The organism is Spirosoma gilvum, from assembly GCF_054776815.1.
The window spans coordinates 346029-403699 of record NZ_BAAHBH010000004.1; the positions used below are offsets into that span (position 1 = coordinate 346029).

Annotated in this window: 42 protein-coding genes (2 of these 42 cut by a window edge); 15 read left to right on the forward strand and 27 right to left on the reverse strand. The window is 47.6% G+C overall.

Translation table 11 applies throughout. The features are described from left to right. From ACYVFD_RS12855 to ACYVFD_RS12870, 4 genes are all read left to right on the forward strand, one after another. A protein-coding gene (locus tag ACYVFD_RS12855) for a 2-oxoglutarate dehydrogenase E1 component (protein ID WP_461090498.1) crosses the window boundary here: on the forward strand, positions 1-2659 show its 3' portion. Its footprint begins 122 nt before the window's first position; 2659 of the gene's 2781 nt are visible here — the last part of the coding sequence; its start codon lies beyond the left edge, outside the window; its stop codon occupies positions 2657-2659. 83 nt (positions 2660-2742) lie between these two features. Beyond that, positions 2743-4392, forward strand: a complete 1650-nt coding sequence (odhB, locus tag ACYVFD_RS12860; RefSeq protein ID WP_461090499.1) for a 2-oxoglutarate dehydrogenase complex dihydrolipoyllysine-residue succinyltransferase — start codon at positions 2743-2745, stop codon at positions 4390-4392. A gap of 341 nt (positions 4393-4733) precedes the next feature. Further along, positions 4734-5750 (forward strand): hypothetical protein, encoded by a 1017-nt coding sequence (locus tag ACYVFD_RS12865; RefSeq protein WP_461090500.1) that lies wholly within the window; start codon positions 4734-4736, stop codon positions 5748-5750. Between the two features lie 66 nt (positions 5751-5816). Beyond that, positions 5817-6422: a Uma2 family endonuclease gene (locus ACYVFD_RS12870; RefSeq protein WP_461090501.1), complete on the forward strand. Its 606-nt coding sequence runs from the start codon at positions 5817-5819 to the stop codon at positions 6420-6422. A gap of 3 nt (positions 6423-6425) precedes the next feature. Here ACYVFD_RS12870 and ACYVFD_RS12875 read toward each other — a convergent pair whose 3' ends face one another. The 9 genes from ACYVFD_RS12875 to eno all read right to left on the reverse strand — a co-directional run bounded on the left by ACYVFD_RS12875 (position 6426) and on the right by eno (position 17167). Further along, positions 6426-7685: an MFS transporter gene (locus tag ACYVFD_RS12875; protein WP_461090502.1), complete on the reverse strand. Its 1260-nt coding sequence runs from the start codon at positions 7683-7685 to the stop codon at positions 6426-6428. A gap of 248 nt (positions 7686-7933) precedes the next feature. Continuing rightward, on the reverse strand, positions 7934-9238 hold the full coding sequence (locus ACYVFD_RS12880) for a Gfo/Idh/MocA family protein (protein WP_461090503.1): 1305 nt from the start codon (positions 9236-9238) through the stop codon (positions 7934-7936). A gap of 184 nt (positions 9239-9422) precedes the next feature. Continuing rightward, positions 9423-10193 (reverse strand): 3-ketoacyl-ACP reductase, encoded by a 771-nt coding sequence (locus ACYVFD_RS12885; protein ID WP_461090504.1) that lies wholly within the window; start codon positions 10191-10193, stop codon positions 9423-9425. Between the two features lie 86 nt (positions 10194-10279). Beyond that, complete coding sequence (locus ACYVFD_RS12890) at positions 10280-11725, reverse strand: oxidoreductase (protein ID WP_461090505.1); 1446 nt, start codon at positions 11723-11725, stop codon at positions 10280-10282. A gap of 5 nt (positions 11726-11730) precedes the next feature. Continuing rightward, positions 11731-13110, reverse strand: coding sequence for a glycosyl hydrolase (locus tag ACYVFD_RS12895; RefSeq protein ID WP_461090506.1), 1380 nt, complete (start codon positions 13108-13110; stop codon positions 11731-11733). Positions 13111-13238: 128 nt separating this feature from the next. After that, positions 13239-14816, reverse strand: coding sequence for a 2,3-bisphosphoglycerate-independent phosphoglycerate mutase (gene gpmI, locus ACYVFD_RS12900; RefSeq protein ID WP_461090507.1), 1578 nt, complete (start codon positions 14814-14816; stop codon positions 13239-13241). 74 nt (positions 14817-14890) lie between these two features. Continuing rightward, complete coding sequence (locus ACYVFD_RS12905; protein ID WP_461090508.1) at positions 14891-15406, reverse strand: low molecular weight protein-tyrosine-phosphatase; 516 nt, start codon at positions 15404-15406, stop codon at positions 14891-14893. Between the two features lie 70 nt (positions 15407-15476). Further along, positions 15477-15788, reverse strand: coding sequence for an FtsB family cell division protein (locus ACYVFD_RS12910; protein ID WP_461090509.1), 312 nt, complete (start codon positions 15786-15788; stop codon positions 15477-15479). A 98-nt stretch (positions 15789-15886) separates the two neighbouring features. Then, positions 15887-17167 (reverse strand): phosphopyruvate hydratase, encoded by a 1281-nt coding sequence (eno, locus tag ACYVFD_RS12915; protein WP_461090510.1) that lies wholly within the window; start codon positions 17165-17167, stop codon positions 15887-15889. A gap of 268 nt (positions 17168-17435) precedes the next feature. Between eno and ACYVFD_RS12920 the strand changes: the two genes are divergently transcribed. Both ACYVFD_RS12920 and recA read left to right on the forward strand, forming a co-directional pair. After that, complete coding sequence (locus ACYVFD_RS12920) at positions 17436-17933, forward strand: hypothetical protein (RefSeq protein WP_461090511.1); 498 nt, start codon at positions 17436-17438, stop codon at positions 17931-17933. A gap of 175 nt (positions 17934-18108) precedes the next feature. Beyond that, a complete protein-coding gene (gene recA / locus ACYVFD_RS12925; protein ID WP_461090512.1) occupies positions 18109-19203 on the forward strand; it encodes a recombinase RecA in 1095 nt (364 codons plus the stop codon). Between the two features lie 49 nt (positions 19204-19252). Here recA and ACYVFD_RS12930 read toward each other — a convergent pair whose 3' ends face one another. The 6 genes from ACYVFD_RS12930 to uvrA form a co-directional block, all read right to left on the reverse strand. After that, complete coding sequence (locus ACYVFD_RS12930; protein ID WP_461090513.1) at positions 19253-19816, reverse strand: hypothetical protein; 564 nt, start codon at positions 19814-19816, stop codon at positions 19253-19255. A gap of 211 nt (positions 19817-20027) precedes the next feature. Further along, on the reverse strand, positions 20028-21311 hold the full coding sequence (locus ACYVFD_RS12935) for a citrate synthase (protein WP_461090514.1): 1284 nt from the start codon (positions 21309-21311) through the stop codon (positions 20028-20030). Between the two features lie 236 nt (positions 21312-21547). Then, complete coding sequence (locus tag ACYVFD_RS12940; RefSeq protein ID WP_461090515.1) at positions 21548-22831, reverse strand: metal-dependent hydrolase family protein; 1284 nt, start codon at positions 22829-22831, stop codon at positions 21548-21550. Beyond that, positions 22812-23462 (reverse strand): transposase, encoded by a 651-nt coding sequence (locus tag ACYVFD_RS12945; protein ID WP_461090516.1) that lies wholly within the window; start codon positions 23460-23462, stop codon positions 22812-22814. The genes ACYVFD_RS12940 and ACYVFD_RS12945 overlap by 20 nt, the downstream gene beginning before the upstream one ends. A 12-nt stretch (positions 23463-23474) precedes the next feature. Further along, the gene (locus ACYVFD_RS12950) at positions 23475-23867 is read right to left on the reverse strand and encodes a hypothetical protein (RefSeq protein WP_461090517.1); all 393 of its coding nucleotides are present in this window, start codon (positions 23865-23867) and stop codon (positions 23475-23477) included. A 46-nt stretch (positions 23868-23913) separates the two neighbouring features. Further along, entirely contained in the window at positions 23914-26793 is a 2880-nt protein-coding gene (gene uvrA / locus ACYVFD_RS12955; protein ID WP_461090518.1) for an excinuclease ABC subunit UvrA, read from the reverse strand. Positions 26794-26919: 126 nt separating this feature from the next. Here uvrA and ACYVFD_RS12960 point away from each other — a divergent pair, with 126 nt between their 5' ends. The 4 genes from ACYVFD_RS12960 to ACYVFD_RS12975 all read left to right on the forward strand — a co-directional run bounded on the left by ACYVFD_RS12960 (position 26920) and on the right by ACYVFD_RS12975 (position 29144). Further along, positions 26920-27138 (forward strand): DUF2281 domain-containing protein, encoded by a 219-nt coding sequence (locus tag ACYVFD_RS12960; protein WP_461090519.1) that lies wholly within the window; start codon positions 26920-26922, stop codon positions 27136-27138. Beyond that, a complete protein-coding gene (locus ACYVFD_RS12965) occupies positions 27138-27536 on the forward strand; it encodes a type II toxin-antitoxin system VapC family toxin (protein WP_461090520.1) in 399 nt (132 codons plus the stop codon). Before ACYVFD_RS12960 ends, ACYVFD_RS12965 begins: the two co-directional genes overlap by 1 nt. A 60-nt stretch (positions 27537-27596) precedes the next feature. After that, on the forward strand, positions 27597-27878 hold the full coding sequence (locus tag ACYVFD_RS12970) for a very short patch repair endonuclease (RefSeq protein ID WP_461090521.1): 282 nt from the start codon (positions 27597-27599) through the stop codon (positions 27876-27878). Positions 27879-27944: 66 nt separating this feature from the next. Then, entirely contained in the window at positions 27945-29144 is a 1200-nt protein-coding gene (locus ACYVFD_RS12975) for an HNH endonuclease (protein WP_461090522.1), read from the forward strand. On the opposite strand, the gene ACYVFD_RS12980 is transcribed toward ACYVFD_RS12975, so the two are convergent. Beyond that, entirely contained in the window at positions 29141-29557 is a 417-nt protein-coding gene (locus ACYVFD_RS12980) for a hypothetical protein (RefSeq protein ID WP_461090523.1), read from the reverse strand. The two genes, ACYVFD_RS12975 and ACYVFD_RS12980, sit on opposite strands and share 4 nt — an antisense overlap. Positions 29558-29952: 395 nt before the next feature. Between ACYVFD_RS12980 and ACYVFD_RS12985 the strand changes: the two genes are divergently transcribed. Further along, on the forward strand, positions 29953-31002 hold the full coding sequence (locus tag ACYVFD_RS12985) for a ribonucleotide-diphosphate reductase subunit beta (RefSeq protein ID WP_461090524.1): 1050 nt from the start codon (positions 29953-29955) through the stop codon (positions 31000-31002). Between the two features lie 75 nt (positions 31003-31077). On the opposite strand, the gene ACYVFD_RS12990 is transcribed toward ACYVFD_RS12985, so the two are convergent. The 4 genes from ACYVFD_RS12990 to ACYVFD_RS13005 all read right to left on the reverse strand — a co-directional run bounded on the left by ACYVFD_RS12990 (position 31078) and on the right by ACYVFD_RS13005 (position 35466). Continuing rightward, positions 31078-32547: a M48 family metalloprotease gene (locus tag ACYVFD_RS12990; RefSeq protein WP_461090525.1), complete on the reverse strand. Its 1470-nt coding sequence runs from the start codon at positions 32545-32547 to the stop codon at positions 31078-31080. A gap of 242 nt (positions 32548-32789) precedes the next feature. Continuing rightward, on the reverse strand, positions 32790-33842 hold the full coding sequence (locus tag ACYVFD_RS12995) for a glycosyltransferase family 4 protein (protein WP_461090526.1): 1053 nt from the start codon (positions 33840-33842) through the stop codon (positions 32790-32792). Between the two features lie 60 nt (positions 33843-33902). Further along, positions 33903-34361, reverse strand: a complete 459-nt coding sequence (locus ACYVFD_RS13000) for a regulatory protein RecX (protein WP_461090527.1) — start codon at positions 34359-34361, stop codon at positions 33903-33905. A gap of 88 nt (positions 34362-34449) precedes the next feature. Beyond that, positions 34450-35466: a nucleoside hydrolase gene (locus tag ACYVFD_RS13005; protein ID WP_461090528.1), complete on the reverse strand. Its 1017-nt coding sequence runs from the start codon at positions 35464-35466 to the stop codon at positions 34450-34452. 148 nt (positions 35467-35614) lie between these two features. On the opposite strand from ACYVFD_RS13005, the gene ACYVFD_RS13010 reads away from it, so the two are divergent. The 3 genes from ACYVFD_RS13010 (at position 35615) to ACYVFD_RS13020 (ending at position 38374) form a co-directional block, all read left to right on the forward strand. Continuing rightward, on the forward strand, positions 35615-36787 hold the full coding sequence (locus ACYVFD_RS13010; protein ID WP_461090529.1) for a glutathionylspermidine synthase family protein: 1173 nt from the start codon (positions 35615-35617) through the stop codon (positions 36785-36787). Between the two features lie 151 nt (positions 36788-36938). Next, a complete protein-coding gene (locus ACYVFD_RS13015) occupies positions 36939-37289 on the forward strand; it encodes a DoxX family protein (protein ID WP_461090530.1) in 351 nt (116 codons plus the stop codon). 392 nt (positions 37290-37681) lie between these two features. Then, a complete protein-coding gene (locus tag ACYVFD_RS13020; protein ID WP_461090531.1) occupies positions 37682-38374 on the forward strand; it encodes a TetR/AcrR family transcriptional regulator in 693 nt (230 codons plus the stop codon). A 94-nt stretch (positions 38375-38468) separates the two neighbouring features. Here the strand turns inward: ACYVFD_RS13020 and ACYVFD_RS13025 are convergent, their stop codons facing one another. From ACYVFD_RS13025 to ACYVFD_RS13055, 7 genes are all read right to left on the reverse strand, one after another. Next, positions 38469-40514 carry a glycosyl hydrolase family 95 catalytic domain-containing protein gene (locus tag ACYVFD_RS13025; RefSeq protein WP_461090532.1) on the reverse strand — a complete coding sequence of 682 codons (2046 nt, stop codon included), beginning with the start codon at positions 40512-40514 and terminating at the stop codon, positions 38469-38471. A 73-nt stretch (positions 40515-40587) separates the two neighbouring features. Further along, the gene (locus ACYVFD_RS13030) at positions 40588-41256 is read right to left on the reverse strand and encodes a hypothetical protein (RefSeq protein ID WP_461090533.1); all 669 of its coding nucleotides are present in this window, start codon (positions 41254-41256) and stop codon (positions 40588-40590) included. A gap of 98 nt (positions 41257-41354) precedes the next feature. Continuing rightward, positions 41355-42710: a vanadium-dependent haloperoxidase gene (locus ACYVFD_RS13035; protein WP_461090534.1), complete on the reverse strand. Its 1356-nt coding sequence runs from the start codon at positions 42708-42710 to the stop codon at positions 41355-41357. 102 nt (positions 42711-42812) lie between these two features. Beyond that, positions 42813-46223 carry a VCBS repeat-containing protein gene (locus ACYVFD_RS13040; RefSeq protein WP_461090535.1) on the reverse strand — a complete coding sequence of 1137 codons (3411 nt, stop codon included), beginning with the start codon at positions 46221-46223 and terminating at the stop codon, positions 42813-42815. A gap of 99 nt (positions 46224-46322) precedes the next feature. Beyond that, positions 46323-49787, reverse strand: coding sequence for a VCBS repeat-containing protein (locus tag ACYVFD_RS13045; protein ID WP_461090536.1), 3465 nt, complete (start codon positions 49785-49787; stop codon positions 46323-46325). Between the two features lie 210 nt (positions 49788-49997). Beyond that, positions 49998-51479 (reverse strand): RagB/SusD family nutrient uptake outer membrane protein, encoded by a 1482-nt coding sequence (locus tag ACYVFD_RS13050; protein WP_461090538.1) that lies wholly within the window; start codon positions 51477-51479, stop codon positions 49998-50000. Between the two features lie 128 nt (positions 51480-51607). Next, positions 51608-54730: a SusC/RagA family TonB-linked outer membrane protein gene (locus ACYVFD_RS13055; RefSeq protein ID WP_461090539.1), complete on the reverse strand. Its 3123-nt coding sequence runs from the start codon at positions 54728-54730 to the stop codon at positions 51608-51610. Positions 54731-55213: 483 nt separating this feature from the next. Between ACYVFD_RS13055 and ACYVFD_RS13060 the strand changes: the two genes are divergently transcribed. Continuing rightward, positions 55214-57671, forward strand: partial view of an FAD-binding and (Fe-S)-binding domain-containing protein gene (locus ACYVFD_RS13060; RefSeq protein WP_461090540.1) — the 5' portion only. 521 nt of this gene lie beyond the right edge of the window; only the first 2458 of its 2979 coding nucleotides appear in the window; the start codon lies at positions 55214-55216; the stop codon falls past the right edge of the window.

Sequence of the window (57671 nt, forward strand, 5' to 3'; positions counted from 1 at the left end):
ATTTTCATTAACCTACGGCGAAACAGCCGGAGCGAATAAGTCAAACGGCACCCCATCGAACGGTATTTCGGCCAATGGGAATGGACAGGCTACAGCCAGTAAACCTGTCGATGCATCACATGCTGAAAAAGAGGTTTCAGTAGCTAGTCTGATTAAAGCTTATCGTTCACGCGGACACCTGCTGGCGAAAACAAATCCACTCAAAGCCCGTAAAGACCGGCAACCCCGCGTCGACTTACCCGATTACGCCCTTTCTGACGCCGATCTGGATACCGTCTTCGAATCGGGTAAATTGCTCGGCATCGGGCCCGCAACGCTCCGGGTTATTATGGAGTCGCTGCGGAAAATTTATGCCGGTGAAATCGGTTTCGAGTACATGTATATCCGCGAGCTGGATGTTAAAAACTGGCTGCGGAATAAAATCGAAAAAGAAGCGCTCGTTTTTGAACCCACGCTCGACGAGAAAAAACGGATTCTGGAAAAACTCAATGAGGCCACCGTTTTTGAAAATTTCTTAGCTACCAAATATTTAGGCCAGAAACGTTTTTCGCTCGAAGGGGGCGAAGTAACGATTCCGGCTCTTGATACCATCATCAGCCAGGCCGCCGATATGGGGGTTGAGGAAGTAATGATTGGTATGGCCCACCGGGGTCGCCTGAACGTACTGGCCAACATTCTCGGTAAATCCTACGAATCGATTTTCGACGGTTTTGAGGGCAACGTTCCCGAGCAGGTTCATGGCGATGGCGACGTAAAATACCACTTAGGCTATTCGAGTCTGACTGAAACCAAATCGGGTAAGCAGATCAGTGTAAAACTGGCGCCTAACCCGTCGCACCTCGAAGCGGTCAATCCCGTTGTGGAAGGCTTCGTACGGGCGCAGGCCGACGAAGAATACAAAGGTGATTTTACCAAAATCCTGCCCATCCTCATCCACGGAGACGCGGCTGTAGCAGGTCAGGGAATTGTGTATGAAGTCACGCAGATGGCCAAACTAGCGGGCTATCAGACTGGCGGTACGGTTCATTTTGTGATTAACAACCAGATCGGCTTCACCACCGATTTTGAAGACGCTCGTTCGTCGATCTACTGCTCCGACGTGGCTAAGATTGTGGATGCCCCTATCTTCCACGTAAACGGTGATGATCCAGAAGCGGTAATTTTCTGTGCCAAGCTGGCTGTTGAGTTCCGGGAGAAATTCAACCGGGATGTCTTCATTGATATGGTCTGCTATCGTCGTTACGGACACAATGAATCCGACGAGCCGAAGTTCACGCAGCCAACGATGTACAACATCATCGACAAGCATGCCAACCCACGTGAACTCTACAAAGATCTGCTCATCAAGCGGGGTGATGTAGATGCCGAACTGGCACAACGCATGGATACGGAATTCAAGAAGCAATTGCAGGACCGGCTCGACCGCGTGAAGCAAAAAGCGGAAATTCCATATAAGCCATTGCGACTGGACCGTGACTGGGCCGAGTTACGTTTCAGTGAGCCTGCTGATTTCGAAAAATCGCCCGAAACCGGTGTTTCGGCGGATGTACTCGAAACAGTCGGACAGGCATTGGTCAAATTACCGGAAGGCTTTAAGCCGCTGAAGCAGATCGACAAGTTGCTGAAAGACCGGCAGGCCATGCTTACCGATAGCAAAATTGTAAACTGGGGCACAGCCGAGTTGCTGGCTTATGGTTCGATTCTGCTTGATGGTAAACCAGTCCGATTGAGTGGTCAGGATGTTCAACGGGGTACGTTCTCACACCGCCATGCCGTATTGCACGATGCCGAAACCAACCAGACCTATTCGTCGCTCGACTTCATCAAAGAAGGCCAGCCGAAGTTTCAGGTCTATAATTCGCTGCTGTCGGAATACGGTGTGCTTGGCTTCGAGTACGGGTACTCAATGGCAACGCCGAATGCACTGGTTATCTGGGAAGCACAGTTCGGTGATTTTTCGAATGGTGCTCAGCTGATCATCGACCAGTTCATCGCGGCTGCCGAATCGAAATGGGGCATCCAGAACGGGGTTGTTATGCTTCTACCCCACGGTTACGAAGGCCAGGGTCCTGAGCACTCGAATGCCCGCCCGGAACGCTATCTGCAACTGTATGCGGAGTATAACATGACAGTAGCCAACATCACCACACCGGCTAACCTGTTCCACGTTATGCGTCGGCAGTTGGCGTGGCCGTTCCGTAAGCCGCTGGCTATTATGTCGCCCAAGTCCCTGCTGCGTCATCCCAAATGTGTTTCGCCACTCGAAGACCTGACCAAAGGTTCGTTCCAGGAGATCATCGACGATAGTTATGCTCAGGCCAAAAAGGTAAAACGTGTCCTCCTTTGCACGGGTAAGGTGTATTACGACCTGCTCGAAAAACAGCAGGCTGATAAACGCGACGATGTAGCCATTGTTCGTCTGGAACAACTCGCTCCATTACCTAAAACGCAACTGGACGCTGTACTGGAGAAGTATAAAAAGGCCGAAGTGTTCTGGGTACAGGAAGAACCCCAAAATATGGGTTACTGGGGATACTTATTGCGCGTTGGTGTACATTTGCCAATCATTTCACGCAAGGCTGCGGCTTCTCCCGCAACTGGTTATCCAAAAATTCATACTCAGGAACAAGCCGACATCGTTCGGAGAGCATTTGAATAAAAATCCAGTTTTCGGTTTGCGGTTGTCAGTTATCGAAATCGATACTTCTGAACTGTAAACCGAAAGCTGAAAACTGTAGAAAAATGGCCGTTGACATGAAAATCCCTCCCGTGGGGGAATCGATTACCGAAGTAACTGTTGGCACCTGGTACAAAAGCGAAGGTGACCATGTAAAGATGGACGAGGTACTTTGCGGCCTCGACTCTGACAAAGCCACATTTGAACTGACGGCCGAAGCCGATGGTATTCTGCACATTCTGGCTCAGGAGGGCGATGTACTTCCAATTGGTGCCAGCATTTGCACAATTGATGACGGCGGAAGCACACCCGCAGCGACACCAGCTCCGGAAGCAAAAGCCGAAACGCCAAAACCAGCCGAACAACCTGCCCCCGTTGCGGCCGCAGCCCCTGTTGCCGTTGCTGAGCCAACCAAACCAGCCACTACCAGTGCTCAGGTAATTGAGGTCAAAGTTCCAGCCGTTGGCGAATCGGTTACTGAAGTGACAATCGCGTCCTGGAGCAAAAAAGACGGTGATCAAGTTGCACTCGACGAGGTGCTCTGTGAACTGGAATCCGATAAAGCTACTTTCGAACTTCCGGCCGAAGCTGCCGGAACGCTGCGTATTGTGGCACAGGCAGGCGAAACATTGCCTATCGGGGCATTGATCGCTAAAATTGAAGTTGGCGCAGACGCATCGGCTCCAGCAGCACCAGCCAGCACACCCGCTCCGCAACCTGCCGCCAGCACACCGGCTGCTGAAACACCAGCGTCAAACGGGCAAAACGGGACCGTAAGGTCCGAGTATGCGGCTCATTATCCATCGCCAGCAGCCGCTAAAATTCTGGACGAAAAAGGCGTAAATGCACAAGCCGTTCAGGGAACCGGTGTCGGCGGACGCATAACGAAAGAAGACGCACAAAAAGCCACTCCAGCGCCTGCACAACCGGCAACACCAGCTCCAACTCCAGCACCCGCAGCTCAGAAACCAGCCGCTCCGGCGTCTGCTCCAGCCCCTGTGGCAGCGGGCGGTAGCCGCAATCAGCGTCGCGAAAAAATGACCTCACTTCGTCGGACCATTGCCCGGCGACTGGTAGCTGTTAAGAATGAAACGGCCATGCTGACTACCTTCAATGAGGTAGACATGAAGCCAATCATGGACCTGCGCAACAAATACAAAGACAAATTCAAGGAGAAACAGGGCGTAGGGCTTGGCTTTATGTCGTTCTTCACGAAAGCGGTTTGTATTGCGCTGAAAGACTTCCCGGCCGTTAATGCCCAAATCGATGGCGAACAGATCGTTTACAACGATTTCTGTGATATTTCGGTAGCCGTTTCGACTGAGCGTGGTCTGGTCGTACCGGTTATTCGGAATGCTGAACAGTTAAGTTTCGCGGGTATTGAAAAAGAAATCATTCGTCTGGCCGGTCTTGCTCGCGACAATAAGCTGACCATTGAGCAAATGACGGGTGGTACATTCACCATCACCAATGGTGGCGTGTTCGGTTCGATGCTGTCGACGCCAATCATCAACGCTCCTCAGTCGGCTATTCTGGGTATGCACAACATTGTCGAACGCCCTGTAGTGGTCGACGGTCAGATTGTCATTCGACCCATTATGTACCTGGCCCTGTCGTACGATCACCGGATCATCGACGGCAAAGAATCAGTAAGCTTCCTGGTTCGCGTGAAGCAAATTCTGGAAGACCCCGCCCGTATTCTGTTCGATATGTAATTGAGTCGTTGGACCTGTCTAAAACTTTTTGTCATCCCGACGCAGGAGGGATCTTCATGATCTGACAATTTAATGGATTCATCCGAAGATGCTTCCTTCGTCAGCATGACAAAAACACTCCTGTTTTGGCTCCATTGGTAAAACTTTAAACAGCTTCATCTTCCAACTTCCCGAAAGGCTGGGCGCACTCGTTCAGAGCTTTCGGGAAGTTTTGTTTTATGGTGTTATAAGACGCAGTGTCAATTAAATATATATCAATGTTTACTAAATTTACAACCGTTCATTAACTAATAGGGTCATTCAGATAACCACTTTCAATAAACCTGAAATACGTGGAAATCATGAACTATACTACAAAGCACTTCCTGTTTTTCGCACTTCTTTCGTTAATAACTACTATTACAAGTAGCTGTCAATCCGATGCCGATGTTTCTACCTATACCAAAAAAAACTGTCGATTGACCAGCCGTACTATTACTTCTGGTACCAATGGGCAAATAATCAGTAATTGGCAGTATGATGCGAATGGTCGGCTCATTCAATACACAAGCCCGTCTGCTATTAGCCCCTATCCAAGCCAGGTTGATTTGCGCTATGATAGTGAGGGCTACTTGATTTCAATGACCCAAAGAATAGTTTACTCAGGCTTTGCGGGTTTTTTTACCGACACAACAGTTACGACTTACTCGTATGCCAATGGCCGATTAATCCGAGAAGAAGGTGCTCGTGGTTCACTAACGTATGAATACGATGCGTCGGGGGAGCTAACTAAGGTAACCAATAGCAATGGCTCGTATTCCGACACTACTATAGATGTCTATTCGTCAGGTAAATTTATTGACCACATCATTGTTAAGTATGATTCAAAAGCAGAAATGCATCCATACCAGATTGTGGACGGGCATATTATTCGGGAAAACACGCGTGATCCTCGATCTTACGTTGGCTATCAGTATGATTCGGAGGGGAGGTGTACAAAAATTGAGACAGTTGCTAATGATACAATCCGGCAGTATTTCACCTATTCTTATACAACTGGCCAGGCTTATTTCGATGCAATTCCCCTTCCGAAAGGCTGGCCAACCGTTGCCCGCAAAGCGTTTATATACGATGAGCTGTTTTGGAACAGACCTATTACCCCAACAGGGTTGATAGCTAGTTGGACCCGTTATACAGATTCAAAGCCAGGCTCTTCAGAGTTATTCAAAAATATTGTTAGAGAATACACTCATAGTAAAAACGGCCAGGGCTACCCCATAAAATCTGACTACACGACCACGGTTTATACACACACTGGTACGGTGGTTGGAACTCCTTCATATGTTACAGAGACCTATACTTATGAAGGATGTCCATAGCCCAGACGAAGCCTGCATGTACGTATTAAGTTTGTATAGTTTGGTCAGCCACTAACGATTCCAATCATGACAGGCATTATGTTTCCGTTTCCTTTTAAGTCGGGCGTTGACATGTTCGAGCAGATGCGTCACATGACTACCGATGAGTTCTTTTATTTCTGTCAGGAAAATGCCGATTATAATTTCGAGCGTGATAGGAACGGCAACATACTACCTATTAGACAAACAGGGGGCGAAACTGGCATTCGCAATAGTGAATTAACGACTGATTTGACAATTTGGAATCGAGCAAGCCGATTTGGACTTGTCTTCGACTCATCAACCGGATTTAATCTGTCTAATGGAGCGATCCGAAGTCCTGATGTTGCCTGGGTCAGTCATGAACAATGGAATCGACTGTTGCCCGACGAGCGGAAGAAATTCCCTCCCCTTTGCCCGGATTTTGTCGTTGAATTGTTAAGCGAATCGGATACACTCAAAGTAACTGCCGATAAGATGCGGGAATACATGGACAATGGTTGCCGCTTAGCCTGGATGATTGACCCTAAAACCGAGGAAGTCCGCGTTTATCGGGCCGATGGGTCAGTGAGTGTTGTGCATGGCTTTGATAATAGTCTGTCGGGCGAAGATGTATTATCTGACTTCTCATTCAATTTACAGTTACTGCGCTAATCGTTAATTCTCCTCCACGTAGTCCATATCTTTCGTGAACGTCTCATCGAGGAAAGAAAGGGCAATAAGGGCGACAACGATGGTTAAGATGCCGACCGTTAAGGCACTATAAACGGTTCCCAGGGAAGGTTTTAGCTGGACAAAAATAGCACTTAGCGGAATTGTGGCGGCCCGTACAAAATTCGGAATGGTGGTGGCTACCGTAGCCCGAAGGTTAGTGCCAAATAATTCAGCGGCAATAGTCACGAACAGGGTCCAGTAGCCATTGGCAAAGCCAAGACATACACAGACTGCATAAAACAGGGTCAGACGGCTAATGGGTGCCAGCAGATAAACCAGGATAAAGGCGAAGGAAACCAGCATAAACAGCCGAATCACTTTTTTGCGGCTTCGCATCGACTGACTTAGAAAACCACTGACCAAATCGCCCAATACCTGTCCTGAAAAACTAAGCATGACAGCTTTACCGGCGACAACTGGTTCGGTAAGTCCGATGGCTTTCCCCAATTCGGGCGAAAACGTAATGAGAATCCCCACCACAAACCAGATGGGCAGCCCGACCAGAATGCATTGCAGGTATTTGTTACGACGACTTTTATCACTAAACAAGGTTTGTACACTCCCTCTGGAAATCGCCCGCTGGCTTGTTTTTACGAATAAGCCCGATTCCAGCACATTAAACCGTAGAATAAGTAGCAAAAGCCCCAATCCACCGCCAATAAAATACGAGATGCGCCAGTCGAACAGATCGGCCATAAAATAGGCCAGAATAGCTCCCAGAACACCCATTGTAGCTACCAAAGTGGTGCCGTAGCCCCGAATTTCTTTCGGTAAAATCTCCGTTACCAGCGTAATGCCAGCACCTAATTCTCCGGCAAGCCCAATACCGGCAATAAAACGCAGTAGCACGTACTGGTTCAGTGAGGTAACAAAACCGTTAGCAATATTGGCGAGTGAGTAGAGCAATATAGAACCGAACAGTACCGAAAGCCGCCCTCGCCGGTCGCCCAGAATTCCCCAGAAGATTCCGCCAATCAATAAGCCAGCTGTCTGTGTATTCAGCAATAACAATCCATCGCCTAAAAGTCGGTCGCCGTCTACACCAAGTGCTTTCAGACTGGGTACCCGCACCACACTGAACAAAAACAGGTCATACATATCGACCAGATAGCCGAGTGCCGCCACCAGGACCGGAATTTGCAAAAGTTGACGTAGTACCGGGCGATTGGTTGTAATAGGTTCAGGCGTAAGGACGGGTTTCATAAAGAGGGAATTAGGCGGCTAAAGAAAACACTTTCCGAAAATTTAAGAGACTGTCTAACATTCTCAACAAAAACTAAAATGGAGACTTTGTCATTCCGACGAAGGAGGAATCCCAAGGTTGGCTTATGCTCAAACCAGGATTATTTAAGATTCCTCCCTTCGGTCGGAATGACAAAAACCTTCATTTGGGCTTTTGTTGAGAATGTTAAATAGCTTTTAACACTTTGGAAGTTAGTTAAACAGATACTCTACACTTTTTCGGGCACCACGAAAGGCGCGCGGTATTTACGGGTAAGCATCTGGTTGGCTTCTTTATCACCCACGAACACTTCGTTTTTCGGATCGAAATGCAGCGTTCGGCCTAAGCGATAAGCGATGTTGCCAAGGTGCGCAATACCCGAAGCTAGATGCGCCGTTTCGACCGGCCCGTTCTGCTTCGACTTATCCCGCGATCGTACGCAATCGATGAAATTAGCGTAATGATCGCCACCAGCTTTACGGGCCGGGCCGGGCGTGCGTTCCTTGCCCAGGAAAGTTTTGTAGTCGTCGTAGCCATTGATCACCATGTAGCCTTTGTCGCCGTAGAACAGGTTACCGATCTCAACGCCATCTTCTTTATTGGTCATCCAGGGGCGAACCTCAAACTGAATTACTTTTCCCTGCGATGGGTATTTGTACACCGACGTGAGTGTTTCGGGCGTTTCCTTGCAGTCGTTCCAGAGGAATTTTCCTCCAGCCGATGTGATCTCTTCCGGAAAGCCTACGTCCAGCCCCCACATACAAAGGTCAGTTTCGTGGATACCCTGGTTGCCGATATCGCCATTGCCATAATCCCAGAACCAGTGCCAGTTGTAGTGAACATAGTTTTTGCTGAACTCCTTTTCCTGTGCGGGCCCTTGCCACAGATTCCAGTTCAGTTCGGCAGGCACCGACGATTTACCCTGATCGCCAATGCTTGGCCGCCACTTATAGACTAGCCCCCGAGCCATATACACCTTGCCAATCAGGCCATCGCGCAGGTGTTTGATAGCTTCCTGAACGGCTTCCGAACTGCGCAACTGTACGCCATGCTGTACGATGCGGTTATAGCGCGTAGCGGCTTCGACCAGTTTACGGCCTTCATGCAGGTTGTGTGCTCCGGGTTTTTCGACATACACATCTTTACCGGCCTGACATGCCCAGATAGCCGCCAATGCATGCCAGTGATTGGGTGTGGCAATACTTACAGCATCGATGTTTTTATCGTCGTACACCTGCCGCAAATCGCCGATGGTTTGCACTTTCCGGTTGTATTTCTTTTCAAAATCGGCCGCTCGCTCCTGAAGGACGTTGCTGTCGACATCGCAAAGGGTAACTACTTCAACATCTTTCAGCTTTGAAAACCCCTGAATATGGTCTTTCCCGCGCCCGTTGACGCCAATAACCGCTACCCGAACCCGGTCGTTGGCTCCGAATGCATGGGCCGGAATATAGGTTGGTAAGCCGAAGGCGGCTATAGAACCCACAGCCGCCGATTTAATAAATTTTCTACGAGATTCGTTTTGACTTTCCATAAGTGATTTAAGGATTTAGCTATTCAGTATGCTAGGCAACTGTTCGATTTTTTTATCTATCGTAATACGTGAACTGACTCAAATACGACTATAGTGGTCAGGCGAATCTTCGGTGAGCTTTCAGAGGATAAAGAGCAGGGAAAGCGTAAACTAATCGAAAAACCAGGAACTGATTATCAAAATCTTACAAACGGGGCAGTGTCATACCACCGTCAACCATGATTACCTGCCCGGTCGAGTAAGGAAAGTCACCCCGTGCCAGCGAAGCAACGGCACGCCCAACGTCGTCGGGAAGGCCCCAGCGTCTCTGCACACACAACCCATCGGCAATCAATTTATCATATTTGGCCGTAACACCTGCCGTCATGTCGGTTTGAATAATCCCCGGCCTAACCTCATAGACTGGAATATCGAACTCACCAAGCCGGGCGGCAAAGAGTTGAGTGGCCATGCTCAATCCCGCTTTCGCTACGCAGTATTCTCCCCGATTAACAGAGGCAACAGTGGCTGAAACCGACGAAATGTTGATGATACGACCTACAAAATCAGGCCGATCTTTCTTCTGCTCGATCATCCAGTTGGCAGCCGCTTGGGTCAGGAAATAGGCACCCTGCAAATTGGTCGATACCACGTATTGAAAACTTTCTTCGGTGGCTTCCAGAATATCCCGGCGCTCTTTAGGCGCTACACCGGCATTATTTACCAGCACATTCAATCGCCCGAAATGCGCTTTTATTTTCTCTAGCATGGCTGACCGATCTTCCCGCAAGGCAATATCGCCGGGGCAGTAGATCACCTCAGCGCCCAGCGACCGCAGGCCATCTAATGCCTCACTCACCAATGCTTCGGGCCGGACGCCGTTGATTGCCAGATCGAAACCGGCTTTGGCCAGATGTTCGGCAATGCCATAGCCGATGCCCCGGCTTCCGCCCGTTATGAATGCAGTTCGTTTCATTCCAGTAGTGTCGAGTTTTCAAGACCGACATGTATCAAATAAGTGTCGGGTTTGAGAACGGCTGCGGCCGACCGCCCGATAGCACGTTATAGGCTGTCTTTTATCGCTTTAAGCTGTTCGGCTTCGGGGCTTTTCTTGTAAAGTGTATCCAGCGGATAGCAACCCGAAATAATGCCGTTACGTGGTGCTGTGGTACAGTCGGAAAACGTACGGCAAATATGATTTCGCACCAACGGACGACCCGCCAGTATATCGGCAGGCATGGTCGGGTAAGACAAAACCATCCGCCCAAAACCAATGCTATCGGCCATGGTATGCCGCAATACGTACTGCGCTACATTAGGGAGCCATTCCTGCAAATACGAATAGCCTGAACCAATAATGACCAGTTCAGGAAAAGCCTGTTTCAGTTCATGGGTCACATCGATTTGCCGTTTAACGCCCAACAGCGGATCTTCGGGCGGCAGGTAGCCATCGGAAGGCGGAAACAGGGCCGGACGCATCAGATGCGGATTATAATATGGGCTACCTCCGGTAATACATACCAACTGAATACCCAATGATTCGGCTAATGCTAAAAAGGCTTTTGTTTCGGTCAGATCAGGCCCCAGCCCATCCGGCTTACCACCGAAAGCAAACGGATATTGCTCTGCGGGTTCAGGAACCCCCGTTCCGGTTGGTCCTTTTTTGAACGGCAGCATATCAAACGCGCTCAACCGAATGCCAATTTCCAGACCCGGAGCCGCCTGCCGAATACCCGCCACAATGTTGCGCAGATAGCGCGTCCGATTCTCAAACGAACCGCCATACCGTCCTTCGCGAGAGACGGCACTCAGAAATTCGTGACCCAGATACCCGTGGCAATGTTTTACATCGACAAAGTCGAAACCTGCTTTTTGAGCTAGTACAGCGGCTTCAACATATTGGCTGATGATTAGATCAATTTCATCATCGGTGAGTACCGGATAGTCGTCTGCCATTCCGAACTTGCCGTTCAGAAATGGGTGGCTGTACAGAATCTTCGACTCAAAGGCTTTATGGCTTTTCGGTTTGCAGAACCGGCCCGAATGGGTTAGTTGCAGACCAATCAGCAAATCGTCGGTCGTTCCAAAGGCTTCAGTATGGTCCTTAAGGAGTTGTTGCCGCAGATCTACAAAATCCGAAAACGTTTCGGTGTTCAAGACCAGTTGGTTCGGATTGGCTTTACCGGCATGACAAACCGCAACGGCTTCACAGCCAAAAAGCAGTTTAGCCCCGCTAATGGCAAATTTATTCCAGCGGTTTCGGGTAAAATCCGTTGGTCGCCCGTCAGTCGTACCATCCCAGCCTTCCATCGGCAAAATGCATAGGCTATTGCCAATCGTTTTTCCTGACTTAAGCGGAATCGGGCGATTGAATGGGCTTTCGGCGGGCGTTAATAGGGTTTCATCGAACGGCAGATCGATACTGTTCTTTTCCAAATAGTTACGCAGGTCGGCAGCCGTTTTTAGCTGGGCCATGCGTGGAAAGGCGGGTTTATATTTTTCACTCATTGGAATCAGGCGATGCCATTAAAAAAGGTATAGTAGGGCTCGTTACGGATCATGCGTTGCAGATACAACGCTACTTCGCGGATGTGGTAGTCGCCCCACATACTCGATTCACCATTGGCAATCTTGCTACCAGGCGGCACATAATCCCACCCATTAGGTTGATGATAAATCGAGTGCAACAGCAAGCCCTGATGTGCTGGATTGGTACTCAGATAGGGTTCGTCAAGTAATGCATCAAGTGTAGTCAAACCGGCCTGGCAGTAGCGTTTTCCGGCCTCTATATTGCCTTTATCGGTAAGGTATTTTCCCAGACGAAGCAATCCCTGAGCACCAATAGCGGCCGCCGAACTATCGACGGGCTCGTATTCATTGTATGGGTCAGCCGGACGGTTCAGGTAATCACCCAGTCGATACAGGTTGGGTGCACCGGTATCCCAATAAGGAATGCCATCGATAGGCGTATTGTCGATGAAAAAATCGCAGGTAGCCGTAGCCGCCTTTAGCATATAAGCTTCGATAGCCGCACGTCCGCCAAAGAGTTCCAGTTCAGTATCATCACGGGTAGCGAGCCATTCCAGCTCTTCGGCAAAGCCACACATAGCCCAGGCCAGCCCGCGCGTCCAGGTCGTAAAGCCCGAATAGCCCTGCTGAGAGTTGGGGCAACGAAAATTGCCATCTTTTACGTTGAAAACGCTTTCGTGAGCCGTGCGTCCCCATGCGTCGTATGAATCCCGTCCTTCGCCGTAAAAAACGGAATAATCGGCGGTGGCTTTCATATGCTGTAAAGCGCGTTCCATCAGGCTGATTTTTGCGTCGCCTTCACCTTGAAACACATGCCCAAGCGCATGACTCAGCACCAACGCCCGGCACGAACGGATGGTATCGACAAACAGCGAATGAGGTCCATTAAATGAACTAATAAATCCGCCGTTTTTAATGGTCGTCCAGCGACTAGCCTGAACAGCACCGGAGATTTTCAAGGCTAGTTCGTAAAAATTCTTTTCCCACTCATTGTACGAAATCCGCCCCTCCTGCATGAGTCGTAACAGATTTCCGTATGTGCTGACGTTATTGAATCCATGGTCATGTACACCAATATGACTAATGTGGGGAGCCATCAAGCTAAGCGTTTTCTGACGACCTATTTCCAGAAAATCAGTGTCGTTCGTAGCGTCGAACTGTAGAATGGACGAGCCAAACTGAAAACCCTGCGTCCATTCGGTCCAGCCGCGCGTGGTGTATTTGCCCGCCCATGTAAAAACCGGCGAACCTTTTGTAACGTCGTATTCCGCTTCAATCAGCCGTATTTTCTGGCCAGAGAGTTCCCAGAATCGGTCAATTTTTGTGGTGAGGTCGGTGGGTTGTAACAAGTTATTGATCTGCATACGATAGAAACGCTACGGATTTAGCCGTTACGTTCTAAAGAACAGATAAGACGTATCTACTACTCCGCTCCACTAAAAAAGCCGCGACCTGATTGAACAGGCGCGGCTTTTACTTCTTATCAGGAGACCTATTCCTTAATCAAACTAACTCCACCCATTTCGGTGGGTTGTGGAATGCCCATCAGTTGAAGAATGGTGGGGGCAATATCAGCAAGTTTACCGTCCTTAAGCGCTGGATGGTAGTCCTTATCGACCAGAATGCACGGAACAAGGTTCGTTGTATGGGCAGTGTTGGGGCTACCGTCGTCGTTGACCATGTACTCGGCATTGCCATGGTCAGCAATGATGATTGTGGCATAGCCGTGTGCCAGAGCCGCTTCGGTAACGACCTGCGCACAAGCGTCAGCGGTCTCGGCCGCTTTGACGACGGCAGAAAACACACCCGTATGTCCGACCATATCGGTATTGGCAAAGTTCAGACAGATAAAATCCGCTTCTTCTTTCTCCAGTTCAGGGATAATGGCGTTTCGAATATGGTAAGCGGCCATTTCCGGAATCTGGTCGTAGGTTTTTACCGGAATCGTTATCTCAACACCCCGGTCGTCCAGAACGGTCATTTCTTTGGGCGAGGGGCAAAGTAGCCGTTTTTCGCCTGTAAAAGGCTCTTCGCGGCCACCCGAGAAGAAGAACGTAACGTGCGGATATTTCTCCGTTTCAGCAATACGAATCTGTTTCCGACCGGCATTGGCTACGACTTCACCCAGCGTTTTTTCGAGATTGTCCTTATCAAAAATCACCTTGACGTTAATAAACTCGCTGTCGTAGTTGGTCATGGTGATGTAATAAAGCGGCAGTTTTTGCATGCCCTGCTCCGGGAAGTCCTTCTGCGTCAACGCCTGGGTAATTTCGCGGCCACGGTCGGTACGGAAATTAAAGCAAAGAACAACGTCGCCCTCTTCGATAACGGCTACGGGCGACCCGTCAGAATTACTGACAATAATCGGTTTGACGAACTCATCCGTAACGTTAGCATCATACGACTCCTGTAAGGCCTTAGTCACATCCGAAGCGGCTACTTTGGCACCAACGCCCTTCACCATCGCATCGTAAGCAATTTTTACCCGCTCCCAGCGATTATCGCGATCCATAGCATAGTAACGGCCCACAACGCTGGCAATCTGCCCCGTTGTTGCCGCCATATGCGCCTGTACTTCAGAAATATAACCAATACCCCCTTTCGGATCGGTATCGCGGCCATCGGTAAAGGCATGAACATACACCTTCGTCAGCTCATTGGCATGGGCAATTGATAGGAGCCCTTTCAGGTGATCCACATGCGCGTGAACGCCCCCATCAGAAACCAGCCCGATAAAATGAACCTGCTTATTGTTGACTTTAGCGTAATTCAGGGCATCGACCAGAACCTGCTCATTATCAAGCGTATGCTCCTCAACAGCCTTGTTCACTTTTACCAAATCCTGATAAACGACCCGACCAGCACCGAGGTTCATATGGCCTACTTCCGAATTCCCCATCTGACCGGCAGGTAGTCCGACGGCCAATCCAGAAGCTTCCAGCGTGCTGTGCGGATATTTAGGATACAATGAGTTGATAAACGGAGTATGAGCGGCTTCAATGGCCGATACGTCACGCTTCAGCGGAATACCCCATCCATCGAGAATGATGAGAATGACTTTTTTATTCATTTTTTTAATGAGTGATTGGGTGATTGAGTGATTGAGTGGTCGTGCGTCAGCTATTCACCGCTCCGGCGGCCCGGTCAATCACTCATTCGCTCATTCACAATCTTCAGATTATGCTGTTGAATTAAATACGTAAGCAATTGTCGGCAGCAACGTAAACAAATCTGGTAAACTTCTTCGAAAACGTCTGGACCTTCGTAGTATGGATCTGGCACATCAGGTTCGTTACTGACGTCGGGGTCGAATTCACGTAGCAGGAAAATCGTGTCGGTCGTATGCAAGCCCGTACTGCGGTAATTCAGCTTTTCAATGGTTTCGAGATTCTTCTCGTCCATCGCTACAAAATAATCGAACTGTGCCAGGTCATCGCCTGTTAATCGACGCGCGTGATGCGTAAGCATGAGCCCATGCTCAAGGGCATTTTCGCGTGTCCGGAGATCGGGTAGTTGACCGATATGATAGGATGATGTACCAGCCGAATCACAGCTTACCTGTTTCTCCAGACCTTCTTCACGAATCAGTTGCCGAAAAATGCCCTCCGCTACCGGCGACCGGCAGATATTACCCAAACAAACGAAGAGAACATTAAGCATGGGGCAGGAGGCAGGGAGCGAGGAGCAGGGAGCAAGGTGGTAATTAGTTCACCCTGCTCCTCGCTCCATGCTATTTTTCTAGTGGTTCGTTGTTCTCGTCCACAATGACAAATACATCTTCGCCGGGTTTCTTCATCAGGTATTTCTCGCGGGCGAATTTTTCGCGGAGCCGATCGCTCCCTAACAACTCCTTCCGCTCGGTTCGGACCGCTTCGATTTTATCCTGATAAAACCGGACATCCTCTTCCAGTACGTGCAATTTCCACCAGTTGCGAATCTGCGTGGGCAAGTCATTGGCGTCGAAAAATACCATCCATGCCAAAAGTCCTACGCCGGTGGCAACGTAGAAATTGCGAAGAGAGCGAAGGAGTTTTTGTAGCATGAGACAAAATGCGTGGAGCGTGGTGCAGGGAGCGTGGAGAAATAGCAGCTACAATCACTTTGCGCCTAACTCCATGCACCCTGCTCCTCGCTCCTTGCTTAAAATTTAAGTCCGGGGAAATAAGCCGTTTCGCCCAGTTCCTCTTCGATACGGAGCAATTGGTTGTATTTCGCCATCCGGTCAGAACGCGAAGCCGAACCGGTTTTGATTTGACCCGTGTTGAGAGCTACGGCCAGATCGGCAATGGTAGCGTCTTCGGTTTCGCCCGAACGGTGCGACATAATGTTTTTGTACGAATTCCGTTTCGCCAGATTCACCGTATCGATGGTTTCGGTCAGCGAACCGATCTGGTTTACTTTTACCAGGATAGCATTCGCAATACCCTTATCGATACCTTCTTGCAGACGAGTAACGTTCGTAACGAACAGGTCATCACCAACCAGCTGGGTTTTGTTATCTTTCAGCAGATCAGTTTGTGCTTTCCAGCCAGACCAGTCATCTTCAGCCATACCATCTTCAATCGACAGAATGGGGTACTTATTCACCCAATCTTTCCAGAAACCGGCCATTTCCGACGAGGTCAGTTTATCGCCGGTCGATTTTTTAAAGTGATAAACACCGGCTTCAGCGTCGTAGAACTCCGACGAAGCAGCATCCATAGCAATCCAAACGTCTTCGCCTGGGCGGTAGCCTGCTTTTTCAATCGCCTGAATAATGGTCTGAATCGCTTCTTCGTTCGACTTAATGTTTGGTGCAAAACCACCTTCATCACCCACGTTGGTTGCCAGGCCCATTTTTTTCAGAACACCTTTCAGTGTATGGAAAATTTCGGTCCCCATCCGTAGCGCTTCCGAGAAGCTAGACGCGTTGGCGGGCATAACCATAAACTCCTGGAAGTCAATCGAGTTGTCAGCGTGCGAACCACCGTTCAGGATGTTCATCATCGGAACAGGCAGTGTATTCGCATTCACGCCACCGATATACCGGTACAGCGGCAAACCGGCCTCCTGGGCGGCTGCTTTAGCGGCTGCCAGCGATACACCAAGGATGGCATTGGCACCTAAACGGCCTTTGTTGGGTGTACCGTCCAGTTCCAGCATAATGCGGTCGATCAGGCTTTGTTCAAAGATCGATATGCCAACCAGTTCAGGAAAAATCAGTTCGTTTACATTCGAGACGGCTTTCAGGACACCTTTGCCCATATATACCTTTTTGTCGTCGTCGCGGAGTTCGACCGCTTCGTGGGTACCTGTCGATGCGCCCGAGGGTACAGCGGCCCGACCCAGAAAACCGTTTTCGGTACGAACGTCAACTTCAACAGTTGGGTTACCGCGTGAATCCAGAATTTGTCGGGCATGAATGCTTTGGATGGTACTCATTGGAGAGAATAAAAAGGGGTTAACAACAAAATATGCTATCGGTCCGGCAATTCGGCAGGCCGGTTTCTCTGATTTGACGCACAGGCGCTTAGGCTTTTACACAAATCGAGCGCAAAGTAACGAAATACAGGGCAAAACTTCAGAACCAGAATCGGATTGGTTTGTTACTTAATGAATAATTCATGGTCTTTATAGCTCTGAAACAGAAGTTATCAGAAATTTTTGTCTATTTGTGCACATTACAGGCACTACCAAACCAACCATACCTATGCGCGGACTCTTATATTTTCTCTTGTTTTTATTAGTTGTATTCGGCGTGCTCTATGCACTAACCGGCTGGAGTTACAGCGACGGCGAACGGGCCGGAACCGTTTCGAAATTTAGTCGGCGAGGCTTCGTCTTCAAAACCTACGAAGGTGTTTTGAACGTAGGCGGCTTTTCGGGCGAAACAGGTTCATTAACACCACAATATTTCGATTTCTCGGTAAAAGATGAAGCGGTAGCCAAACAGATTACAGATGCCGTAAAAACTGGTCAGCGCGTGACATTGCACTACGAAGAAAAGATCCTAAAATTCCCCTGGAATGGCGAAACGAAATATTACATTACAAGTGTGGAAATCGTAGGTCCACCCGCACGCCCTTACAGCGACATGTCAGCTTATCCGGGTTATCAACCGGGTCAGCCGCAGCCCCAGCAAGGGCAACCACAGACGCAGCAGCCAGCAGCGACTCAGCAGCCTGCCGCAGCGGATTCAACGCTGTAATATTAACACCCGTTTTCTATCAGTTAATTGCTAGATAATTAGGCAATTAACTGACTTTTATACCCTTACCTTCTTGCTTAAAAAACGCAGATAAAAACCCCTAACTATTTTCGAAAACCATTTGGTAATCCGGCCATTTTTGGGTAATTTTATCTGTTTAAACAACCATCCTAACATGGCAAAATCAGATACGGCGCAAGCCACAGCATCTGCTAATGACAGTAAATTAAAAGCCCTTCAAACCACTATCGAGAAATTGGACAAGGCATTCGGAAAAGGCACTGTAATGCGCCTGAGCGAAAGCAAAGTTGTCGATGTTCCGGTTATTTCGACCGGCTCGCTAGGGTTAGATTTAGCACTCGGTATCGGCGGTATGCCTCGTGGCCGTATTGTTGAAATCTACGGGCCTGAATCATCAGGTAAAACAACGCTGACGATGCACTGCATCGCTGAAGCACAGAAAAACGGTGGGTTAGCCGCTTTCATTGATGCTGAGCACGCTTTCGACCGTGTTTATGCGGAGAAACTGGGCATTGATACCAAAAACCTTCTGATCTCACAGCCTGACAATGGTGAACAGGCGCTCGAAATTGCCGAGCATCTGATTAGCTCGGGTGCTATTGATATTATCGTTATTGACTCCGTAGCTGCTCTGGTTCCAAAGGCCGAAATTGAAGGCGAAATGGGCGAAAGTAAAATGGGTTTACAGGCTCGTCTGATGTCGCAGGCGTTGCGGAAACTGACGGGTACCATCAACAAAACCGGCTGCTGCTGTATTTTCATCAACCAGCTTCGCGAAAAAATCGGTGTGATGTTCGGTAACCCTGAAACCACAACCGGTGGTAACGCGCTGAAATTCTATTCGTCGGTTCGCCTGGATATTCGCCGGATCGGTCAGATTAAAGAAGGTGCCGATAATGTAGTGGGTAACCGCACCAAAGTAAAAGTGGTGAAGAACAAACTGGCGGCTCCGTTCAAAGTCGTAGAGTTCGACATCATGTATGGTCAGGGTATTTCGAAAGTTGGCGAAGTACTTGATCTGGCAGTTGAAATGGAGATTGTGAAGAAATCGGGGTCCTGGTTTTCTTACGGAACCAATCGTCTGGCACAAGGCCGCGATGCCGTGAAAGAATTATTGTCCGACAATCCAGAACTGATGGCTGAACTGGAAGGCAAGATCCGGTCTAAAATCGCGGAAGATGAAAACGCGCTGCTTGACCCCGTCCTTGAAGGTACGGATGCCGATGATGAGGGCTTACTTGATGATTAATTCATAGAATACATCACTAAAAAGGGCAGGATTCAGTTCCTGCCCTTTTTTATTTTTTATACGTTCCGTTACTGTACTTAAGTTTGGTCAGAAATTTCCCGTTTTTAATTTGTAGAAGACTGGGTGCCGATGCATCCCCCACCTGATCAGGAATCATACTAACGCTAAACGTTCCTTTGATTTCGCCCGTAACGTCATCGAACGTTAGAATTGTCAATTGGGTATCAGGACTGAGTACCGGCTTATACGTTCCCCAGGGCAATTTGGTACTTAAAGTCGTAAACGTACAGCCAATTGTATCAGCACCACAGTAAAGCGATTTGTAATCTACTTTAAATTTAGTTGATAAACCCGTCTGCTTCGGTATATTGAACAATGTTAGCGTAGCTAGTTTACTCCCATCATTGTCGAATTCTGTAATCGTTATATCGAATGCATGGGCTGTACAAGGAATTCTGGATGCAGCGGCAATCCGTGGATTCCGCAGCGAGCTTCCCTGTCGTGTACCTGAAACCTCTCCCCAATAATCAACAGAATATAGATCCGGGATTGGAACAACTGTCTGGGTTATGGATGTCGTACAGCTTAACAGCCCTATCAGAAGTGTAAGCATGTATAGGCTTTTTGCTTGCATGGCTCTTAGCTGATTTTTTGATATTGACACCCTATTATGACGATACCCGCTACACCATGTCACCAAATCAAACAAATAAACACTTTGCCTATATGAACGAGTATTTTCAACGCATAAAAAAACGATAGCCGATGCACGACTACCGTTTCTTTTAACTAATTACGTTTAAGCCTTTAATGCTTTGCTGTAATTAACGCTTATCCAGCGAAACAAACTCACGAAGCGTTGGACCGGTATAAATCTGCCGGGGGCGACCAATAGGCTCTTTTTGTTCGCGCATTTCTTTCCACTGAGCAATCCAGCCTGGCAGACGACCGATGGCAAACATTACGGTAAACATGTTGGTCGGGATACCTAGCGCACGATAAATGATACCCGAATAAAAATCGACGTTCGGATATAGTTTGCGCGATACGAAATACTCATCGTGTAGAGCAGCCTCTTCCAGTCCTTTGGCAATTTCCAGTACAGGGTCGTTGATACCTAACTTCGACAGAACGTCGTCGGCCGCTTTTTTAATGATTTTGGCGCGAGGATCGAAGTTTTTGTAGACGCGATGGCCGAAACCAAACAGGCGGAAGCCGGTCGTCTTGGCATTTTTCGCCATATCGACATACTTCGCTACATCACCTCCATCGGCTTTAATGTCTTCCAGCATTTCGATTACCTCCTGGTTGGCACCGCCGTGTAGTGGACCCCACAGAGCACTGATACCTGCTGAAATAGAGGAGTAGATGTTAGCCTGCGATGAACCAACCAGACGAACGGTCGAGGTCGAACAGTTCTGCTCGTGATCGGCATGGAGAATGAGCAATACGTTCAACGCTTCGACAACAACCGGATCAATTTTATACTCCTCAACCGGCAACGAGAACATCATGTTCAGGAAGTTCGGGATATAGTCGAGGCTATTTTTGGGGTAGTTCATCGGATGCCCCTGTGAGCGCTTATACGACCAGGTAGCAATGGTTGGTAATTTGGCCAGCAACCGGATGATATGCAGATCGGTTTTATCTTCGCTTGAATCTGCAAGGTCCGGGTAAAACGCACTCATAGCACTCACCAGCGATGCCAAAACGCCCATCGGGTGAGCCTTTACCGGAAAACCATCGAAGATTTTCCGCATGTCTTCATTGACCAGCGTATGACGGCGAATGGAATTTTCGAACTGTGCATACTGATCTTTCGTTGGCAATTCACCGTAAATGAGCAGGTAGGCAACTTCCAGAAACGACGCTTTTGCCGCTAAGTCTTCGATGGCATACCCACGATATTGTAAGATACCTTGCTCACCATCCAAAAACGTAATGGCGCTTTTGGTGGCACCGGTATTTTTATAACCCCGGTCTAACGTCACGTAGCCGGTCTGATCACGGAGATTCGAAATGTCGAAGGCTTTTTCATGTTCACTTCCCTCCAGCGTTGGGAATGAATAGGACTTACCATCGACCGTTAATTCAGCGGTATTTGCCATACAAATCAGGGGTAGAGTTAATCAGAGGTAATACAATAGCGGTTTGTTGAATAGCAGACTCAAGAAACCGTTGTCAAACGTTTTACCAGCCGGAACTATAATAATAAAAGCATCCGGGCGAGTCACGCCGGGCGAAATTAGCCGAAAAATTAAAACGACGAATGAAATTGTCGTAAAAAAGCCAGATTACATTTATATTAAATTGTAACCTACTAATTCAGCCGTACGTTATCCGCTCAACGTTTATAGAACACTCCTCCCTTCATCACGGTTCGAACACGGTGTAAATCTGTAATTGTTTTGGTAGGATCGCCATCAACAGCCACCAGATCAGCCAGTAAGCCCGACCGTACACGTCCCCGGTCGGCGAGATGAAATACATCGGCATTGACTGACGTCGCGGATCGTAATACATCGACAGGCTTCATCCCATAATCGACCATCAGATCCAGTTCTCGGGCATTATCGCCATGACTGAAAACGCCTACATCACCCCCAGCCGCAATTGTTACACCCGCATCCAGCGCCTGTTTGAAGGTAACTCGCTTTTGTTTGAGCCGCTCCGGTTCGGGCGCTTGTCCTTTTTTCCAACCCCGATATTGGCTGATCGCATCACCAGCCGCCAGCGTGGGACATAGCGCTGTGCCATGCTGCTTCATCAGCGCAAAAACCTCAGGGGTACCGGCATCACCATGCTCAACCGTTTCGCATCCGCCCAAAATAGCCCGACGCATACCTTCGGCCGTGCTAGCGTGAGCCACAACGGCCCGCCCACTGCTTTTGACTACTTCAACAATCAATTTTATTTCCTCAACGGTAAACGTCGGGCGGGCTTCGGCCATTAATCCCCAGCGGTAGTCAGCGTAAATTTTGATAGCATCGGCCCCTTTCCCAATCTGCCGCCGAACCGCTTGTATCAGTGCGTCATGCCCGTCGGCTTCTTCGGCGCCCTGCGGCACATCAATGTCGGGACTGAAGCCTTTGGGCGCATAACTACCTGTTGCGATTAAGGCACGGGTTACGATCACCATTCTTGGCCCCGGAATAATACCCTGATTGATAGCTTGTTTTAATCCGACATCGTCATATTCAGCGCCTTCGGTACCCAAATCCCGAACGGTTGTAAATCCGGCCAGTAATGTTTTCTGAGCATGAACGGTTGCGCGGGCTGTTCGTAGCGAACGGGCTTCTTTCAAAACCTGATCGTCCCAGGGCGTTTCGTTGTACGGATGCAGGAAAAGATGAGAATGCCCTTCGATCAGGCCAGGCAAGAGGGTTGTCCCTTTCAGATCAACCACTTCGCCCCCATCTGCAGAAACCGACGATGCTGCGCCAACCGCTTCGATTTTATCCCCCTTTACGCGTACAACCCAACCGTCATGAACGGTTTCGCCATCAAATACGCGATCAGGTTTTAGGAGATATGTCTGGGCTAAGCTTGGGCTAAATCCAGACAAAAGCAATAAGACGATACAAAGGCCAAGCCATTTCTCAGCCATATTAGGTAACCGTAATGTCATTGTATTCAGGTTTTACGTACGTCCATTTCCAGTCCTGCCAGCGTTCGCAAAGGCCTGCTTTTACTGGATTCTGCAAAATATACTGAACAATTCGCTTGAGTTCGTCACGATCGCGCACGAGTCGATCATAATTTTTATCATCCCAGAAACGACCCTCTCTCGCCAGCAACTGATTACACTGTCGGGCCGAAAAACTTTTTATGCTTTGCAGAATTTTTGCCAGTGGAAGTGCCTGCCTACCCGATTCAGGGTCAAAGAGCGAAAAAGCGACGTGTATGTGATTGGGCATGAGTGTATAGGCAATTAAGTTATACGCCTTATCATCCCAGTAGTGTAGACTTTGTGCGACGAGTTCGGCAATGGCATCGGTAGCCAGCCAGCGAGGGCCATAATCGCCCTGGTCCATCAATTTATCATATTCCCCGAAATACATCTTTTCCAGCCGATCCAACTCCTCTCGGCTATGACCTGGACGGACCAGTATTTCCTGCCTTTTTACCGCATACTTATCGGCCATACGTTCTTTTTCAGCTTGTGCCAGCGATCCATACAGACGAGTGGTCACGAAGAATGTTCCCCCAAGGGGTTGCAGATGGGGTAAACCTTTATACCAGTAAAAATCCGTATGCATACACTAAAAGCTTTACCGAAACCGACGCAGCAGGCCTTCTCCAAAAATCAGCACAACGAGTCCTGGCAGTAGAATGGCTCCTGCCCGAAAACCCGCTCCGGTTAGTTTGTAAACGCCAGAATTGTATTGCGTAAAGCTCTGAAACAAATAATAGGCCGATGCGGCCAACAGAACAACCAATACGCCAATACCAGCGGGTTGACTCAACCGCCCAGTAAGCCAGGTAATCAGGATGGAAATACCCGCCACAAGAGCCACTGTACCCAGGGCCTTCGGAAAGGTTTCAATAGCAGTGTAATCAAAAAAGAACACCCCAGCCTGACCAATCAGATTGGGGTGTGCCAGCAGCCAGCCATCCAGAATGACCAGTACCAAGAGCAAAACATAAAAGAATGGGTAACGCATAAGAACTATTTTCAGGTTGTTATACAACCAACGAAAATAATGGCTTTTACGCTTTACTTGCTTCTAATTCCATTTTTAAAAACTTGCCGGTATAGCTTCCTTTCACCTCAGCCACTTTTTCGGGTGTGCCTTCGGCGATGATGTTACCACCTTTGTTACCGCCTTCCGGGCCGAGGTCGATGAGGTGATCCGAGACCTTGATCACGTCCAGGTTATGTTCAATAATCAGGACGGTATTTCCCTTATCGGCGAGTTTGTTCAACACATCGAGCAGGTGAGCAATGTCCTGGAAATGCAGGCCGGTGGTTGGTTCGTCGAGAATATAGAGCGTTTTGCCCGTGTCTTTTTTGGATAGCTCTTCGGCCAGTTTTACGCGCTGCGCTTCGCCACCCGAGAGGGTTGTCGCATGTTGACCGAGGGTAATATAGCCAAGCCCAACATCGTTCAGCGTCTGTACTTTCCGAAGAATCTTCGGCTGACTGGCGAAGAAGTCCAATGCCTGCTCAACGGTCATGTCCAGCACGTCGGCGATGGATTTTCCTTTGAAACGAACTTCCAGCGTTTCGCGGTTGAAACGTTTGCCTTTGCAGGTTTCGCAAACCACATGCACATCGGGCAGAAACTCCATTTCGATTTTCTTCATACCCGCACCTTCGCAATCTTCGCAACGTCCACCTTTCACATTGAACGAGAATCGACCCGGTTTATAACCCCGGATTTTCGCTTCGGGCAGTTCGGCAAACAGCGTCCGAATTTCGGAGAACATACCCGTATAGGTTGCCGGATTCGAACGCGGGGTACGGCCAATCGGTGACTGATCGACTTCAATCACTTTATCCAGATGCTCTAGCCCGTCGACCGATTTAAACGGCAACGGCTCCCGCTTCGACTTGTAAAAATGGCGGTTCAGTACCGGAAACAGGGTTTCGTGAATCAAAGACGATTTGCCACTGCCCGAAACGCCCGTGATCGTTACCATTTTACCCAGCGGCAACTTCAGTGTTACTTTCTTAAGGTTATGTCCCGTAGCATCTTTAATAATCAGAAACTTGCCGTTCCCTTTGCGTCGTTCGGTTGGTACGTCGATGGCCCTACGGCCGCTTAAATAATCAGCGGTTGTACTGCCATTTTTCAGGAATTCGTCGGGCGTACCGATGCCAACCACCTGCCCGCCATGACGACCGGCTCCCGGCCCGATGTCAAGAATAAAGTCGGATTCGAGCATCATGTCTTTGTCGTGCTCAACGACCAGCACCGTATTGCCCAGATCACGCAGGTTTTTGAGCGAATCGATGAGTTTAACGTTGTCGCGCTGATGCAGACCGATACTCGGTTCGTCCATAATATACAGTACCCCAACCAGTTGCGTACCAATCTGCGTTGCCAGTCGTATCCGTTGGGCTTCACCACCCGAAAGCGTGCGCAAGGGGCGGTCGAGCGTCAGGTAGTCCAGCCCAATATCGAGCAGGAAGCCGATGCGTTTGCGGATTTCTTTCAGAATCTCTTTGGCAATCACATTCTGGCGGTCGGTCATCCGGCTTTCGAGCCCGTCGAACCAGTTGGTCAGTTCCGAAATGTCCATGCGGGCCAGTTCGGAAATGTTTTTCTGATCGATTTTGAAATACAGGGATTCTTTTTTCAGACGCGCCCCCTGACATTCAGGACAGGTATTGACAACCATAAAGTCCTTCAGCCATTCCTGAATTTTGTCGGTGCTGTTCTCTTGCTGGCGTTTCAGAAAGTTGACAATCCCCTCAAACTTGAAACTATAGTAATCTTCACCAGGGTACTTCTTCGATGGAACGGTAGCCTCATCTTCTGTACCGTACATGAGCGCATGAAGCAGATCGTCAGGAAATTTGTTGACCGGCGATGTCAGATTGAGCTTGTATTTTTTCAGAATCGCTTCGATTTCCTTAAAAATCCACAACTCGCGGTACTCGCCAAGCGGAGCAATAGCACCCCGACTGATACTGAGCGACTTATCAGGAATAACCGACTCCTCCGTAATTTCTTCGATCACACCCAGCCCATTACAAACCGGACAGGCACCGTAGGGCGAGTTGAACGAAAACGTATTGGGCGAGGGTTCGTCGTAGCTAATGCCCGACTCGGGGTCCATCAGGTTCTGCGAGAAGTAGACCAGCGTTCCACTCCCGTCCAACATCTGCATAGCGCCCTTGCCCTGCCGAAGCGCCGTTTGCACCGACTGACTCAGCCGATACCGATCTTCTACTTTGGGCACCAGTCGGTCAATTACGATTTCGATGTCGTGAATTTTGTAGCGGTCCAACTGCATTTTAGGCGCAATATCCTGCACCACGCCATCGACCCGTACTTTGGTATAACCCGTTTTGGCAATCTGCACAAACAGTTCCCGGTAATGCCCCTTGCGCCCTTTAATGATGGGAGCCAGCAAGGTCAGTTTCTGTCCGGCGTATTGCTCCAGAATGGTATCGATAATCTGATCCTGCGACTGCCGCTCCATTTTACGACCCGTCACATACGAGAATGCTTCGCCAGCGCGGGCATAAAACAGACGCAGAAAGTCGTAAATCTCGGTGGTGGTGCCGACTGTTGAGCGGGGGTTTTTGGATGTCGTTTTCTGCTCAATGGAAATCACCGGACTCAAGCCGTTGATCTTGTCTACATCCGGCCGTTCCATATCGCCGATGAACGAGCGGGCATAGGCTGAGAAACTCTCCATATACCGCCGTTGGCCCTCGGCATAAATGGTATCGAAGGCCAGCGACGATTTGCCGCTGCCGCTGATACCGGTCACGACCACCAGCTTATTGCGGGGAATCGTAACATCAATATTTTTCAGATTGTGTTCGCGGGCACCAAGGACCTCTATTTGATCGTAACCCGTCAGGTCTATATCGGTAAGGCTGGGCCGTAGCTCCGTTGCTTTTTCTTCCGTCACTAGTTGGGAAAGGCTTATTCTAAAGAACAACGTAAAATAGGCGGGGGTAGTTTCCGGGAACGTAACCCTTTTCGTCTCTACAATCGAACCAGCAATTCGTTATCTTTACCTAAAAACAACTTAGGTATGCTGACGGCTATTCAGGGCACTTATGATCATGGCCAGATTATTCTGGATGAGGTTCCTTCCATACAAAAACGCATGAAAGTAATCGTGACGTTTTTAGAGGAGGAAACCGACAGTACCAATGATAAACGTAAACGGCAGGGGGGAAGCATGAAAGGCGAAGTCTGGATGACCGATGATTTTAATGACCCTCTTGACGACTTAAATGAATACATGTAATGCGCTTACTGCTTGATACACAAATAATACTCTGGTTTTTGGAGGGTAGTAAGCAACTTTCGGTGCAGGGAAATAGCTTAATCACTGATATTGACAACACCATTTATGTTAGCCATATCAGTTTATTTGAGGTCGCTATAAAATTAAAAATTGGGGGTCGACTGGACTTAAAGCGTGGCTTAAACGGACTAATTTCAGATTGCCGGAAAGAATCAATTCAACTACTTCCTATTGCAAACAGTCATTTACTGGCCTATGACCAGATTCCGCTTCATGCCGACCACCGCGATCCTTTTGATAGATTGATTCTGGCTACGGCACTGGCCGAACAGATGTCCATTATCTCTGCTGATGAGAAATTCAGCCGCTATCGGGACGTTATTGATATAATTTGGTAGCCAAATCTACCAGACAGATATGGTGTTTAGTTGTTATAACCAAAACACTCAACACCCCACATGGCCGACGTACATACACCCGCTCAACGCAGCTATAACATGAGCCGCGTACGGAGCAAAGACACAAAGCCCGAACTAATCGTCCGTAAATTTCTTCACGCCCACGGTTTCCGCTATCGGCTACACGATAAAAACCTACCCGGCAAGCCTGATATAGTGCTACCTAAATACAAAACAGTAATTTTCGTACATAGCTGTTTTTATCATGGCCATGAGGGATGCCGCTATTTTGTTGTACCTAAGACAAGAACAGATTGGGACTTAATGAAGCTAAAATTGTAGTTACTTTTTAAGAGGAATAATAGATATATTTGACTAAGTTCATACTTGAATCTACTTCCTCTTTCAATGCACATTTCCTTCGATTTATTAAAGATAGGTGAATCATATTCTCGCGTTTTTTTGGCGGAAATCTGGGGCTATGCCGCTTATCAGGCCCTAGCTCGTGGTGTAGTGACCCCCAAAGGAGTCTCAAAGATTATTCTATTCGTCACTTCAAAGAAACAGGAATCATCAACGCAGTATAGTGATAAGGTAATCAATGAATACCTACATTGGGAAGGGCCTAATGACCATTTCGCGGAGACAAGGATGGTTAATGCCAGATATAATGGTGAGGAAATTCATTTATTTTTTAGAACTATTCACCACTCTAACTTTACTTATTTTGGTAAAATTGAAGTGGTAGATGTAGAATTAGAAATAAACCGGCCAAGTAGATTTATATTTCATTTAAATGATTACTATTCCAATATTGTGAATGAAACAATTTCAGAATATTGGAGTCGACGTCAATTGCTTACCGTTTTTAATTTATACTTAAAACTACAATCTCGAAACTTTAGCCCTGATAATCCTGATATTAGATACTTATCTAAGCTGATAGGAAAAAGTGTTAATTCTATTGCTATTCGCTTGAACAACCTTGCCTACATTGATCCTTACAATAATCAGCACGGTATAGTTGGCCTTGAGGAAGGTGCTGATCAAATACAATCTATATGGAATGAATTCGCTGACAACCAAGAAGAACTGGTTTTTGAAAGCGAACGCATTCTGGCTGATTATCAGCAAAAAACGGTTGACGACATTCATCCTGAGATTGTATTCGATTTGAAGAATCTGAAAGGTGAAGTCAAAGAACGTTTAGTCAAAACGCGTGTCAACCAAAGCGTTTTTCGGCAGATGATTCTAAAAACCTACGAAAGTCGTTGCGCCATTTCGGGCATCGATCTGCCTGATTTACTCGTAGCGGGACACATTAAGCCATGGGCTGAAGATGAACACAATCGCTTAAATCCCGAAAATGGCGTTTGCCTGTCGAATCTGTATGATCGGGCGTACGAAAAGGGCTTGATTTGCATCGACACAGAGTACAAACTGCTTATCTCAAAGCGGCTTAAAGCTGAGACAAATAAAGAGTTTTATCAACGGTTCTTTGGCGTGTTCGAACATAAGCCAATTCACATACCTAAGACGTATCAGCCTAAAAAAGAATTTTTGGAGTACAGATTGGAGCGGTTTGATAAGTCGCAATATCAGTCTTAAGACCATTCCTCATACTTGTAGAACTCAGCATTCACAAAATCATCATAATCTTCCACTTCTATTTTGTATTTTACATTTGCCAGTAAGTACAACTGACGTTTTTTTCTACTAAGCTTGATAAAACTCTTTTGTTCAGAGGGGTGCATCTTAAGAAACACTCTTCTTTCGCCTAAGCTTAGTCTAGTAAACGCTTTTCGTTGGGTTTCAGACATATACCAGTAGGCAATATTAAAATAGTCATCTTCACTGTCTATAAAACGGTGACTGCTTTCCTCGGAAGCACAATCATAAAAAGCACCTTTAAAATTAGTATGTCGAAAATCGCCAATAATCAACCCGGTACTTCCACAGATTTCACAGTGAGGATGGTAATCAGGAATTGAGTTATAATTAATGAGTTCAGGCAGTTTCATACAATCACCTTTTAATCAAAAATAACCTTTTCGTCTAAATATGGTATAAATCTGCTATAAAAATCTTGCACCTAAGGAGAGCCTTCGCTTTCTGATCAAGCATAGGCATCTGAAAATTTATATCGCAAAATAAAACTGTTGACATAACAACTCTTTGACAGCACTATTCCAAGAATCTCCCAAACATACTAGGTCATAAGCGCCTGATTACGTTTCAATTACAATAATTTATCATTTGTCTGATGCCGGGTACTGGCGATAGTCACCTTGTAGAAGCGGGCAGATTCTTTAACTTTGTTAACCAGAATTTAGCTTGTCAAAATCCGCTAAGCCCACTCAATTCTGTAGGGCCTACCCAGGCCGGGCTTTATGTATAAACCTGCGCATCCGTTACCATGACACAGAACGACGTAATTGAACCAATCTTAGAAGAAGACAAAGGCCGCTTTGTCCTGTTTCCTATCAAACACTGGGACATTTGGGAATTCTATAAAACCCACGAAGCGTCGTTCTGGACGGCCGAGGAAATCGACCTCGGTCAGGATATGAAGGACTGGAATAGCCTGAACGACAACGAACGGCATTTCATTTCACACGTACTGGCCTTCTTTGCCGCATCGGATGGTATCGTCAACGAGAATCTGGCCGTCAACTTTCTGTCGGAAGTACAATACGCCGAAGCCAAGTGCTTCTACGGGTTTCAGGTGATGATGGAGAATATTCACTCCGAAACGTACTCGCTGCTGATCGATACGTACATTAAAGATGCGGCCGAAAAAGACCGGCTGCTGAATGCCATCGACACCATTCCCTGCGTACAGAAAAAGGCCGAATGGGCCTTGCGCTGGATCGAAAACGGCTCGTTTGCCGAGCGTCTGATTGCCTTTGCGGCTGTTGAGGGAATTTTCTTTTCGGGCTCGTTCTGCTCCATCTACTGGCTCAAAAAACGGGGTCTCATGCCGGGACTAACGTTCTCGAACGAACTGATCTCCCGTGATGAGGGCCTGCACCGCGACTTTGCCTGTATGCTTTATACCGACCATATTGTGCATAAAATGCCCGAATCGGAGGTGTACGACATTATCCGCAATGCAGTCGAAATTGAGCAGGAATTCGTGGCCGATGCCTTGCCTGTATCGCTCATCGGGATGAACGCCGATCTGATGAAACAGTACATTGCTTTTGTAGCTGATCACCTGCTAGTTACGCTTGGCTTGCGGAAACTGTATAATGTAACGAACCCTTTCGATTTCATGGATATGATTTCGCTACAGGGCAAAACCAATTTCTTTGAAAAGCGGGTGGGTGAATACCAGCGGGGCGAAGTGATGGCCAAATTTAAAGCGGCTAAAGCGGCTTCACAAACCCCTCAGGATGCCGAAAACCCAACACCTGTACCTGTAGTGGAAGAACCAAAAGGAATTACATTCGACGCTGATTTTTAGCGGTTTGTACGTCTTCCGCTTCAAAAAAACGTTCTGGCAGGGGTAGCGCTACCCCTGCCAGAACGTTTTTTTGCTTTACTGACCGATAATTTTTAGAGAAGAGCCTCGCGTAATGCGATCATCGGCTTTCATGCTATTCAGTACGCCCAATTCTTCAATTCGTTTAGCAGGCATACCCAGTGCAGTCATAACATCGCGAAAGGAGCCATCGCGGGGGGCCGCACGAACAAAGACTCGTTCAGGTTTACGGTTCAATTTATCAGAGTCGGTCAGGGAACGGAAATTTCCGGCTACCTGCTGAAATGTGCCGAATGCGTTCGTGAAATCGGCTGTTGCAGCAAGGCCATGCAGGGCATAAATGGCATTGTTGTATTGAATAAGCCAGGTTCCGATCTGAAGGGCCGCTCGTGGGTCTTGCTGTTGCCCCTGTTGCTGTTGTTGCTGCTGACGCGAAATAAGTACGTAGGCCGGGTTGCCATTTATAGTCGTTTTTTTATTCTCCAGAACATTCAGGCTTAGTTCTTTAACCAGATTCTGGGCGGCTTCATCCAGCGAGCTACCTTTCGCCAGCATTAAAATCATGGCTGATTTGCCATCTTTAGCCGCCATCTGGAATTGAGTTGGGGAATTCTGCGATTGCCAACCGTTCGGAACCGGAAACTGGAATCTCAGTTCTGGATGATAAAACGTATTATTTTCTACGAACCCCTGCTTTGGATCTTCACCGTACATAATGCCATCAATCAGGCGCAGGTATTGATCCCGATCTACCTGATACGATGCGGGGTGTTGAGCCTGATACTCCTTGGTCAGTTCATGCACCCGATTGTAGCGATTACCGGGGTCGGGGTGGGTCGACATAAATTGTGGAACGGCCTGTCCTGAATTATCAGAAATGCGCTTAAGCGTACCGAAGAAATTAGCCATCTGATGAGCGTCGTAGCCAATCTTACTCGAATATTCGACACCCAGCTTATCGGATTCCGATTCATGGTCGCGGCTGTATTTGAGCGACAAAAGTCCGATTCCCTGTTGTAGCGCTTCGATATTCTGACCAACAACCTGCGGTGCCAATATAGCTCCACCAATCAGCGCAATTGTGCTTAACAACTGGCTTTTCTGCGAACGAGCAGCGTGCCGGGCAGTAATGTGGCCAATTTCATGACCGAGCACACCGGCAAACTCCGCTTCATTATTGAAATGAGCCAGAATACCACGGGTAAAATAGACGTAGCCTCCCGGTACAGCAAACGCATTGACAACCGGCGAATCGACAATGTAGAACTGATAAGGCAAATCTGGACGGTGCGAAGCTTTTGCCATTGCCTTCCCTTTCTCGTTCATAAACGCCTGCAAATTCTTGTTTTCATACAACCCCATAGTGGCCACTACTGACGGATGCGATTCCTTTCCGATAGCGATTTCCTGCTCAGTAGACATCAAACTTAGTTCCCGCTTTCCCGTAACGGGGTTGCGTGCACAGGCTGAAGCAATTATCAGCGTAACAAACAGAATGGATCGGTAATATAACGTGTACGTGTTCATAGTAAGGAATGTGAAGGTGAGTATCTGCTCAGTATTATCCGAAGCTTACTTCCTAAGTATAAACTACTATGAACACCTATTTTGTTTAATGGCTTTTTAATATGGAAGCTATTTAAACTTTTCAAATTTCATTAAAACCGGGTAGCTTTTTTTGTCATGCTTCCTGCGACTACGCGTCCCGGTCAGCATGACAAAAACACGCATTTTTGGATTTCCTTTAAAAGTTGAAACAGCTTCATGTATTAAAAGAGTAGTTGCTGATACAGTTGCCAATATTGAGATGCGGCCGTTGACCAAGTAAATTTCTGGCTTTGTTGACGTAAGCGCTCGGGCATATCAGTGTCTTGTCGGTAGGTTTCCATGCCCTTGCGAAAGGTGTCAACAACGGTTTCAGCATCGAAAGCCGGAAAATAAAACGCTTCGTTGCCCCCCACTTCGGGCAGGCTGGTTAGCGCCGAACTAAATACGGGCTTACCAAACGACATGGCTTCTATGACCGGAATACCAAACCCTTCCATCAGCGACGGAAACAGAAAAGCATCACAATTAGCATAGTACCACCATTTGGTCGACTCAGCCACCGGACCGGGCATCAACAGTCGATCAGCCACGCCCAGTTGACGCGCCTGTTCCCAGATTTGCTGACTATATTCGGGTTTATCGGGACCAGCCAGAACCAGCCAATGATCGGGGTTGGCTACCAGCAAAGGCAGCATGGTATGTACATTCTTGTAAGCCTGCAACATACCGATGAAGAATAGAAACGTTCCGCCGGGTTTTTGTTCAGGCGCTATCATCGACACATTGACCGGAATATCGACACCGCAGTAGATAGCTTGTATGGGTGTAGCTAGAGGCACCACGAGTTGTTGCCGTACATCCTCCGCTACGTATTTCGATATGGTTGTGATAACAGTCGCCTGATCGACGCGAGCCTGGTATTGCTTTTTCTTGCGAGACCTCCGGTCTGGCGAGTACTGCGACATGGCCAGGTAGTTGAGGTCTAGGACAGTGTAAACAAATCGCGCCCGGCGTCTTGGGTAAAACCGTGATCCCTGGTGTGGGCAATGCCAGACATCGAAATTCCAGTTTCGCCAGACTCGCTTCCACGTCGAGGCAACCATGTACTTCACCGAAGGGCCGAAAATACCCACCTGTTCCTTCGCTACCAGAAACGTTATGTCCCAGTCGGCTGGTTTTTGTCGCACCAGTTCACGACCCAGGTGCAGGCAAAGTTGGCCCAGACCACTATTCAGGTTGGACATTTGATCGGTTTCAAGAAACAAACGGGGCATAGGCAGTCAACTAATTGAGCCGCAAAATTAGCTCCTTTCTGGAAACCGCTAAACGAACCCTTACTCGTCGCCACCCAAGACGGCAAAAACCAGGTCTGATTCATACCCTTTGCTCAAGGCATACCGAACAAGCTTCTGTTTGATAACCAGCGGATTGTCGTCGCGCAGGCTCTGGCGTTTCTTGTCCAGCAATTCTTTGAGCGTTTCCCGATAATCGTCGGGGGCGATTTCTTTCATCGCCTGATCAAGATTATAGCCCGAAATGCCGCGCTGCTGTAAATGCTGTTTGATTTTCCGTCGACCCCAGCCCTTTACCCGAAATTTGCCACCGGCAAATGATTTGGCAAAGCGTTCTTCATTGAGGTAGTTTTGTTGTATAAGTTCGGCGATTACTTCTTCGGCATCGTCGCCCAGAATACCCCACTCTTTCAGGCGGTCGCGAACTTCCTGCTGCGTGCGCTCCTGATAGGCACAAAACATGGCTGCTTTCCGAAGCGCGTCTTTTAACAGGTCTGTCATAAGTAAGGTCATATATGGTCAGGTGATAGTCAGGAGTTGGATCACTGTCTGACGACACTTGACACCCTGACCATTGCCTGACAACTTATTACCGTTTGGTCGGCTGATGTTGCATTAATTTATTGATCAACGCTTCTACCTCAGCTACCGGCATTTTTTCGACTAAATATTCATGACCTTTGCCAGTGCTGTCCCAGCCATTTGAGCCATCGTCGCTCATCGTCAACCGCCCGGTTTCAATGGTGTAATAGGGCGCATAGCCTTTCACGCCTACCAGAACGGCAGTCTGATCCCAGCTCATCCGTCCGGCCTTGTCTTCGGCTGCTTTGGGCAACGAAATTCGGAACACATCTTTTACCGGACTATGTTGAATTTTATCGTTTTGCACGAGTGGTAGCCCTGAATGGATTTTCTGACCAATTTCAAACCCACTCATCAACACAGGTGTTGGCCAATTGGGAAAAAATATTTTCGACGCAGGCGTATCCCGATGCACATTGTACTCCCGGCCTTTCGGAAACTTACCCGCCATACTGACAACTTTTTTTATTTTCTGCATCGCTAGTTCCCGACCCGATAATTTTGAATACTGATCGGGCTTACTATTTAGCAGATTGGCCAGATTGGTCAGAAAACCGACCGTTATGACTGTTACACTATGATCAGGCTGTTTGGCCAGAATCTGTCGATAGAGCGCAACGGCATCAGGTACTTCACTATTCGATTTAATTCGATGGGGATACCGGGCCACCAGGGTATCGGACCAGTGCTGCGTATCCTTATCACCAACAGCCTCGCCTTTAGGAACGCCAATCGGAAGGTTGGGGCGATTGAAATAGGTATTCAGGACACTTAACACGGGTGTCACGTTCGGGTAGTTTGTACTGGCAATGGTAGCGAGCAGGTTGGCCTCACCCATATCGGCAAAGGCGTGCAGCAGCGTGATAGCCCCTACATCATCGTAGTCGGGGCCCATATCAGTATCGAAAATAACCGAAACGGGCGGTTGCTTTCTCGCCGACTGTCCAGCAACAGGGCCGATTGTCAAGGCCAACAACACGCTGGCTAAAAATAAGGCGATTCGGGTCATAGGAATAAGCGACATTTACATCAATATCGTTTCAGGTTTAACGGTAAAAGTCTCGGTCTACCGTAACTTTAACCACCAACGTCAAACTAATTTGAACGAATTACGGCTTGTTTTGGCAAAAACAGAACACGCCGGACTAATTTATTCGCTAACCACTGAACTGATGATCTCACTCCGCTCGCTTGCTGTTTCTCCGATCACACAACTCCGAAACCTTGGCTGGGATTGGATGCTCGGCCAGAATACCCTACCCTATTTGACAAACGAAGTAGTACAGGTACAACCTGCCGAAGCCGATTCTTACTATGACGCGGCCAATGAACTGTTTGAGATGTTTGTAGCCGCCGGTCAGCACGTTATCGACGAAAACCGCTTTTCCGAACTGGGTATCCCGGCCAATCTGGTTGACCTCATCAAACTCTCTTGGGATGATGATCGAAATATTCACTTGTATGGGCGTTTCGATCTGGCCGGAGGCATTGATGGCCAGCCTATTAAACTAATTGAATTCAACGCCGACACCGCCACATGCCTACCCGAAACAGCTATTGTACAGTATGCCCATCTGAAAGCCAATAACCTGGACGAAAGTCAGCAGTTCAACGCTGTATTTGAAACCTTAACCAGTCAGTTTGAGGAGCTTCTGGCCGTTAACCCCGACCTTCAGCCTACCTTGCTGCTGTCGGCCATGCGTGGTTATCCCGAAGATGATACGAATGTAGCTTTGATTGGCGAAGCGGCCCGGGAAGCGGGTTTCGAGATCGAATTTGATTTTGTCGACCATGTAGAGTTCTCGGCCGAGGAAGGTATTTTCTGGCAAAACCCCAAAAACGGGCAATTCGAAAAATTAGATTTCTGGTTCAAGCTGGTTCCGTGGGAAGCCATTGCTGAAGACGAACCTGAGTTGGTAACTATACTAACCCAAATCGTTCGACAACGATTGGCCGTTGTCTTGAACCCAGCGTATACCCTTCTTTTTCAGTCGAAGTATATCCTGAAAATACTTTGGGAGCTTTACCCTAACCATCCGCTATTGCTCGAAACCGACACAAAACCTTTAGCTGGCAAAGCCTGTGTTGAAAAAGTACTGTTTGGTCGGGAAGGTGCCAATACGCGAATCCTGAACGAGAACGGAAGTGAGCGTTTGGTAACTGATGGAGATTATGGCGACTATCCTAAAATTTATCAGCAGTATGTAGCTTTCCCGCAGGATTCGGCGGGCAACACCTACCAAGCTGGCGTTTTTTATGCTGGCGAAGCCTGTGGTCTTGGATTCCGACGTGGAGGGCTGATTCTGGACAATACAGCTAGTTTTGTAGGGCATATGATTCCGTAATAAGTAAACCTGCCGTTTGTGATTTACTGTTAATCGTTCTAACAGTCACAAAGTCCGTCGATTTTCAAACCACGAACGGCAAAGTAACGTATATATAGCTGATATATGGCTTCCTGACCGGGTATTCCAATGGCAGCGCTATAAAAAACGGATGGATCATTTTATTCTTTATGCTCAGGCACTTATCTACATCATTGCCGGGATCAATCATTTTCTGAATCCCAGGACTTACCTGTCCATTATGCCGCCTTATATTCCGGCTCATCACTTTATGGTAACTATAAGTGGTCTTGCCGAAGTTGTTTTAGGAATCGGTCTCTTATTTACGCAGACCCAAAGTATAGCCGCCTGGGGAATTATTTTGTTGCTGCTGGCTATTTTTCCAGCCAATATCTATATGGCGACTTCGGATAAGTTCAGCAAAATTTCAGCCTGGCTTCGTTGGGCACGCCTTCCCTTACAGGGTATCCTGATTTGGTGGGCTTACCAGTACACCTATTAGCTTATATGAATATACTTCCATTGTATAACCATTTCCTAACAATTTGTTACTATATCATGTAATATTCTAATCAATAATTAGTTATATTTGAAGAATTACTTTTTTCTCTGTGTTTATTAGAATCAATTGGTCTTTTTTTTAATAAAAAAATCCAATTGGCGATCTATCGAAAACAAGTAGTTTTTTGATAAATCCAACAGCGAGATTACTACAGTCTATTATTAACATTTTCTTGCCGTAACTAAATCATTTATCAAATATTACCTCTAATTCGTTTACCAATTTGGCATATTGATCGAATTATTTACTAATTAATCGACGGATATAAGTTTACTAAAGTGACTTTCGAAGTTGATTTTAGTCAAAGGGGGAGACATGTATGTGAATTACAGATGAATACTGATACTATGGAGAAGGACGAAAAGATTAGACGAAACCGTGCCAAAACAACTCAGCGCATCGTTGAAGCGTTAGAGGATGTTATCGCAGAGTACGGTTTGGAAGGCGTTGGTGTTAACCGGGTAGCCGAAAAAGCCAACGTTAGCAAAGTGTTAATTTACCGATATTTCGGCGGCATGGAAGGGCTACTGGAGTATTATGTAAAAATGGGGAAATTGTTTCCAGTTTTTACCCCAGCTGTATTAGATCAGATTCGTCCCTTACACGAATCAGATGTTGCCCGTATCTGGTATCGTCAAGTCATTCAAACCTACCGTTACTTTCGTACCTTTAAAGCTGCCCGTGAGATTCTGAAGGCCAGTGTGATTGAGAATGATTCAATTGCCTCTACTACTACGCGTGCGCAGGACGAAGAAATGACCCGGCTGGTCAATCAGTTATCGTTCGTAAAAGGAGCAGATACCCAGGCGATTTCTGCCGTTGTGCTTGGTGCTATGAACTATCTGACCATTATGGCACAGAATGATAATACCATGATCAGTATTGATTTACGAAGCGAAGAAGGTTGGCAACGTATAGAAAACGCCGTTAAAACGATCTATATCGCGCTGAATAAAATGGCTATTGGCTCAAAAGATGTTCAACTGGAACTCCAATCGGCCCACCTGCCTATGGCACAGTGGTAGAACAATGGATAATGGGTAATGTAAAATGGATAATGAATGCTCCAACTAGCAGAGCTCTATCATTATTCATTTTACATTACCCATTATCCACTATTTACTGAACCTGAACCGTTTTCAGTTGCGGCCCCACTCCTTTTATTGTTAAGGACTTCCACTTTTTCGGAAGTTTTGTTTTAAGCTGCACAATCCCAGCATCGGTTATATCCAGCCCGCCAAATCCATTTAGTACAGCCTGAAGCATTCCCCCTGCCCCAGTCGCAAAATACGGATTGCTTCCGCCTGCTGTTTCAGATAACACGCCAAACGGCGGTACTTCATTGGGCTTATAACTTTTCACGAACCAATCGTACGCTTTATCGGGCTCGCCCAAACGGGCATGTAGTGTTGACAACACCGACCAACCCATAGCCGGGCCTTCGGGTGAGTAGCGAGGCTCGTAATAGCTCAAATCTTTTTTGATAGACGCTTCGTCCTTTACAATCGTAAGCGGATAAGCCAGTAGGTTCACGTCGGCCTGTTTGATCATAACTCCGTCGTAGGTTCGATTTTCCTTGGTTATGCCATCCGGAAACTTCAAAATGGGGATATTATCGGCTACCTGTTTCCAATCAGGATTAGGCGTTATGCCCAGATCCTGAGCAGCCTGTATCGCAAATTGAAGCGAGGTGCGTGCCATGCCATTCGTAAAGGCGTTGTCGTCGATATTTTCCTGCCATTCGTTAGCGCCGATCACATTGTTGATATGATACTTGCCCGGTCCTTCGCGCTCTACCCGGCTTGCCCAGAAATCGGCCACTTCTTTGAGCATGGGATAGCCCCGCGTCCGAAGCCATTCTTGATCCTTCGTCACCTGATAGTATTTCCAGAATGCCCAGCCAACACAACCTGTGATGTGATGCTGGAACGGTCCCGTTAAGGCCCAGACGGGTGTCGCTTCCTGTCCATCAGCGTCCGATTCCCACGGAAACATAACTCCGGCATAGCCATGACTGAATGCATTTTGTTTTGCCATTGGTATCCGTTCAAACCGGTATTCCAATATGGATCTGGCAATTTCAGGCTTTAAAGCCAGAATGGCCGGGTACATCCAGAGTTCGGTATCCCAAAACACGTGGCCATTGTAGCCTAGTCCGGAGAGGCCCATTGGCGACAGACTGTACCCTGTTCCCTCTCGTACAAACGAATACAGGTGATATAGTGCCGACCGAACCGCCCGTTGCGCATCCGGGTCACCGTCAATGACAATATCACTTTGCCAGAGTTTTACCCATTCGGCATTGTGGCGCATCAGCAGCCGTTCCGTCCGCTCAAGTGCAGCAAAAAGGGTCAATCGTTCCGCTTCGTTATGCGGATCGGCGGTATGGGCCGTTGATGATACCGAGCCTACCACGCTGAATTTGTAGGTTTCTCCTGCTTTTAACCTTTTTTTGAATTTGGCCAGGTGCATATTGTAATCCCAGTCTTCGTGGATGACATCAGGTTCCTGGCCATGGGGCTCTTCGAAAATGAAACTGGTGGAAGCCGCTATAGTATGCCGTCCGGTTGGACTTTTGGCAACCGAGGTTAGTAGTCGAATCGTAACATGGGAACGGTCAATTTCTGAATAGAAATTTTTAACTTCTTTCAGGTTTTCGGGGGTTTCGATCACGTTCATCGGGATGATTTCGCAATCCTTTTTGGCGGTAATTTCCACCATCGTCAATTCTGAAAAGGGTAAATGCCGCAACGCCATCATGGTTTGCCGAACACTGACCTTATCTTTATAATCGAAGGTGGTGGTCAGAGCGGCTTTCTGCATGTCGAGCGTTTGCCGATAATTGGCGATTTCTTTTGGCGCAATTCGCTGTCCATCCACATCCAGGTTCATGTTGGCGAAGTTGAAAACTTTCAGGATGTTTGACACCCGTCCGCGCCCATAGGTATCGAAGGCCCCGTTCAACACAACATCCTTTACTTTCATAGGTTCGGGCGACGACACTAAGCCAATCATTCCATTGGCTACCGTTATTCCATAATAATTAGCTGGATTAATGTTTTGGCCGACAATCTGCCAGGCGGCATTATCGGACTGTGCCTGCGCTACGGGCAATAACCCACCCGATGCCAGCAGGAAGCTAAGCAGTACTTGTTTTTTGTTCATAAATCTATCATAGGTAAAATAAAGGCTAAAAATAATACTATTCTCAAAGATGAAAGTAACCTTTATCCCATTTTTATCGTCCATGTCGGTGTGGGCGCCCAACGCGCACAGGTCGGCTGCGGCCTCGCATTATTCCGCCCAGCAAGCCGCCAGAATCGGTACGTAGCAAGCCGAATCGGAGATAAATGCCATAGAATGTCCTGGAGCTATCCGTTTGCTCATTGCTAAAGTCATAGTAGCCGGTTGTCAGGCCAATACCCACTTTGGGAGCAATCTGTGCGATAATGCTGTAGGTTAATTCGAGCATCAGACTTCCCTGCTTATCAAAAACCCGACCAGCGCCAATAGTCATCTCATTGGCAAAAATGCCATAGTTCGCCACATCCATCGTCACACGCCCTTCCAGAAACAGAGTAGTATCGGGCCGTAATGAATTTCGACCGAAAGCGATGCCTAGATCGATCACATTGAATGTTTTTCCGATTTCAATATTTTGAGCAATCCGATCTTTAGGGCTTCCCGCCCCTGTGTAGATCGAAAAAGGAGTTGTACGAACGTAGATAGGCGCTGCCTTAAAATTGAAAATAGACCGGGTTGAGTCTTCTGACGAGCGGCTTAAACTATAATATGTCTGCTGGTTTTTGGCTCCCTGGCTTCGTGTTGAATCTGGTGTAGCCGATTGGGCCAGCATATTTCCCTCAAAAAGGCCCGCCATAATCAGTATGAGTAAAACACGTTTCATAATAATCGATAAGATTAGAGATACGATTCTATCCTACCAATTACTAAAAAAAATCCCCGCTTTTCAGAAGCGGGGATTTTTTAATAAGCTTTTAACGGTCATCGGCTGGCTACGGAGGACTTCCGGGTCCGGATTTTTTCGATAACCCATTTACCTACCTGTTCGCCCTCGACCTGGCCATTGGCCAGAGCAGAGCGATAGTGAATTCCACCATACATACGGCTAATCGATGCTTCGTCGGCGGCCTGACGAAATGAGGTGAAAGACCGAACGCCATGCCCATATTGAAACTCCGTTGAATCTGTAAATGCTACCTGATCACCCATCAAACTGGTCAGTACGGTAGCGGCTGCTGTCGAAATAACGCTGTGGCCACTCGGGTATTCAGGAAATGGAGGAGTTTGCAGGAAGGGCGTCCACTTCGGGTCGATGTATTTGTTGATCACCGTTTCCGGGCGAACGGTTTTACTACGATATTTTTCATCCCAGCACGAAATGAAACCGTCGCTGAGTGCAAAGGAAGTCAGTGTGTAAGCTTCAACGGTTTGCATCATGTTCAGCTTCTTTTGCTTAGCTACTGTTTGAGCAATAGCCAGCCAGTGGCCACCGGGCGTCATTTTTTTACTGGCAAACATCACGTGGCCCGCTACATTCATCACAAACGCGTTATCGTCCCAGAAATAGGCAATGTCTTGCTTCTGCTTGTCCAGGTTTTTGCCGGTCTGATATACTTCATCAAGTTCTTTTTGGTAAGGGCTTCCTTTGGTCAGGTTATAGGGGAAGGGGCGTGGAGGCATAAACTGATTGCAGGTATCCATAGCCCAGCACCGGAGCTTGTTCCACTGAGGCTCAGCCGCGTCCATGTAAGCGGGTGGCGTTGGTACCCAACTCCCTTCTTCGTTGGTAACCGTATGTTTGAAACCCCGCGTTTGTTTATAGCTGTCTTTAGCGGCATAATCCAGTACATGCTTGGCTACTGCTTCACCGTAAGCCATCGACCGTTCATACACCTCATCGGGCACACCGTCTTTTTTGTACTGCTCGTAAAAGCCCTTTTCAAAATCATCATAAAAATTGGCTGAAAAGGTCAATGCACGCGCTACGGTCAGAAAAGCCCGCGTACTGGCCAGCGGAAAACAATACTCTTTGCCAGCTTCCGGCTTTGGTGGCGACTGGAACCGCTTTAATTTACCGCCCAGCGATTCATATTGAGAATCGAAAGGGACTAAGGCTTCATAACCTGCCAGGTTCGCATACGAATAAATCCGGCTGGCAACCGGGGGCGAAAAAATATCATGAATAACGACTTCCGTTAGCTTATTTAATGCCGAATTGTAGTAGGCAACATTTGACGCTTTGGCATTGTATTCGGCTGGCGAAGCTGGTTTCTGGCAACTACCTAACCCAACGAGCAGTAAGGCCAACAGACAGCCAATGTTCAGCAGAGATTTCATAGGATAAATGACAAGTTAAAAAGCAAAAGCCGATTCCTACAGCTTGTACACATCTACAAAAATAACAGAAAATCAGGGGTAAAATTCAACTCCCGATTTTTATCAATTCAACAACAAAGGTTTGAATACTTGTAAGCCCGCTCCATTTCGGGCTACAACAATCAGCGTTCCCTGGGCAGTTCGAATAGGTCGTATATCCCGAATCTCACCGTTCAACAGGAACCCACTATCTACGGATGAGAGGGCGTTAAAATTACCCTTGCCATCGTTCCGCAATACGAGCCCGTAGCTGGCATCATAACGCCCCTGATACGTACTGACCCCGTAGAAGTTACCGCCACCCAATACATCCAGATCGCCATCCTGATCAAAATCAATCACCTGAAGAGCGAATAGTTTTGACACCTGCGCCAGCATCGGCAACTCATGTACTACAAATTCCCCTCCCTGATTCTCGAGGTAAACCGACGCGAACTGATTGACTGTATACTCGTCGGCCCCACTTAATTCATTATCCTTGACCACTTCGTTCAGCGGCTTTCCGGCAAAGGATACGTAATCCGTAAATCGTTTGTTGATAATGCTGGGCATTTGTTTCCCAAGCTCATCTTTAAAGGCCAGCGGATACCACTCTTTTCCCCGATTGTAGGCAATGATTTGCTCTGTGCTCTGGTTATTATCCACATCTTTTACCCACATGCGCAATTGGGAGTCGGGTGTTTTGCGGAATTTCGTGTTGGTACCCAGGTTACCAGCCATAAGATCAACGTCCCCGTCCTTATCAAAATCGGCTGCTACAATGCGTTGATACAGGCCATTTAATGGTGTTTCGCCAGACGTAATTGTTTTAACTTCCTCAAATTTGCCATTCGTATTGGCAAAAATGCGAACAGACATCCAGTCGCCTGCCAGAATCAGGTCAGCATCTTTATCACCGTCATAATCGGTCCAGACCGCATCGGTAATCATGCCGACTTTCCGCAGCCCTGCCGATAACTTCTCGGTTTGATCCGTAAATCGGCCTTTGCCATCGTTGATGAGCAGATAGGAGTTCGGCAATTTCCCATACCCAAATCCAACCACTCGCCCACCAACGAATAAGTCCAGATCACCATCTTTATCAATGTCGTACGGACGAACGCAACTCTTGTTGTCGTACATGGGTGGCAGTGCATTGGCCGAACGGCTAAAATGACCATGCCCATCGTTCAGATACAAGCGATCGAACTGTTGCGGCATTTTGTCGTAAAACTCGTTACCACCCGATACTACGTACAGATCCAGATCTTTGTCACCGTCGGCATCGAAGAAGGCTGCGTCGACATCTTCATACGTCGAGTCTTTGACAAAATCAGGCTGTGATATTGGGGTAAATCGACCATTGGGTTGTTGGATCAACAGGCTTCCAGCCTGCCACTTAGCCCCTCCGGCATACATATCGTCTAGTCCGTCGCCATTCACATCGCCAACTGCCAGATGAGGCCCTTCCGTCGACACCTGAAACGGAATCAACGGCTCCCGTACATAATCGAAGTATTCTTTGTTTTCTTTATGTCGATATGGGATAGAATCAGCAGTCGTCAGGTCGGTAAAAAGGGGCTGTATAGGAGGAATCGTATACTGATAACGGGAACCATCGAGCCGCGCATCCGACTGTTTCAGCGTAAGTGACTGATTCGCTTTTACCTTGGTTCGTACTTCCATTTTCTGGTCCGGCCAGATCACAATCAATGAATCGATCACGTCGCGGTTTCCCAGCCCAAAGAGGAGTTCTGGTGCTACCGACGATTCAAAGCCACGGGTTGGCATCAGTTGCTGAACCTGAATGCTATCCCTATGCGACGGCCCGTATTTCAGGATAACCTTACCACCAATCCCGAATGTATTCGGCGCATTACCTTTCAGCTTAACCGTGAGGTGTTTGTTATCCGGAAAAATCGAGTTGGCGTCGTTCCGGTAGACTCCCGCCGGATCATCAATATTATTTGTAATCAGATCCAGATCTCCGTCGTTATCGAGGTCGGCATAGGCCGCTCCGTTTGAATAGTTTGGCGTTTCAAAACCCCAGTCTTTAGATTTATCATCGAACCGTAACGATGGCGTTCCGCGAAAGAGGTAGTTATGCACCTTTCCTTCCGGCATCAGTTTAATGGCTCGTTCATCCAGCGATCGCGAGGTTTCCATCGCATACCGTAGCGAATCGTCGGCAGCGAATTTTACATAGTCGAGATTGTTTGGACGATGCACAATGCCATTACTGATAAACAGGTCTTTGATGCCATCGTTATCGTAATCGGCCAACAGCGGTGACCAGCTCCAGTCGGTAGCCGCGAAACCGGCCATAGCGCCTACTTCCATGAACTTCTTACCCGACATATTGAGCTGCAGACAGTTGCGACTGTATTGGTTCATATACCCGTAAGCCAGTTTATAGAGGTAAATATCGATAGGGTCTTCACCTAGCGATGATTTTTCAACCGTTTCATCTTCCGGGTACATGTCAAGCGTTACGACATCAGGAAAACCATCGTTGTTGACATCACCGATGTCATTGCCCATCGAAAACCGGCTGACGTGCTGAAACGCTTTTTTTACGCTTTCGGTAAACGTGCCATTATGATTGTTGATGTAATAATAATCGTCTTCGTGAAAATCGTTGGAAACGTACAAGTCTTCCCAGCCATCGTTGTTCAGATCAGCAACCGAAATGCCGAGTCCATAACCCATAGCAGCCCCGTAAATACCCGCCTGTTCGCTCACGTTGACAAAGCGTTGGGCATTGGGCGTAGGGCGTGGGGCGGTTGGTTTACCCTCTGCTTCATGCCCAATGCCCTGTGCGCCCTGCTCCGCGCTCATGTTTTTGTACAGATAATCGCCAGATTCATTATGCCGGAGATTTCGGGCCGATACACGGTCGTAGCTACGGGAGGTATGTACGGCATGGTTCAGCAGATAGCAATCCAGGTCGCCATCGTGATCATAGTCGAAAAAGGCTGCCTGAGTCGAGAAACCCGTAAAATCGAGACCATAATCGGCGGCTTTTTCAGTAAAAGTACCGTCGCCATTGTTGATATATAGCTCGTTGGAACCTTCCAGACCACGGAAATTGCCCACTGCACAAACGTAAATATCCAGGAATCCATCGCCATTCACATCGGCCATGCTCGAGCCGGTCTGCCAGTCTGAAAAGCCTTCGACACCAGCTTTGGCGGTTATATCTTCGAACTTAAAATTTCCTTTATTCAGGTACAGTTTATTCTTGCCCTGATTCGATACAAAGTACAGGTCGGTTAATCCATCGTTGTTGATATCCCCTGCCGACACGCCCCCACCATTGTAGAAATACAGGTAATCCAGAATATTTAGTTTTTCTGTCGGAACCAGGTGATTGATAAAGCCGACGCCGGTTTGGGTGGAATCGAGGGATTGGAATAACTTCTTTTCAGATTTAAAAGCATCACAGCCTGCCAGTATCAATGAACCAGCAGCCAGAAATAAAGCAATACGTTTCATATTGTAGGATCGAGGAGTGAGGAGTGAGGAGCGAGAATAGCGGGCGCAATAGACATAGTTGACGCGTCAGTATTCTCACTACTCGTTCCTAACTTCTAATTACTTCATTAAAAATACCTGTGCCCGGTCGTTGTTTTTGGCCAGAATAAGCTGACCTTGCGCTAGTCGCGCCATGTGTCGCACCTGGCCACGCACAAAAAAGCCGGATTGTGCTGGGTTGATGAATTCATAGGTGATGGCTCCATTAGCGGCTTTACCTTTATTTCTCAGGACGACGCCAAAATTGGCATCATAGCGGCCAATTTCGGGGAGTACATCCAGGAAATTGCCCGTCAATAGAATATCAGTACGGCCGTCATGATCGTAGTCAGCAAAGGCCACACCACATACGGGCGAAAACTGCGCTTCGTTTGGCAAAGCCTGAGCCGTAAGCTTGCCCTTCCCATCATTCAGCAACAGCATCGTTTGGGCCATAAACGCCTGCTTGACAACGGCCTGCTTGAGTTGATCTTCATCCAGAATCTCTGTTATCTTTTTGCCTGCGTAATCACCAAACTTCACAAATTTCTTTTTAATGGTCGGCATTTCTTTCTGCAAATCGCCCTTTAATACCATCGGATACAGTTCACCCGTTTCGTCAGCGCAGTTAATAATCTGTTCAACAGTTCCATTATGGTCAAAGTCACCCACGTACATTTCAGCCGGGGTAGTTTGAGTAGCTTTGATGCGGGAATTCTGGCCCAGATTACCGACAACCAGATCGAGATCCCCATCCCCATCAGCATCGCCAGCAGTTACACAGTTCCACCAGCCAGCGGTTTTTAAGGGTTCACCTTGCTCATTTTTGATTGCCAAATCCTGATTTTGAGTTAGCTTTCCACGTTTATTTTCAAATACGCGGATGGGCTCCCAGTCACCGACAACGATCAGCTCTGGGTATTTATCGCCGTTCAGATCGGCCCAGGTTGCCGAAGTTACCATACCTAACTGGTCAACATCAGGGAGAAATCGTTTTGTGTAGTTTTTGAAATTTCCGGTTCCGTCGTTCGTCAGCAGATAACTGGCTGGGTTCCGTCCATATTGACTGGGAATGAGCCTTGTGCCAACAAACAGATCGATATCGCCATCCTGGTCGAAGTCAGCAGCCGCTACGCACGAACCACTGGCTTTCAGATTGGGCAAACCGGTTTCGGAACGGGTAAACCCACCTTTGCCATCATTGATATAAAGCCGATCAAGCAGTTCCTCAGCTTCGTTCTCAAATTCGTTACTTCCCGATACTACGTACAGATCCAGATCTTTATCGCCATCGGCATCAAAAAATAACGCATCCACAGCTTCATAGGCCGTATCCTGACGCATCACAGTCGGGGTTTTGTTTACGAATTTTCCGTTGCCGGGTTGTTGCAGAAATAACTGTGCCGAATGTCCACTAGCTCCGCCCAGATACACATCATCGAGTCCGTCCCCATTTACATCACCTGTTGCCAAAGCTGGCCCCTGCGTCGACTGCTGCTGCTTCAGGAGTGCATCCCGGTTATAATCCACAAAATTGCTTTCGGTATGTACAAAATTCAGACCTGAAGCAGCCGTATTATCCCGGAATACAGGGGTTGGCTCAATGGCTAAGGGTTTCCAGGTTTGAGTAGCCTGCTGCTGGCGAAGTGTGAGCAATTGATTGGCTTTCGGCTGGCGTATCACCTGCATCCGATCATCGGGCCAGATCACTTTTACTGAATCGATCCGATCGTTAGTGCCCAGGCCAAAAACCAGATCCAGATCAACCGACGATTCAAAACCTCGATTTGGCATTTGCTGAACAAGTTGTTCCCGCCCGCCCTGATATACATAAACTCGTGCGCCAATAGCATTGCGGTTTAAGCCTGTCCCTTCCAGCTTTACTTTCAGGAAGTTAGTTTTATGCTTTTCGACCGACAAGTTCTTATAAATGGCCACAGGCGCATTCATATTGTTGACAATCAAATCCAGATCACCGTCGTTATCCAGGTCGCCATAAGCAGCACCATTCGAAAAGTCTGGTTCCGACAATCCCCAATCGAATGCCTTGTTTGTGAAATGCAAGTCACCGTCGTTGTGAAAAGCGTAGTTTGGCACAGCTTCGGAAGGTGCTTTATCCAGAAACTCTTTGAAATTAAACGCACGTTGCCGGGCAATCTGAGCCATATTTTCCCGGTCCGCCAGAAAGTTCACAAAGTCCTGATTCGTTACGTCTTTGGCAATACCATTGGCCACGAATATATCCTTCAGGCCATCGTTATCCATATCAAAAATCAATGCCCCCCAGCTCCAATCGGTAGCATGTACACCCGAAAAACGGGCCACTTCACTAAACGTAGGCAAGCCGTTATTGGCAGGCTGATTTCCCTGATTCAGGTGTAGCATGTTCTGCATGAACTGATAGTGGAAGTCTCGGCCAACCTTTATCTGTTCCAGGTCATGTCCTTCGAAGGTCGATGTTTTCTTTAGTCGCTGGTCATTACCCGGCAGCATATCGGTAATGAAGATGTCCAGTTTACCATCGTTGTTTACATCAGCCACATCCGCTCCCATCGACGATAGGCTCGTGTGGGGCATCGCGTCTTTTATCGACTCGCGGAAGGTGCCATCATGGTTATTGATGTAGAGGTAATCGCGCTCGTAGAAATCGTTGGATATGTAAATATCCAGCCAGTTATCGTCGTCGACATCGCCAATGGTAATACCGAGTCCAAAACCAATCAGACTCCCATAAATACCCGCCTGTTCCGAAACATCAATAAAGCGTGGGGTGGGGGTACCTTTCGCCTTGCTCCCTGCACCCTGCTCCATGCTCCGTGCGCCCTGCCCCAGACGCCCTGCCCCTTGCTCCACCATCATATTCCTGAACAGCTTATGTCCACCTAACGAATCCCGTTGCGCGCGTAGGTTTGCATAAGCCAGCTTGCCCACAGGCATGAAACTGTTGTTGAGCAGGTACATATCCAGATCGCCGTCGCGGTCGTAGTCGAAAAAAGCAGCGTGTGTAGAGAAGCCTTTGTCGGCTAAACCGTATGCATCGGCCTGTTCTGTAAACGTAGGAACACCGTTGGCATCGTTTCCATTGTTGATAAAAAGCTCGTTGGCCCGGTCGTCATCATCGCGGATACCGGCATTACAGACGTACAGGTCAAGGCGTCCATCACCATTTACATCGGCAAAAGTAGCGCCTGTACTCCAGGCACGCTTTCCACCTACACCTGCTTTTTTAGTTACATCCTCAAATTGAACGGAGCCTGTTCCCTTATTGCCCTTATTGAGATACAGTTTATTGTCGCCCATGTTCGCAATCAGGAACACGTCTGAGAAGCCGTCATTATTAATGTCGCCAATGGCAACACCCCCGCCATTATAGAAATTGCGGTAATTGAAGATGTTAAAATCCTTGTCGTCCGTAACGGTATTCGCAAAGTTGACCTGTGTTTCATCAGCAGTCAACTTTTGAAAAAGCGGATCGGAGGGAGTTTGTTGTTCTGAACGGCAACCAGCCAATAAACCGATTACCACAACGAATAGACTAATGCGCATTAGCACAAGTACGGAATTTAAAGAACGTATTCTTACTAAAAAGAACGGTTGACGAGGAACGGCAAACTTTCTTTAAAAAGGGACTGCAAAGGTAACGAATTCTACGGGCAGATTAAGCATAAATAGCCAATTAAAAGGCTTTTAATCAGCCTATAAAAACGAAAAAGCAAGCTTTGTGGGCTTGCTTTTTCGTTCCATTCGGACTAGTTATTAATACCCTGGGTTTTGTTTCAGGTTTGGGTTTAGCGACAACTGATCTTTCGGAATTGGGAACAGTTGGCGGAAGTCCTGTGAAGCCGGCTTAAAACGCCATGCTTTTGTATACTGTCCGAAACGAATCAGGTCCTGACGACGGTGTTGTTCCCAAGCCAATTCGCGGCCACGCTCAGCCAGAATTTCATTAAGGGTTAAGGTAGCGGCTGTGTAATTTGGCATACCTGCCCGTGCCCGAACGATATTGAAGTCAGTTAATGCATCATTGACCTGCCCTAACCGGAACTTAGCCTCACCACGCATCATATAAACATCGGCTAACCGATAGATAACAAAGTCGTTATCCTGGTCAGTGAATGTGTTATTTGCTTGAATTTGATATTTCTGGCTACGGGCACCAGCCAGACGACCATTAGCTCCTGCGTCAAATACGAACGATTCAACTTCTGGGCGGAACACCATTGGCAACGCATCGTCATTCAGAGGTTTACCAGCGGCATCATATTGCTGCCCGACAATCCACTGCTTTTTCCGGATGTCTTTGTCATCAAACGAGTTATAGAACTCCGTTACCGTTGCCCAACCATTCCAGGGAGCCGTTCCCAGGTTATAGGTTAACTGGCTTAGGTAGTGAAGCGTCTTCATTTGCACGTTAAATCCAGTCCGCTTCGACTTGTCGAAAGGGGTGGCCAGAATCGTTTCCTGAGAATTCTGATTCTGCGTCACGAAGTTGCTGAAGTAATCCCCCGCAATCTGGAATTTACCCGACTTGATGATGTTATCGCAACGGGTGATGGCATCTGCCCAACGAGCCGTGCCTGTATACACTTGCGCGTTCAGGTACAGTTTAGCCAGAATCATGTCAGCTACCCATTTGTTCATACGGCCATAATACGAACCACGAGGCTCTTCGCTTAGGGTTGGATATACCGCCAGCAACTCTTTCTCAACAAAGGCGAATACTTCAGCCCGCGTACTTTGCTTTGGTGAAGCCGATGTAACAGCATCAGAGATAATGACATTGCCAAACAAATCCATTGCCTGATAATGGAAGAATGCGCGCAGAGCCCGTAACTCAGCTTTGGTATTAGCATCCGTAATGGTACCAAGCTGCTGGTTGATACTGGTGATATTGTTGTAACACCAGGACCATGGGCCATTGAACTGGCCGTTATCTGTAACGGGGTCCCAGGTATGCTGATACAACCGTTTCCAGTTATCACCATCTTTCCAGTCGCCACCCCGAGTTGGAACAATCTGCTCGTCGGTAGTGGTGTTCAGGTTGGACATGTTCCCGTAATAATCGCCCAGACCATTATAGAGCGGCCCAATCAAAGCCGCCTGTTGGGCAGCTGTGCTACCAAATGTGCCACTGGTTGGGATAACGTCATAGGTAGTCTCACTAAGGTCTGTGCAGGATTGTCCTACCAGCATCAATGCCGAGCAGCCCAAAAGCACTTTTATAGTCATTTTTTTCATCGAAGTTTTCTGATAATTAACTAGTTACACTGTTAGCCACAGAATGTGAAACTAACGATTTGTCAACTAAAAAATTTAGCAAATCGACTATTCTTTGAAAAATAGTCGATTTGTAGACCAAAAGCAGTTTAGAAGGTCAGATTAAGGCCCAACTGGAACGAACGGGTTTTAGGATAAACGGTATTGCCATATCCACCCCCATCTACACCAATCGTATTAGGTGCCTGTGATCCTTGTTGTAAATCAGCCTTTACCTGTAGTTCAGGGTCGACACCTTTGTATTTGGTAATAACAAATAGATTATTACCACCAACATAAACTCGAGCGTTTGAAATGTACTTGCTGGCAGGCAACGGAATGTTATAGCCAACCTGCCAGTTATCGAAGCGTACAAATGAACCGCTCTCCAGCCAGTTTGTCGACAATACGTTCACACCATAGTTTTTAGGCAGATCCGTTACACCTTTCAGCATATTGGTTTCCAGAATTGACCCTGGAATTAACAGGTTCGACCGGATGGCATTCAGGATGGTGTTACCAAATGTACCGCGCAATTGGAAGTAGACATCGAACCCTTTGTAGCGGAATGTGTTAATAAACGACGCATTCAGGAAGGGCTGTGGATTACCCTGTTTTAGTGGACTTCCAGCATTAACAGCTGCAGCCGCATCTGAATTTTTATAATCCACTACTGGCGTGTCGCCAGTTGCCGGTTTCAATAATGGCTGACCATCCGCTGAGTAGCTCCCGGTAAACGTAGGCACGTTATTGAACTCACCCAATGGCTGACCAGGTGCCAAGTAGGAAGCAAACACATCGGACAGACCCCGACCATTAAAGGGGTTAAAACGAACCAGCCCAGTACTAAACTGATCATTTGACAGTGAAACAACTGTGTTTTTGTTATAGGCACCTACAGCCCGTGCATTCCAGGAGAAATCACCTTTTTGGATGATATCGCCCCCAAACGATAATTCAAACCCACTGTTACGCATCGAGCCTACATTGGCCAGAATCTGGTTGGTAAAGTACGTAATACCATCGGCAGGTACCGAATAAAGGTACAGCATGTCTTTGGTCAACTTGTTATAGTACTCTACTGTACCCGAGAAACGGCCACCGACTAGTTGAAAATCCAAACCAATGTTTGCTGTAGTCAGTACTTCCCATTTCAGGTTTGGGTTAGCGTTCTGTGTGATACCATAGCCTGGCAGGAAATCGCCCAGCTTACCATCATAGTAGGTACCTTTCTGGCCATACAACTGAATCGAATTATAGGCAGCAACCCCTTCAGAGTTACCTGTTTGTCCCCAACCTGCACGCAGCTTCAGAAAGTTAAGTGCGTTGCTCTTTGGGAAGAATGATTCGTTGGTAATTGTCCAGCCCAGACCAACCGATGGGAATACGCCCCATTTGTTGTTAGCCCCGAATTTCGAGCTACCATCCCGACGTACTGTAGCCGTTACATTGTACCGATCATTCATATTCAGCGTGGCCCGACCAAAGAAGGAAATCAATTTCGAGCTATTGTGGTATGACTGAGCATAGTTGTTAGCAGGACTAACCAGCGTACCAGAGCCTAAGCCCAGGTTATTATACGTGATATCGCTCGTTACGAAACCTGAGTTGGCTGCTTGAAAGCCATCGTTATCAAAATTCTGGTATGAATAACCTGCCAATAACGAGTAGTTGCTATTCTGACTGCCAAATCCTTTGGTATAGTTAGCCGTAAGTTCCAACAATTTCGTGTTCGACTCTGTATAAGACCGGCCTGCACGACCGTTGTTAGCGGCAAATGCTTTGATGGCTGGATTGGTGTAGAAGTTACCGACGGTGTTATCCCGTTGGATCTGGCCATTAACACCCAGTGTCAAGCCATCCAGCACCTCGTAGCGCAAATTCATACCGCCCTGCAAATACCGCTGAACGCCGTTGTTGACAACGTTCTCCATCATGGCAACCGGGTTGAAGAGGTCAAAACTACCACCTACCTCATAATACGATCCGTCTGCGTTACGAACTGGCAATGTTGGCAGGAAAGTTAGGGCACGCCCAAAGAAGCCATTGTCATAATTCTTGTTCGTTTCAGTATAGGACAGATTGTACTGAACGTTCAGTCGGTTGTCAAACGATTTCTGATCGAGATTAATACGGCCGGTTAGGCGATCCAGTCCCGTTTTTTTGATGATCCCGTTCTGATTGATATAGCTGAGCGAACCCCGATAGCTGAAGGCTGGCGAACCACCCGCAATAGCGAGATCGTGGTTATTAATGAATGCATTCTGTGTAACTTCCTTCGTCCAGTTGGTATTGTAATTCCCATCTGGAAAACGCTGCTTATCATTTAATGACGAAGCGCCCTTAATTTGCGTAACGGCATCCCGATAACCTTGTGCATCCAGCATATCATACGTTTTTGAAATCGTAGATACACCTACATAGTTATTGAACGTAACCGTTGTTTTACCCGACTTACCACGCTTGGTGGTAACGAGTATAACGCCGTTAGCCGCCCTTGATCCATAAATAGCAGCAGCAGAGGCATCTTTTAATACATCCATCGACTCGATGTCGGAAGGTGAAATGGTAGTGATAGGAACACCAATCATACCATCTACCACATACAGTGGGTCGGAGCCGCCAGCCAATGAAGTATAACCACGCAAACGAACCGTTGGCGACTGGGTTGGATCTCCAGAAGGCGATGTAATAACCAAACCTGCTACTTTACCTTGGATAGCCTGTAGTGGATTGGGGTTTACACCGGCATTGAAATCTTTGGAAGTTACCTGCGTAACAGAACCCGTCAAATCTTTCCGTTTAGCGGTACCGTAACCAACCACAACAACTTCTTCGAGTGCTTTTGTGTCGTCCGACAGTTTGATATCTACCGTCGAACGGGCACCTACGGCTACTTCCTGGCTGGTGTAGCCAATAAAGCTCATCACGAGTGTCGCGTTGTCAGGCACATTCGCCAGCGAATACTTTCCATCAGCGTCCGTATTGGTACCACGTTGCGTACCCTTAATCTGCACACTTACGCCAGGCAACCCACTGCCTGCCGGATCTGTAACTTTTCCCGTTACGGTGCGCCCTTGCGCCCAGGCTGCTGAGTTACCTAACAGCAGCAGCATTACCAGTGTAAACAGAAAACCAAACAGGCCCTTCTGTCTGACTAACTGGGGTTGGGATTTTCCAACCTGACCTACGTACTCACCGAAGCGGTTAATTTTGTAGGATTTGTCCATCATAGGTTTACAGTAAAAATTTAGAGATAGGTGATTTATTTGGTTTAAGTTAAAATTCTTACAATCTCGCCACACTTCAAGGTAACGCTTTCACAAAAAGAATACACTAATTCTGCAAAATTTAGCAACCTGGCAGGAATTTTTAGAATTAAACCTGAACCAATTGGCGAATTACATCATGTTAGGCATAAAATACAAATTGTAGCAGGTTAAAATTTAGGAGATTGCTGTCAATATTGTATCATAAAATTCCTTAAACACAGGAATACATGTTATACTTTTCCTGCATAAAATCACGCTCTCCAAGAAAATCTCATACTGTTAATCAGTCAATTAGCTCCAAATTATTCTCTAAATAATTTTACTTTTTCCAACAAGGATAGAGCAGATATTTTTTAAAAGCTACGTCCAGATTATGCATTATTTACAGTTAATTTTGCCTAAGTTTTTTAGTACCAGATTACCTTAAGTAGTTTTCCCGCGTTTATGAGTGCCGAATCCCTCAAAAACTTAGCTAGCCAGCTAACTGGCGACCTCTTCGAAGACTTTACGCATAGAACTCTGTATGCTACGGATGCTTCGGCTTATCGGGAGATGCCAACAGCCGTTGCCGTTCCTAAAACCGTAGAGGATCTGAAGGTGCTTATCGCGTATGCCAGGCAGTATAAAACACCGTTGATTCCCCGCACTGCTGGCACGTCGCTGGCAGGGCAGGTTGTGGGAAGCGGTATTGTCGTGGATGTATCCAAGCATTTTACCAAAATTCTGGAGATTAATCCCGAAGAGCGCTGGGTACGGGTTCAGCCTGGAGTAGTCAGGGATGAACTTAATCTGTTTTTAAAACCGTATGGGCTTTATTTTGGCCCCGAAACCTCAACCGCAAACCGGGCTATGATCGGTGGAATGGTTGGGAATAATTCCTGTGGTTCGAACTCGGTCGTTTATCGGGCTACCCGCGAGCATACGTTAGCGGTTAAAGCCTTGTTGGCTGATGGCTCTGAGGTTGAATTTGGGTCAATGAGTGGCTGGGAGCTGACCAAGCAGGTAAGTGAGGCTAGTCGTAAAAACGGGTCAGCAACTTTGCTTGACAAAATTCTGCTGAAAACGAATTCGGTTTTATCCAGTCCTGAAAATCAGGAAGAAATTCGGCGGAACTTCCCTAAAAAAACCATCGAACGGCGGAATACGGGTTATGCACTCGATGCCTTACTTGATATGGAGCCGTTTACAGCAGGCGGAGAACCATTCAATCTGGCCAAGTTTATCGCCGGTTCCGAGGGAACTCTATGCTTTCTGACCGAAATTAAGCTCAATATTGTCCCACTACCTCCCAAAGAAAGTGGTCTGGTGTGTGTACACTGTCACTCGATCGACGAATCGTTGCGGGCTACCCTGATTGCGCTGAAGTATAAGCCGTATGCCGTTGAGTTAATCGACGATATTATTCTCGAACGCGCAGACACTAATCCTGAGCAGCGGAAAAACAGCTTTTTTGTTCAGAAAACTCCAACTGACCATTTCCCGATTATTCTGGTTGTTGATCTGTCGCGCAATACCAGAGCCGAAGTTGAAGCGGTAGCGGCTGCCATGATTGCAGAAATGCAGGAAGTAAGCATGGGCTACCATTACCCGCTGCTGTTTGGCGAAGACACCAAGAAGATCTGGGCGTTGCGTAAAGCGGGGCTGGGCTTGTTAGGCAACCTTCCCGGCGACGAAAAAGCCGTAGCGGTGATTGAGGATACGGCTGTCGATGTGAGCGATTTACCCGATTACATCCGCGACTTCAACGAAATCATGCAGAAGCGGAATCTGCACTCAGTTTACTACGCCCATGCAGGTTCGGGCGAGTTGCATTTACGACCGATCATTAATCTGAAAACGGCAGAAGGGCATCGTCAGTACCGGCAGATCGCAGAAGATATTGCTACGCTGGTTAAAAAATACGATGGCTCCCTGTCGGGCGAACATGGCGATGGGCGGCTCCGGGGTGAATTTATTCCACAGATGGTGGGGGCGCACAACTATGAATTGATGCGCCAGCTCAAGCATACCTGGGACCCCGAGGGTATTTTTAACCCCGGCAAAATTGTCGAAACGCCCCCAATGGACACGTTTCTGCGGTACGAAGCGGGTCAGCAAACGCCTACGTTCCAGACCTATTTCCGGTATAAGGATCAAAGCGTGTTGCAACATGCTGAGCAATGCAATGGATCGGGCGACTGCCGAAAAACACAGGCATCGGGTGGAACGATGTGCCCAAGCTATATGGCCACCCGCAACGAAAAAGATACCACACGGGCTCGGGCCAATATCCTTCGTGAAATGCTGACCCATTCACCAAAGGAAAATCGGTTTGATCACAAAGAAATCAAGGAAGTTTACGATCTCTGCCTGTCCTGCAAGGGTTGTAAAAACGAGTGTCCTTCGAACGTAGACGTAGCCAAACTTAAAGCTGAGTTTCTTCAGCATTACTATGATTCTAATGGCGTCCCCATCCGTTCGTGGCTAATCGCCAATTTTGCGAAACTGTCGGGTATAGCTTCCCTTGTTCCCTGGGCCTGGAATGGCGTTTTGGGAACGCCTTCGCTCCGGCGTATCGCTAACCGCATGGTTGGTTTTCACCCCGACCGGACCATGCCACTAATGGCGAATACGACAGTGAAAAAATGGGCGAGAGGCAAAGGGGTTGGGGCGCAGGGTGTAGGGGATATGTCCCAAAACCCCATGCCCTCTGCCCCAACCCTGCTTCTTTTTTGCGACGAGTTTACGAATTTCAATGATGTTGAAGTCGGGCAGAAAGCGATTCAGTTATTTGAGCGATTGGGCTATCAGGTAATTATTCCAGAGCATGGCGAAAGTGGTCGGGCTGCGTTATCGAAGGGGATGTTGAAATATGCCAAAACGCTGGCGGAGAAAAACGTCCGCTTATTGAAAGACGTGGTTA

Coding starts and splice junctions, on each gene's coding strand:
- ACYVFD_RS12970 (WP_461090521.1), top strand. CDS start 27,597: ATGGCCGACGTACATACACCCGCTCAACGCAGCTATAACATGAGCCGC.
- ACYVFD_RS12885 (WP_461090504.1), bottom strand. CDS start 10,193: ATGAAACGAACTGCATTCATAACGGGCGGAAGCCGGGGCATCGGCTAT.
- ACYVFD_RS12975 (WP_461090522.1), top strand. CDS start 27,945: ATGCACATTTCCTTCGATTTATTAAAGATAGGTGAATCATATTCTCGC.
- ACYVFD_RS13000 (WP_461090527.1), bottom strand. CDS start 34,361: ATGACAGACCTGTTAAAAGACGCGCTTCGGAAAGCAGCCATGTTTTGT.
- ACYVFD_RS12945 (WP_461090516.1), bottom strand. CDS start 23,462: ATGCATACGGATTTTTACTGGTATAAAGGTTTACCCCATCTGCAACCC.
- ACYVFD_RS13035 (WP_461090534.1), bottom strand. CDS start 42,710: ATGAAATCTCTGCTGAACATTGGCTGTCTGTTGGCCTTACTGCTCGTT.
- ACYVFD_RS12865 (WP_461090500.1), top strand. CDS start 4,734: ATGAACTATACTACAAAGCACTTCCTGTTTTTCGCACTTCTTTCGTTA.
- ACYVFD_RS12985 (WP_461090524.1), top strand. CDS start 29,953: ATGACACAGAACGACGTAATTGAACCAATCTTAGAAGAAGACAAAGGC.
- ACYVFD_RS12935 (WP_461090514.1), bottom strand. CDS start 21,311: ATGGCAAATACCGCTGAATTAACGGTCGATGGTAAGTCCTATTCATTC.
- gpmI (WP_461090507.1), bottom strand. CDS start 14,816: ATGAATAAAAAAGTCATTCTCATCATTCTCGATGGATGGGGTATTCCG.
- recA (WP_461090512.1), top strand. CDS start 18,109: ATGGCAAAATCAGATACGGCGCAAGCCACAGCATCTGCTAATGACAGT.
- ACYVFD_RS12990 (WP_461090525.1), bottom strand. CDS start 32,547: ATGAACACGTACACGTTATATTACCGATCCATTCTGTTTGTTACGCTG.
- ACYVFD_RS12910 (WP_461090509.1), bottom strand. CDS start 15,788: ATGCTACAAAAACTCCTTCGCTCTCTTCGCAATTTCTACGTTGCCACC.
- ACYVFD_RS13030 (WP_461090533.1), bottom strand. CDS start 41,256: ATGAAACGTGTTTTACTCATACTGATTATGGCGGGCCTTTTTGAGGGA.
- odhB (WP_461090499.1), top strand. CDS start 2,743: ATGGCCGTTGACATGAAAATCCCTCCCGTGGGGGAATCGATTACCGAA.
- ACYVFD_RS12890 (WP_461090505.1), bottom strand. CDS start 11,725: ATGAGTGAAAAATATAAACCCGCCTTTCCACGCATGGCCCAGCTAAAA.
- ACYVFD_RS13025 (WP_461090532.1), bottom strand. CDS start 40,514: ATGAACAAAAAACAAGTACTGCTTAGCTTCCTGCTGGCATCGGGTGGG.
- ACYVFD_RS13055 (WP_461090539.1), bottom strand. CDS start 54,730: ATGATGGACAAATCCTACAAAATTAACCGCTTCGGTGAGTACGTAGGT.
- eno (WP_461090510.1), bottom strand. CDS start 17,167: ATGAGTACCATCCAAAGCATTCATGCCCGACAAATTCTGGATTCACGC.
- ACYVFD_RS12960 (WP_461090519.1), top strand. CDS start 26,920: ATGCTGACGGCTATTCAGGGCACTTATGATCATGGCCAGATTATTCTG.
- ACYVFD_RS13015 (WP_461090530.1), top strand. CDS start 36,939: ATGGATCATTTTATTCTTTATGCTCAGGCACTTATCTACATCATTGCC.
- ACYVFD_RS12895 (WP_461090506.1), bottom strand. CDS start 13,110: ATGCAGATCAATAACTTGTTACAACCCACCGACCTCACCACAAAAATT.
- ACYVFD_RS12905 (WP_461090508.1), bottom strand. CDS start 15,406: ATGCTTAATGTTCTCTTCGTTTGTTTGGGTAATATCTGCCGGTCGCCG.
- ACYVFD_RS12880 (WP_461090503.1), bottom strand. CDS start 9,238: ATGGAAAGTCAAAACGAATCTCGTAGAAAATTTATTAAATCGGCGGCT.
- ACYVFD_RS13045 (WP_461090536.1), bottom strand. CDS start 49,787: ATGCGCATTAGTCTATTCGTTGTGGTAATCGGTTTATTGGCTGGTTGC.
- ACYVFD_RS13010 (WP_461090529.1), top strand. CDS start 35,615: ATGATCTCACTCCGCTCGCTTGCTGTTTCTCCGATCACACAACTCCGA.
- ACYVFD_RS13020 (WP_461090531.1), top strand. CDS start 37,682: ATGAATACTGATACTATGGAGAAGGACGAAAAGATTAGACGAAACCGT.
- ACYVFD_RS12940 (WP_461090515.1), bottom strand. CDS start 22,831: ATGACATTACGGTTACCTAATATGGCTGAGAAATGGCTTGGCCTTTGT.
- ACYVFD_RS12995 (WP_461090526.1), bottom strand. CDS start 33,842: ATGCCCCGTTTGTTTCTTGAAACCGATCAAATGTCCAACCTGAATAGT.
- ACYVFD_RS12930 (WP_461090513.1), bottom strand. CDS start 19,816: ATGCTTACACTTCTGATAGGGCTGTTAAGCTGTACGACATCCATAACC.
- ACYVFD_RS12980 (WP_461090523.1), bottom strand. CDS start 29,557: ATGAAACTGCCTGAACTCATTAATTATAACTCAATTCCTGATTACCAT.
- ACYVFD_RS12950 (WP_461090517.1), bottom strand. CDS start 23,867: ATGCGTTACCCATTCTTTTATGTTTTGCTCTTGGTACTGGTCATTCTG.
- ACYVFD_RS13005 (WP_461090528.1), bottom strand. CDS start 35,466: ATGTCGCTTATTCCTATGACCCGAATCGCCTTATTTTTAGCCAGCGTG.
- ACYVFD_RS13040 (WP_461090535.1), bottom strand. CDS start 46,223: ATGAAACGTATTGCTTTATTTCTGGCTGCTGGTTCATTGATACTGGCA.
- ACYVFD_RS12870 (WP_461090501.1), top strand. CDS start 5,817: ATGACAGGCATTATGTTTCCGTTTCCTTTTAAGTCGGGCGTTGACATG.
- ACYVFD_RS13050 (WP_461090538.1), bottom strand. CDS start 51,479: ATGAAAAAAATGACTATAAAAGTGCTTTTGGGCTGCTCGGCATTGATG.
- ACYVFD_RS12920 (WP_461090511.1), top strand. CDS start 17,436: ATGCGCGGACTCTTATATTTTCTCTTGTTTTTATTAGTTGTATTCGGC.
- ACYVFD_RS12965 (WP_461090520.1), top strand. CDS start 27,138: ATGCGCTTACTGCTTGATACACAAATAATACTCTGGTTTTTGGAGGGT.
- ACYVFD_RS12875 (WP_461090502.1), bottom strand. CDS start 7,685: ATGAAACCCGTCCTTACGCCTGAACCTATTACAACCAATCGCCCGGTA.